Here is a 57,671-nt window from a genome sequence, read left to right on the forward strand (position 1 = left end):
CGTTCGAAATTATAATAATTCAAGGGCCAAATGTTCTTCAAATCATAATACGGTAGATCTCCATTAAGCCTTGCCATAATTTCAGGAATTATAAAGGCGAAAGCCGTCTGAAAGAACATCACGCTTACCGTTCTGATTATTTCGTAGTTGTTATGCCGATATTTCCAAATGAACTTGATGCCAAAGGCTAGTATGGCGATGGTGTATAGGGTGCCATAAACGAACCATTGACTGGCGGGATTGCCGCTGAGAAATTTACTCAAAGGGTCGAAAAGTGCTATAATACCTGTGTTCTCCCCTTCCTTGACGAGCCCGAGATATTCGGGATAAAAATAAAGCACGATATAAAAACCGGTCAGGACAATGCCGGCGACCCAGCCCCACAGTCCACGGCTGGATATCGATTTGAACCAGACCCCATCATTTTTTATTCCTTTGGAAGTATTTCCATATTGCGCAATAGTGAACCATACCACACCTGCGACGATGGCCAGTAGTGCCAGAGTGAGCCAAAAGGCCTTGTTCGGAAATTCAATATTAAAAAGGCTCAAAACCAATACACCCAAGCCAGACATGCCCAAAAGGGTGGCAAGCTTTTGAGGTGTATTTAGGGCCTTTGGCGGTTGGCCGGTAAGAGCCATACTTCGGGAAGCGTTTTTCATTTTAAATGGGTATTCGTTATGCCTATAGCGTATTTTCTGCGCACCGTAAAAAGAACGTAATTCTCTCTTTTAAGACCTCAATTGTAAAATTCGTTTCCAACTCTTTTTTTTCGGGCGTATGTCCGTCCCAAATTCCATATTGTATTTTTCGATAATATCCGATTCATAATGCCCGTAGAACTCTGGATCAAAATTGGCATCCTTTAAATGTGCTATGACGTAGTCGATTGTGCGATTTTCGGTCAGCCAAAGGTCAAATAGTTCATGTCGTAAACGAATTCCTAAGGAATTGATGCCCAAAAATTGACGGGTTTCTTTATCACAGGCAATCGTCATGCAAATTTTTTCATTGTTGTGACGCCAATGAAAATGTTGTTCCTCTTCATTTTTATGGCGTTCATTGAATACCCAACCATAGGTTTGGTATTCGATATCGAGAAACTTGGCCGAGTTGAACCAATGGCCTGGATTGTATTTCGTTTTATTTCCGCATATGGTCTGAGCCACGGTTTCGCCCATCATTCGGCCAGTATACCATACCGCTTCGACAGGCCTTCGGTGACCTATGGGCTTATGTTGTTCGGCACAGTCTCCAATGGCGTAAACGTTGGCAATATTGGTTTCGAGATAGCGATTCACTTTGACCCCCTTTCCCATGTCAATGCCAGAACCTTTTAAAAAATCGATATTTGGGGTTACGCCTGCTGTAAGTCCGACAAAGTTGCACGGTATTTCCTCTCCAGTTTCTTTGATGGTAACAGCTCTCACTTGGCCGTTTTTGTCTTCAAGTATCTCTCCAAGATTAACACCCAAACGCAAATCAATGTGATGCTCTTGTATATGCTCGTTGATCATTGCGGAATCTCCCGAAGGGAGCACTCCATTCCAGAAACTATCTTCCCTTACTAAAAAAGTTACAGGTATCTCACGGCTTCTTAGCATTTCACAGAGTTCGATACCAATGAGTCCTCCTCCTACAATTACTGCGCGTTTGCAAGTGTTGTTGTTCGGTGCATAAAGTTCTAGATTATCGAGATCTTGTTTTGAGACTAGGCCTTGAACGCCTTTAAGTTCTTGACCGGGCCAACCGAACATATTTGGCTTAGATCCGGTGGCTAATATTAGGGTATCGTAGTCAATATCATCACCTTTTTCTAAAAGTAACTTCTTTTTTTTGGGGTCTACCTTTGTTACATGGTCCTTTATGAGATTGATTTTGTTTTTTTCCCAGAAAGAATTTTCGTAGGGCTTCAGGTGATCAAATTTCATGTGCCCCAAGTAAACATACATCAAAGCGGTACGAGAGAAGAAATACTCGGTTTCAGATGAAACGATGGTGATTTTTTTGGCCTGGGCCTTTGCAAGCTTTCTAATATGTCTGGCCGCCGTTACACCCGCGATGCCATTTCCGATAATAACAATGCTTTCCATTCAGAGATTAATATACGATTAAGTCGTGAACTTTAAAAAGTCTTACTTTCGAAACGTCATTATTATTAAGAGCATAACAAAAGATTCAAGTTAATGACTTCAATCTGGACATTGAAAAAATGGGCCATACTTTAGCGAAGGTCGCTAAAGGCAGTGCATACGTTTACGTTTATCGTTTAATGGACTATCATGGCAGGCTATGCTATAGCACATTTTTGAAGGACGTCTATTTAAGGTCTCTGGAATTAGCTTATTTTAGAAGTCAAATACCATGTAAATGCTAAGGTGGGCGCTCTTTTTAATTATCTTTCTTCAATTTTCCTGTTCAGGGCAAAAACAGCCAAAAATAAACGGTGTGAGCTTGGTCGCTTCACGAGAAGAAATCGTACAGGAACATATCACCGAGGTGGCACAGATATTTGCCAATCATGCTGCGGTAATGCCATTCGGCTTTATTCGGGATACGCTCTCGCCTGAAATAATTTTTGATACGGACCGTCAATGGTATGGGGAAACCAAAAGAGGAGCGATGCAGTACATCGGACTCTTACATGACAATGGAATCGAGACCATGGTCAAGCCGCATATTTGGATCTGGAGGGGTGAATTTACGGGTCATTTGAAAATGGAAACTGAAAAGGAATGGCAAGTACTGGAGTCATCCTACGAACAATTTATTATCACCTATGCCAAAATGGCCCAAGAAACCGGGTCCGAATTATTTTGTATAGGCACTGAATTGGAACAATTTGTGAACCATCGACCCGAATATTGGAACAGATTGATCAAAAAGATACGAACGGTGTACAAAGGTAAATTAACTTATGCGGCCAACTGGGACGAGTTTACACGGGTGCCTTTTTGGAATCAATTGGATTATATAGGAATAGACGCCTACTTTCCATTGTCGGAGGCAAGAACCCCGACCATTGCCCAATTGCGTGCCGGTTGGCAAAAACATAAAAGCAAAATTCAAGAGCTTTCGGAATGGCACGGTAAACCCGTTTTGTTTACCGAATGGGGGTACCGAAGTACCGATCAGACCGCCTGGAAGCCCTGGTTGGTCGACCGTCATGAAAATGCGCCTAATATGAATGGACAGGTTAATGCTACACAGGCCATTTTTGATGAATTTTGGGATGAGCCGTGGTTCGCCGGTGGTTATGTCTGGAAATGGTTTGTTCAGCACGGGCAGGCAGGCGGAGCAGTTGATAATCGATTTACCCCCCAAAACAAACCTGCTCAGGAGGTAATCGCTCGAGTTTATAAAATGTACAAGTAGCATTTGCCTCGGGTAAAACAGTTGTGTAACTTTTATTTAGGTTTTATTATGAAATCTTTTGAAGAGATTGAAAAAATAGATGCACATGTGCATTTTAATACGGTTCGAGACCCTCTTTTTAAGTATGGGCAAGAAAATAATTTCCGTTTTCTTTCGATCAATACCGATATGCCCCTTTTTTCTTCCTTGGAAATGCAAAAAGCAACAAATTTGAGCTTGATAGAAAAACACCATAAACGACTTCATTTTGTAACTTCTTTTTCATGTGCCGAATGGCAATATGAAGGATGGCAAGAAAAGGTAATCCATAAAATCAAGAGTGATTTACAAGAGGGTGCGATAGGGGTCAAAGTCTGGAAAAATATCGGAATGGCTCTAAAAGATGGCGAGACCTATGTGTCGATAGACCATGAGCGCTTTGATCCTATTTTTAATTTTTTGGAAGAAAATGACATTGTACTATTGGGCCATATAGGCGAACCCAAGAATTGTTGGTTACCTCTTGACCAAATGACAGTTCGGTCTGATCGTGACTATTTTTCAAAGAATGAGGAGTATCATATGTATTTGCATCCCGAATGCTTGGGATACGATGAACATTTAAAGGCCCGGGACCGAATGCTTGAAAAGCACCCAAAGCTTCGGTATGTAGGCCTCCATTTGGCCAGTCAAGAATGGGATACCGATGAAGTGGCCGGTTTTTTGGATAAGTTTCCGACCGCCATGGTCGATTTGGCCGAAAGGATCTGTCATTTGCAGCACCAAGCCATTACCGATTGGAAGAAAGTACGTGCTTTTCTAATGGATTACCAAGATCGTATTATCTATGGCACTGACTGTGTGGATGAAAATACACTGACGGATAAGGAACTTGTCGAATTTATGGATGGTAGGTATCGTTCGCATTGGGAATTTTTTACAGGGCACCATACGATGACGGTTCCAAAGGTGACCGGCCAATTTAGGGCAATGAACCTGCCTCATGATGTAGTGGAAAAAATATATAGTAAGAATGCGATCAATACGTACGGTATTTGAATAGGATGTTGGTACTTAGATAGTCCAATACTTTTCAAATTCTTCTCTAAAGGCCAAGGTTTCCATCGACTCCATTCGATCGATAAACAGGATTCCGTTGAGATGATCCAATTCATGTTGCGCCACAATGGCTGAAAACCCGTCCAGTTCTATTTCAAAAGTAGTACCAGTTCTATCAAGGCCTTTCAAGGTAATGCTTCTGTGCCGTTCCAATCTGCCGCGAAGCCCCGGAATCGATAGGCAACCTTCCCAACTTTCTGTTTTTTCAGGAGATCTCTTTATGATTTCTGGATTAACAACAACATACAGAGGAAAGTTCGCTTTGTTGGGATATCTCGGATTTTCTTTCATTTCCATGGCGAAAACACGGTCTAGAATTGCTACTTGTGGGGCGGCAATACCGGCCCCCTCTTCATGTCTCATAGTGGCTATCAAGTCGTCTATAAAACATTGAAATTCTTTGGAGTGCAGCCGTTCCTTCGATACGGTGTCGGATTTATTGCGCAATAGGGGGTGCCCCAGTTTTATAACCTCAAGAACTGCCATTTTTCATCATGCTTTTTGGGTTTAAGGGCCTTAGTTTTCTAAGCTCACTATGTTTTCTGTCTCTATTCGAGATAACTCCTTGAGCTTTCCGTTTTCAAAAAGTTCGGATAGTTCATGTAAGGGGGTGCCTAAAGAAGCTTCGTAGTTGATATAATCCTGAAACCGAATACCGTCAATAGTTCTTGGTTTGTAGGCACTTCGAAAACGTACTCCTCCACCATTCGTTTCGTAACTGTAGGCCAAATAGTCCATTGTATGGGTTTCCGTATTGAACCAATAGAGAAACTCGTCATTATGGTCATTTCCACCACCGATTCGGTCAAAGTTTACGCCTACCATATCATAGTTTTCACCTTTTATCGATGTTTTTCCAATATAGGTTTTATTAACGGCCTTATCGTTTAATTTATAAGGTAAAAGTGCAAAATAAATGACTGAATTTAGTGCTTCGCTGTATTTAGTCACATCTTTTTTGGAGAGGGCTACTTCGGTATCGTTAACAAAGCGTTTGAAGGTGCCGCTATTTAGAATATCGGTAATTTGAGTTCCACGCTCTGAAGATGTGACCGTATATTTAAAATTACCATTGTTGTTGCGAAATGTATATTTTTTCTTTCGGAATTCAAACGAATAAAACGCATTATGATAACGTTCACCACCATGAGCCTCGATGGCCTCATTGACCACTGAATCAGCTTTTTTCATTTTGCTTGATTGGGTCGACTGCTCCGACTTCTCTTCCATATCGGTATTCGTCTTGGTTTTTTTACTCTCACTAAGGCATGAGGTTAGCAAGAACAATGTCATCAAGAATAAATAGTAGATGCTTTTTTTCATCTGCATAATTTTATCGTTTTGTAGTGAGCGCATGTATTTGGTTTCCAAAATCCTTTTAAGTCGATCTATTTTTAACCCCTCAATATATAAATTTAGATTTCGAAGATACCCCGAGGAGTTTTTAGAGTGGCCTTTAAACTTATTTCTTTTGATTTTATTAGCTGTAATTCCAATCCGAGCGCTTCAAAGAGTTCAACAAATTGGTCGGGGTTGGGATGCGTTCCATACAGTTCGATTAGTTCACAACCCATTTCTGGCATTACATCACAAGGATGTGTTGCAGAACTGCTCCAATCGATTGCGAAAGGAATCAATTCAACCTCAGGTACAGCAAGAGGTACCAATAATTGCCATGTGAGCTCCGAACCGTTCGCAGTGACCCGACTCCCTTCCGCTATCGTGCCCATATGCTCGTGATGCCGCAATATGATTTTACGATCTTCTTGCAACTTTTGGGAGCGTATAGCCCAACGTGTTATTTGATTTCTGGACAGAATGTCTACCCCCATCCACCTGGGCGGCAGAATATCTTGATTGTGATGGTCTGAAGCAAGTAATTCGAGATATGTTCGGTCATTTAGTTTGACCAATGCGTTTTTCGTACCTTGGGTTCGGTGATAACCACCAAAAATAGGGCAAACGCCAAATTTTTCTTGAAAATTTGAGACAGCCTTGTCCAAATGCTGCACCGCAAATACAATATGGTCTATTGGTCTCTTAATACCTATTAATTTACATCTCCGTTGACAAAGGTATTTGAATGTTTTATAGCATACAATTCATGCGTATATTTTGCACATAAACTGTTGACTAAATCGTTAACTAAATTTTCTGAGCCCTGGTATTATTCATTAGGTGTTTTTTATTTTTGTAACAATGATCTGCCGATTAGGCATTGTTTTTGATTTAAGGATTAGAGTTAGTTTATAGTTTTGTTTCACATGTTTTTACATCGGTTTCGCGTACTACTTCTGAGTGGATTCATTATGGGAATGGCATTTTCCTCATATGGTCAAGACTCTGTCCAAGTCGTGGTCGCCGAAAGGGGAGACGGTATTCTCTCATTATTGAGGAAGCAAGGCGTCAACCCGTATAAGCACTATGACGACTTTATTGCGATGAACATGGATAATCTTCGTGATAGTATTCATCTATATGAGGGTCGCAAGTATCGTATTCCGACCGCGCCTCTCGATACTGTCGATGTCGTTGATTCCCTTCATAAAAAATCGAAGGAAATCAAAACAGTGGAAGGAAAGCAATACGCTATTTTCGGTAAAGAACATGCCACGGTTATTCCTAAGAGTGAAAACCTTAAAGGAGCTGTGTACTATTTGGTTTCAGGCCATGGAGGACCAGACCCCGGGGCTATGGCAAATTACGCTGGAAAAATGATTACGGAAGATGAATATGCCTATGATATTACCTTACGTCTGGCCAAAGAACTTATAGCCCATGGGGCCTTGGTATATATAATTATTCGCGATGAGAATGATGGAATACGAGATGGTCGAATTTTAGAAATCGATCATGATGAGGTTGCCTATCCAAACGAGGTGATACCTTTAAATCAAGTGGCCCGTTTAAAACAGCGTGTCGATATCGTAAACGACTTATACCGAAAAAACAAGGGGCGCTATCAGCGGCTGATCGTTACCCATGTTGACAGTAGAAGCCAAGGTCAGAACATCGACGTGTTCTTTTATCACCATAAAAAGAGCAAAAATGGTAAAAAATTGGCCGAGAGCATTCATAGGACCTTTGAAAAAAACTATAAAAAGTATCAGCCCAATCGCAATTATTCGGGTACTTTCGAAGACCGTACTTCGTTGTACCTTGTAAAGAAGACCCACCCCGCCATGACCTTTATTGAGGTGGGTAACATTCGCAACAAGAAAGACCAACGCCGTATCTTGGATGCCGATAATCGTCAAGCATTGGCAAAATGGATTTCAGAGGGCATACTCCTTGATCACGAAAGTGGTGAAATAGGGCCGCTGCGTTAAGTGCTGATATTACGCTTGTAATAGTCGTATAACTGATCAGGGCCTTCACCCCTGAAGTTTTTTAGATGTATCATCCCGAAATGATATTGTAGTTTAACTATGCCCGTTTTCTTATATCTCCTTGCGGAAGTTCGAACGCGCCAGGGCAATACCTTGAAAGTAGTGATTTTATATAATCTTCCTATAAATTCTACATCTTCATAGATTGTATAGGCTTCGTTAAAGCCTTTGGCATCCCTGAAAATTCGGGTCGTGACGAATAGCGATTGATCCCCGCCGCGACAAAGAAGATAGTTCAGGCGCGTAAACCAAGCGAAGAATTTCAAGAACGGACTGGCACTTTCAAATTGCATTCGAAAACAACCAGCTTGTGTATTTGGCTTTATAGCTTCTACGATATGCGCCCCGAATTTCTTTGGCGGTAAGGTATCAGCATGTAAAAAATAAAGAATATCTCCCGAGGCATAACGCGCACCATAGTTCATTTGTCGGGCACGACCCTTATCGCTATGTAGCATGACTACATCGAATTCGCTCGCGATCTGGGGTGTGCGGTCATGGCTTCCCCCGTCGACCACAATAATTTCTTGAAGATTATCACGGTCTGCCTCCTGTTGCAAATAACGAAGTAACGATCCTAGTTTTTTCTCTTCGTTGAAGACCGGAATGATAACGCTTATTTTTAATGAAGATCGATTTGCCATATAAAACACTAACAGCAGCCTCCACCGTTATAGTGCCAAGTGCTTTCACTAATATGTATTTCAGGATTGGATTTTGCGAGTGCGGCCGCCGTTTTATCACAAACGGCCAAAGGTTGGTTTTGCATCAAAACGTGCCCTAGGCCATCGTCAAAATAGGGCTCGTCGCCGTAGTAAATCGCTGTTTTTCCAGTAAAAACACAGGGGCCATCACTAGGCATAGGGTCTTTTATGGCGGCAATTTCGATAGATTCAATAAAAATAAGCTTATCGGTCGGATAATGGTTCGGTGAGAGTACCCGATATGACTTTCGAGCCCTAATTTCTATCGTTCCGAAACCAGCATCGGTCAAAACCTTAATATAATCTTTTAGAGGTATGCTTCCGCTAAGGCATTGGGCCCTTAATCTATCATCGTTCCTTAGGGTATCGTTCATAGGTTGTTCACAAATGGGGTCGCTCATCACTAAACGTCCATGAGGTTTTAAAACACGGTACATTTCGCCGACCGCTTTTTTGAGATCGTCAATTTTGAAGATATTGAAGAGGCAGTTCTGGGCTGCAACATCGATACTTTCATCCTTTACTGGAAGGTGCAAAGCATCCCCTTTGACGAGGTCTACAAACTCACTATTGAACCAATCGTTTTCTTCTTCTGCAATACGGAAGTTTTTTCGTGAGGCTTCGAGCATCTCATCGACGACATCGATACCAATGACCCCATGCTTTTGCCTTGAAAAATACGCAAACTGCAAGAGTTCCATTCCCCCTCCGACCCCGACATACAAAACTTTCGGGTTGTTGACCAAATCTTGGGCAGACACTGTGCTGCCACAACCATAGTTCATTTCTTGCATTATTTTCGGAACGGAAAGGCCAGGAAATTGCCAAATGGGGTTGGTCGTACAGCATAACCCCACATCAGGGGTCAGGGCAGCTTCTTTATAAAGGTCGTTCGTGGCTTCTAAATAACTCATGGGTTTTTATATTTTTTTAATCAATTCTTTGAACAATTTCACCATTTTGGGTTCTGTCTTGGAGGCAATTTCTATTATTTCTTGAATATTTACCGGATCGAGGTGGTCGGGGTCACATTCATCCGTTAAAACGGATACGGCTACGATGGGTAGTCGTAAATGATTCGCAACAATTACTTCGGGTACCGTGCTCATTCCCACTGCATCGGCGCCAATAATTTTGAGCATTCGGTATTCGGCTTTGGTCTCAAGCTGCGGACCTACCACGGAAGCATAGACACCTCGATGCAGCTTGATATTTTCACTTTTGGCTATATCAATTAATTTTCCACGTAGGTTAGGGTCATAAGGTTCGGCCATATCGGTAAAACGGTCCCCGAATTTACCTACCCCCTTAAAGGCCAGAGGTGAGCCGCCCTGAAGGTTTATATGATCTTCGATCAACATCATGTCGCCCTTTTTAAAGCTGAGGTTTACGGCACCGGCAGCATTGGAAATAAATAGCTTTTGTATGCCCAATTGATGCATCACCCGAATGGGGTATGTGACATCGATAAAATCATAGCCCTCATAGAGGTGAAAGCGCCCTTGCATTACGACCACTTTTTTGTTTTCAAGCGTACCGTAGAGAAGTTTTCCAGAATGGAACTCAACGGTAGCCAATGGGAAAAATGGGATATGATTATAATGGGCTTCGATGGAATTTTCGATTTCATCGGCTAATTTGCCCAAACCGGTACCCAATACAATGCCGATTTCGGGTTTGTCGAACCCTTTGCTTTGTAGATATGCGGTAGACTCATCAAGTTGTTTCTGCGTCATTCTTGTTAGTATTTAAAAATGGTTTAAAAGCGTCATTATTTTTAATGTCTTCGAACCGGTCCACATCGTTTCGTAGTGCTAAAATAGCATGCTTTTCGTGCTGTAGGTCGCCAAGGGTGTCCTTAAGAACGGTAGGTGAGCCCCACGATTTGTGATGAAACAGGTCGGGTTTTAAAAACTTCATTCCTAAGAGGTAGTAGCCCCCGTCTTCGGCAGGTCCCACAACAAAATCATGGTCTTCTAGTCTTGCAAATGCTTCCTCGATATCGGCTTGACTCAAGTCGTAAAGGTCGCTTCCGATTACAATGATTTTATCGAATCCTGATGAAAAACCCTCTTCGAAGGCATGGGCCATTCGAAGGCCCAAATGAGCTCCGACCTGAAGTCTTTTATCATAAAATTGCGGGCTCCATATATCGTTTTCCCATATTTCCTCCGAATACCAGACTTGTTTAGCTACATTTAGATTTTTGGTGATGGAGACGGTATGTTCGAGAAGAAATTTGTAAATGTTCAAAGCCGTTTTATCACCAACTGTATTGGCTAACCGGGTTTTGCATTTGCCCAATTGTGGATTTCGGGTAAAGATGAGTAATAAGTTCTTTGAAACCAGGTTCATATAATTTACCGAAGCGGCTTCTTTATAGTTACTTTTGGAAAGAATAATGCTCAAGAAACAGGGGGTTAAAAGGTTATTTGAACGAATTTGCTATTAGTCAAAGGTTGGAGGGACAAAACCAATGAGGCATATGTGGTTCTTCTGTTTTTAGGATTGGTCGGTAATTTCTGACATATCATACACTTTGTTCCCTTTTTTCAGGAGTCTGCCCCAACGTTTGTTGTATGCATGTATATTTTCTGTTTCATTTCCTTCGGAATCATAGACAGGATATCCCCTATTTTTCCATTCAAAAATACCGCCATATAAATTCCTTACCTTGGTAAAACCCAATTTGATCAGTTTTTTCCCGATATTTTCAGAGCGTATGCCAATCGAACAATACACGACGATTTCCTTTGATTTATCCTTGATCTGTTCCGTTAAGGCCTCAGGATTGAAATCTTCGTAACCTACCCAAAGGGCGTGTTTAAGATGGCTTACCAGATACTCTTCCTTTTTACGCGTATCCAAGACCAGTAAATTTTTCCTTTTTTGCAGTTCTTCAACTTGTATGTAGGGTACATTTCCCCTATTAAGCCTATCTAGGGTACGATCGAGGTTGTTTTGCGCTTGGGTAACCGATAAAAAACCTACGATTAGTACCACGCTGAAAAAAAATTGCATGAGCTTGCTTATTATATGTGATAAAGATACTATTTTAAGGAATCATTGTCCGGTTTGATGAATCGACCATAAAATTTTTATGATGGATTTTAATAAAAACTATCACCTACTACTTTTGGTTTTTACGGTTCTTATATCCTGTAAAAATATTCAAGAAAAACAACTATCTGTGAAACAGGGAACAACTACTGCCGATTCTATGGAGAAGTATAGGCCCCAATACCATTTTTCGCCTAAAAAAATGTGGATGAACGACCCCAATGGTATGGTCTATCATGAAGGGGTGTACCATCTTTTCTATCAATACTATCCAGAAGACAACGTATGGGGTCCGATGCATTGGGGGCATGCCGTTAGCAAAGACTTATTACGTTGGGAGCCTAAGCCAATAGCCCTGTACCCTGACGGGCATGGCTATATCTTTTCGGGCAGTGCCGTGGTAGACAAAGACAACACCTCGGGTTTCGGCACTAGTGAAAACCCGCCATTGGTGGCCATTTTCACCTATCACAATGCGCAAGCCGAAAAAGAAGGAAGAAGCGATTACCAGACCCAAGGTATCGCCTATAGTACCGATAATGGGGAAACATGGACGAAATATGTAGCTAACCCTGTTATCCGGAATGCGGAAGAAAAAGATTTTAGGGATCCGAAAGTGATGTGGCATGAGGCCTCGGGAAAATGGATTTTGACATTGGTCGCCGGCGACCATGCCCAATTTTATGGTTCGGATAATCTGAAGGATTGGGAGTTGCTCGGCAAATTCGGTGAGAACCAAGGTGCCCATGGAGGCGTTTGGGAGTGCCCCGATCTATTTCAGTTGAACGTTCAAGGCACGGAAGAAAAGAAATGGGTTCTATTGATAAGCATCAATCCTGGAGCCCGAACGGAGGAAGCGGCACCCAATATTTCATCGGTGATTTTGATGGAAAAAAATTCAGTTCCGACCAAAAGGAAACCCGTTGGTTAGATTGGGGAACGGATAATTATGCCGGGGTTACATGGAACAACCATCCGAGCAAAGAAACTATTTTCATAGGGTGGATGAATAATTGGATGTACGCCAATCAAACACCGACATCCAACTGGTGCGGTGCAATGACCTTGCCTCGAAAATTGAGTCTGCGCAAAGCGAACGGTCGATACCAGTTGGTCAATTATCCTCTTGCTACGTTGGAGGACCTCACTGTATCTAAAATTAAATCTAATATTTCTCTTGAAGGGGGAGCCCTTGAAACAAGGGTAATCGACGGTTTGAACCAATCTGAAATTCGTTTCGAAACCTCTGCGAGGGCTTTTCGTTTGTCTTTGGGCAATAGCCAAAAAGAAGAGGTCATACTTACCATGTCTTTGGATGACGAATAGTTTTCCCTTGATCGTAGCCGTTCGGGGCAGGTCGATTTCCATACAGCTTTTGGCACTGTTCAAAAAATGGAAGTTTCTCATCTGCTTGGAGCTTATGAAGTTCGCATTTTGGTGGATAGCTCTTCCATAGAAATTTTCGTAAATAAGGGGGAATATGTAATGACGGCCCAACTTTTTCCAAATGCACCCTATACCGATTTGACGTTTGAAAACTTAGGCCGGGAAGCTATTCAGCTTAAGGATTTTGAAATAAGCGGAGTAGAAGGAATTTGGTAAGCTTTATTCTCGATTAAGTCCGATTCTCTGTGATAGCTTTATTCTTTATCCCATCAAGACAAAATCATCTTACGGGCTTTTTTCATGAGACGCTCCTTTTCTTTAAGGCTTCGCTCCAAAGGTAATTGTGCCAAACCGATCATACGCCGCATAATTTCGATTCCTGCTACCTGAGACATCAATTGCAGATCGGCCTTCCCTTGATATGCGGCGTAAATACGCCCTAAATGACCTTTTTTTCCAGTGGCCATGATGATATGTGCAGCCAAAACGCCAAGGTCGAATTCCGGAAAACCTAAAAAGGCAAATTCAGGATCGATAACATACAGGTTTTCGTTCTCGGTCATCCAACTTCCAGGGTAGTAATCACCTTGTATTAAAACATTACCCGGCGAAAGATATTTCTGGCCAACTTTTTCAACAATGCCTCTTATGGCCTTGTCGTTTACAAAATGGGTGGCAAGTTCTTGAAGCCCAGGTTGAATATCGTTTAACGAAAGATCATTTTCCCTTAAAAAAGGTTGTACGAAGATATGGTCATGGTTTAAAAGCCTCATTTCCATATTATCGGGAAAATCACCATGCGTTTTTCTTCGGTGTATGACGCCGAGAATGAATATCAACCGATCGAGATGTGGCGCCGTAATGTCCTTGTTTTTATAAATAAGGGTCATGTCATCGCAGTGACCCAGATCTTCGAGTAGCAATAGATATTCGTTGGCGTCGTACCCTAATATTTTTGGAATATGGGCGCTTACCGCATTATCTCGTACCGTTTGATAAAATTTTTTCTCTACGGCAATACGATCTAAAGGTGCTTTGATATGAGGGTATTTTCGAACGAAGGGGCGTGATTGTTTGAGTATAAAGGAACGTTCGTTGGTAACGATGCGCAATACCACATTCATATTACCTTCGCCGGCTTTTTCAACAGTGAGTACTTTTTCCAAGGGGTTAATCCATTCCCGACCCCGAAGATGATTTTGGATTTGTAGGGGAGTTGTCGTAGTATCGATTGCGGTCAAAACAACGTTTTTGCGCAATATAATTCACAAACAGTTAAAATTCCTTATGACATGATGATTTTTTCTGATCCTGTATGAGTACTATTACAGGGGTTGGGTATTTTACGGACTGTGGGTAAATAAACTGGGGTTCTCATATGACTTTTGTGAACTAAATTAGCTCGATGATGACACGGCGGTAATAGTGTTGGAGGAGAAGCCGTATGGTAGAGACAAAAAAACCCGCGAAAAGCGGGTTTTTTTGTGGTGCCTCCAGGAATCGAACCAGGGACACATGGATTTTCAGTCCATTGCTCTACCAACTGAGCTAAGGCACCATCCCTTTAAGGGGCTGCAAATATAATTTCAAATTTGCGATATCCAAACAAAACCTTGAAAAAAAGATGTTTGTTTTTTAGTATTTTTTAATCTTTGCTCTATGAATCTGATAATAGACGCGGGAAATACATTGGTCAAGCTGGCCGTGTTCGACAAGAATAAGCTTGTTTTTTTGCAACAGGCCAAAACGAAACATGTATCAAGGCAGGTGAAGGAAATATGTGACCATTATCCCGGAATTGGTCATAGTATCATTTCATCGGTCGGTAACCTTGATCGCAAGGTGCTGGCCGTACTTGCCATATTTTCGGAGGTTCACGAATTGACGCCCCATTCTTCGGTACCTTACAAAAATTCCTATGCCACTTCGAATACATTAGGTGTAGACCGAATGGCGTTGGCCACTTCGGCGTTTTACCATAATCCCAAAGGCAATACCCTAGTAATCGATGCGGGTACTTGTGTTACCTATGACATGGTCAATGATATTGGCGAGTATCTCGGAGGTGCTATTTCACCGGGTCTTAATATGCGCTACAGGGCGTTGCACGAACAAACGCAAAACCTGCCCCAGCTTACACCGGACTACCCCATCGATATGATCGGGAATACCACAGACCGTTGCATTCATAGTGGGGTGGTCAACGGTATTTGCTACGAAATTGATCGTACAATTGATCTCTACAATACGCGTTTCACAGATTTAACAGTTATTTTAACAGGGGGTGACGCCCAATTTTTGTCTAAACGGCTAAAAAATACCATATTTGCGGATTCCAAATTTCTCCTTGTAGGATTAAATTATCTGTTGGAATACAACAAGCACTAAATGATCAGAAAAATAGGTTTTGTAATAGCGTGTCTTACCACCTTTGGTTCGTACGCTCAAGACGGTACGATTTCTCCATATTCTTATTTTGGCTTAGGTGATATAAGGGCCTCTGGTACGGTCGAAAACCAGATGATGGGAGGTATAGGTATGTATGCCGACAGTATACATGTGAATCTGCAAAACCCGGCCGCCTATAGTCAATTGGGAGTGCAGTTCGGAGAGGATTTTGGAATTACTACCTATACGGCGGCAATCTCACACAAAGAATCTCGCCTAAAAAGCTATACCGAACAACAAAGCAGCGCTGTCACGAATTTGGAATATCTGGCCATTGGCTTTAGTCTAAAAAAAGGTTTGGGCCTTGGTTTTGGCATAGCACCCTATACTTCAGTAGGATATAATTTTGTAGATCAAACCTCCGACGGTCGCATCACTACATTGTACACGGGTGAAGGGGGACTCAATAAACTCTATCTTTCCTTAGGCTATGAATTCGCCAAAAATTTGAGTGTGGGTGTGACGGCCAATTATAACTTTGGTACTATTGAAAGTTTACGTATACAAAGTGTCGAGAATGTGCAGTTTGGGGCAAAGGATGAAAGGTCTTCGACAATTAATGGTATCGACCTTAATTATGCTTTGAGTTATTCGCCCGCCCTAAATAAAGATCATACGCTTTTTACTTCCCTGCGCATAAATACACAGGCCAACTTGTCCGCTAGAAATACCAAACGCATAGGTTCATATGATGTGAACACCGCTCAAGACATAGAGGTTATTGATGTAAATCTTGCTGCGGTGGGGCTCTACGAGACGGGGGTTAAGATTCCAACAACGACGACTTTAGGCGTCGGTTATGGCAAAAATATGAAATGGTTCTTAGGTGTTGAATATAGTTTTCAAAATCTTGGCGACTATACCAACGACTTTCTAAAGATTGAAGGCGTGCAATATCAAAACGCCAGTTCATATGCCTTAGGTGGTTTTTATACGCCTGATCGCAATTCATTCAGCAGCTATTTCAAAAAGATAACGTATCGAGCCGGTCTGCGCCTTCATCAGACGGGCATGGTCGTCAACGAGAAAGATATTAATGACTTTGGCATAACTTTTGGACTAGGCCTACCTCTAGGTAACGGACTTTCAAATCTCAACTTAGGTTTTGAGTTGGGGAAAAAGGGTACCACTGCCGCCGATTTGGTCGAAGAGAGTTACTTCAAAGTCAATGTAGGTCTGTCTTTGAACGACCAATGGTTCAGAAAGAGAAAAATTAATTAATAAAAATTTAGTACATTAACCGCTTTAAACCATAAAATGAAATGAAAACGAAAATTTACTTCACGGCGATGATGCTTTTAGGGTACATGGGAGTAAGTAATGCCCAGGCCCAAAACCCGGAATGTATGACCAATTTATCAATCTATGTCGAACATGCAAAGGTGAAAAATTACGAGGCCGCATATACCCCATGGAAAATGGTGTATGAGACTTGTCCTGAAATTAACCGTGCCAATATCATATATGGTGAACGAATTTTGGCCGATAAGATAGAAAAGTCTTCGGGGGCGGAAAAGGAGGCTCTGATAAAAGATATGCTGACACTATATGATAATAGTGCCAAATATTTCCCTAAAAAATACTCACCGGCTACAGTAGCTATCGACAAGGCCCTGTTTATGTATGAGAATAAAATGGGTTCCGATCAAGAGCTTTATGAAATGTTGGATAAGGCCTTTCAGGAAGATCCGGGCAATTTTAAAAATCCAAGAGCACTATATCTATATTTTTCAAGTTTGGTAGACCTTCATGGCGCAGGTAGCAAAGATTTGCAAGAAGTCTTCGATGTATACGATAATGTAACTGAAAAAATCGAGGAAGAGAACCAACAATTGACCGATATAATTACGCAATTGTTGCCAAAAGATTCAACGGGTACCATCACAGCAAAAGAAAAGAGAAAGTTGAAGGTAGCGACAACTAATTCAGAGTCTTATGGTAAAATTGCAGGAAGTGTCGATTCGAAATTAGGAGCCTTGGCCGATTGTGATAATCTTATCCCTTTGTATGAAAAAAGCTTTGAAGAGAAAAAAGGTGATATTACTTGGGTAAAGCGTGCGGTCGGTAGAATGTTCAACAAAGAGTGCACCGACGACCCTTTGTTCAGAAAGCTTTTTGAGGCCCAATTGGCTTTGGAGCCCTCAGCAAGTGCTTATCTCTACGGAGGCACATTGAAACAAAAATCGGGTGATAGTAAGGGTGCTATTGATGACTTTAACAAAGCCGTGGAATTGGAAACAGATCCTTATAAGAAGTCTGACATCCTATACAAAATCGCTACCATTGTCAGAAGAACCAGCAAGTCTCAAGCGAGAAGTTATGCCCAAAAGGCTATTAACGCCAACAAGGCGAATGGCAAAGCCTATCTTTTGATTGCCAACCTATATGGTAATAGTGCCAACGATTGTGGTAGTACGCCTTTTGAAAAGCGAGCTATTTATTGGAAAGCAGCTGACATGGCGCGTCAGGCGAGTCGAGTAGACCCGGCGCTTAGCGGGCGTGCCAATCAAGCGGCGCAAAGCTATGCCGAAAGAGCACCCTCGAAAACCGATATCTTTAACGCGGGTATGGCGGGTAAGAAGGTATCTTTCAGCTGTTGGGTTGGCGGTAGCGTAACGGTTCCTAACCTGTAGCATAACAATGCCTTACGGAAATCATTACAGGAGTATAGCCATGATGTTAGTCATGGCTATACTTTTTTTTTCTTGTACCGATACCTATAAAAGGTCTGGCCAAGAGAAGATTCCTTTGGTATTTCCTGGTGGCATTGCCGAAAACTTCACGTTGACCTTTACCAAGGCCAAAAAGAATGTCGAAACTCAGGATTCGGCCGCTACAAGGGTTGTCGCCGTACTCAAGAGTCCTTTACATCATATTTATGACAATTTAGAATTTCCGTATCGCACTTTTCCTGAAGGTTTGGTTGTTGACTATTTCAACGATAATGGTGAAAAAAGTATCATTAAGGCCGATTACGCAATACTGTATTCTGCTACAAATATTATCGACTTACAGGGCCACGTAGTTATTGAAGGTCATGACGGTAAAAAATTGGAAGCCCCTCAAATGTTCTGGGATCAAGAGGACGATTGGATTTTTACACAAGAAAAGTTTAAGTTTACCAATCCGGAAGACGGTACCATAATGGACGGGGAGGGCATGGACTTCAATAAAAACCTAAGTTTTTTTAATGCCCATAAGACGTATGGTTTAATGACAATAAGGGAAACGAACAATGATAAAGATTCTTAGATATACCGAATATCTCTATTTAGCCGTATTTTTTTTCTCGATGTATCGTGTATACACCGATTGGAACATCGACCGCCAAGGAACCTATCTTTTCATATTCTTTGCCCTGGTATCGATAGGAATGTTTTTTTTCCGTAGAAACTATCGCAAGAAGTTCGAGCAGCGAAGGCGCGAAGACGAAAAGTAATTAGTGTATTTTGGAAGCCTCGATAATCATTATTGTTCTGTCCCTATTGTTTTCCGCCTTTTTCTCGGGCATGGAAATTGCCTTTATTTCAGCCAACAAAATTCATATTGAAATCGAGAAAAAACAAGAGGGCTTTTTGGCGAAGGTATTGACACGGCTTACGAAAAGGCCTTCAAAGTTTATTGCCACCATGCTGATTGGCAATAATATTGCGCTTGTGATTTACGGGCTTTTTATGGGGGAGCTTCTTATGTATTGGTTTCAAGGAATGCTGCCTGTATCCAATGGGTTCCTACAGATCTTATTGACCGATTTTAGTCTACTCACACAAACCGTAATATCGACCTTGGTAATTTTACTCACTGCCGAATTTTTACCTAAAGTACTGTTTCAGATTTATTCCAATACCTTACTAAAAGTATTAGCCATACCGGCCTATTTTTTTTATCTCGTATTTTCCTTTATATCCGGTTTTGTGATATGGGTCTCAGATTTTATTTTACGTACCTTTTTTAAAACAAACGGGGATGAAGTGCAGCTTTCTTTTAGTAAAATAGAACTTGGCGATTATATTACCGAACAGATGGAAACCGTTGAAGAGGAAGATGAGGTGGACTCGGAAATTCAGATTTTTCAGAATGCACTTGAATTTGCAGCTGTGAAGGCTCGGGAAGTCATGGTGCCCCGAACAGAAATCGTGGCCGTTGAACTGCACGAAACACCCAAGAATCTTGCTAAACTGTTTACCGAAACAGGTCTTTCGAAGATTTTGATCTACAAAGATACCATTGACAACATTATAGGCTACGTGCACTCGTATGAGCTTTTTAAAAAGCCTAAAACGATTAAGAGCATTCTATTGCCCGTGGAGTTCGTACCGGAGACCATGCTTATACAGGAAATATTGAACGTGCTTACCAAAAAAAGAAAAAGTATCGCCGTAGTCCTTGACGAATATGGAGGTACATCGGGCCTGATGACCGTTGAAGATATTGTGGAAGAACTTTTTGGTGAAATAGAGGACGAACATGACACTACAGATTTAATCGAGGAACAGATCGATGAGACCACCTATAAGTTTTCGGCCCGACTTGAAGTCGACTACCTGAATGAAACCTACAAGCTAGAATTACCCGACAGTGAGGAATATGAAACACTTGGAGGGCTTATCGTTAATGAAATGGGGGAAATACCCGAACAAGATTCCGAAGTGCAGATTGAAAGCTTTCGATTTAAAATATTAGAGGTTTCCAACACTAAAATCGATTTGATACTTCTACAGCTACTTGAAAAGTATTAAATGAAGTCGATAGGTTTCGTTCTACGGTCAGCTGATTGTAGTTTGATTCTGAGCAAAAGAACCACTTACTTATAATTCACCTAGTACTTGTGTTTTACCCTTTGTTTTTCAAAAGAAAGTGGTAATTTTGCAAACTGATTTAAAAACCCGAACATGGCAATTTTAGAGAATATTAGAAAACGAACTACGGTACTTATACTCATTATAGGTTTGGCCCTCTTTGCATTCGTAATTTCAGGGGTGTTCACCAATGGTGGTCTTAGTGGCGGAAAGGTGGGTTCAAGTATCGCTGAAATCAATGGAGAAGAAATTCCAATCAACGATTTTAGACAGAAAGTGGATATAGCCACAAGAAGATCCGGTCCGACCAGCACAACGATGCAGACCGTGAACCAGGTGTACGAGCAAGAAGTTCGAAATGCCATTTTGGGCCAGCAGTTTGAAGATTTAGGGGTCGATATTGAGCAAGATCAAATACTGAACTATATCGGTTCTATCCCTGGGTATTCCCAGAGTCCCCAATTTTTAAATGAAAACGGTGTTTTCGATCAAAATAAATTCAGAAACTTTATTGCCGATTTGAAGGCCAATAATCCTGCGCAATATGATTTGTGGCTGCAAGATGAGCAGTCGATCATTCAGACGGCAAAACAACAAACTTATTTCAATTTGATTAAGGCCGGGGTAGGGGCGACCTTGAAAGAGGGGGAGTTTGACTACCGTTTGGCAAACGATAAAATGGATATCAAATACGTGAGGGTGCCCTATACTTCTATTCCCGATTCTACGATAACCGTATCGAAAAACGATATAGAGACCTATATCAAAAATCATAGGGAAGAGTTTAAACAAGATCCAGCCCGAGATATCCAATTCGTTTATTTTGAAGAAAAGCCCTCTGCCGGGGATGAGAAGGCCGTCGAAGATGAGCTGCTGAATCTATTGAACAATAATGTCGAGTATAATGCACAGACCGACAAAAACGATACCGTTTTAGGATTTAGGGAGACCAAAAACATGGAGGCTTTTCTAGACCGTAATTCCGATATTAAGTTTGATACGATCTACAAATCGAAGAGGGAACTTCCGGCCAAGTTCGCCGATACCCTAGCAACGTTGGAAGTAGGAGAGGTTTTTGGTCCTTACAGGGATGGTGATATGTTCAAGGTTTCCAAAATGATGGACAGAAAATCAAATGGTTCTGTGAAGGCCAGCCATATTCTCATCGGGTATGAAGGGGCCGAAAGACCAAACCCTAATGTAACCAGAACCAAAGAAGAGGCCGAGGCAGAGGCAAAGCGGTTATTGGCCGAAGCGCGTAAGGATGAGACAAAATTCGTGGAGTTGGCCAGGGACAACTCAGATGGTCCTTCAGCTCAGAACGGAGGAGATTTAGGTTATTTTCAAGAGGGTAGAATGGTTCCTGAATTTAACGATTTCGCTTTTCAGAATTCTGTCGGTACCATCGGTATGGTAGAGACCGATTTTGGTTTTCACATTGTTAAGATAGACGACAAGGAGGATGTTTTTCAAATCGCCACCTTGGCACGTGCCATTGAGCCGTCGGAAGAAACGATCAACACCTTGTTTACCGAGGCAACTAAATTTGAGATGGAATCTGTCTCTTCCGATAAGGCCTTTTCTGATTTGGCAAAGGAAAATGATTATGTGGCCCGTCCCGTGAATCAAATAAAGGCGACCGATGAAAACTTGCCTGGTCTAGGTCCACAACGCCCTATTGTGCAATGGGCGTTCAATGCCGATACCGAAATCGGGGATATTAGGCGTTTTGATTTAGTAGGCGGCTATGCGGTGGTACAACTGACCAAAAAATATGAAGCAGGGTTAATGTCGGTAGAAGATGCCTCTGCAACCGTGCTCCCCGAACTTAGAAAGGAGCATAAGGCAGAACAGATTATGGCATCCAACCAAGGAAAATCGCTTGATGAAATGGCAAAAGATAACAATGTTACCGTGTCCACGGCAACCGCTTTGACCGTTAAATCGCCGACCATACCGGGCTCTGGCCAAGAACCGGCGGTAGTGGGTACAGCCTACGCAATGAACGAAGGCGATACTTCTAGTTTGATAAAGGGTAATACGGGCGTTTTCAAGATAGAGCTCACGAAAAAGACAGAAGCTCCTAAATTGGATAACTATAGTACCTATGCCAGTTCCTTAAAGTCCACTAGAGAGGCGAAAGTGAATTCAGAGGTCTATAATGCGCTTAAAGATGCTTCGGAAATTGAAGATAAAAGAGCGACCTTTTACTAGAAAATGCATTGAAGATAGATTATTCCTCCCGACCGTAAGGCCGGGAGGTTTTTTTATAATACCATTTCATCAAATGGAACGATGGTGTGATATCCCTTGTTCTTAAAATAATCCCGGATAAACTCTCCATTTCCCGTAACCATAACAAAATCTCCTCCCCAGGCACCGAGACTCTTTACCAGGCCGTTATAATCTGGGAACAATGTTTCCCTTACTGTAGGAAGGTGTAATGTTTTCGATAGTATGTGCTCATGCTCCTCAAGCAATATTTCAAAATTGGAAAGCGTCGTACACTGTAGGATCTGCTTTGTTATTCGGGTAATTTCGGAAACCAATTTTCGAACGTCGAAATCCATATTTCGATAATGGGAGATACCTTCTCTACTATTTTGCTTCTTACCAAGATGGACGAAATAGACCTGTTTACTGAAAGGAGGGCGGAAATCTATTTCCTTGACCACAGGTCGGGGCTTTTTTAACTCGTAAAGAATGGGCTTTGTATGGCGGGCACAGGCGATATCGTAGCCGCTGCCTCCGAAAGAATTCCATAATAGCTTATAGGGGTCTACATCCGCCCATAGGGCAATATTATTAATGAGGGTCGATGAGGAACCAAGGCCCCAACTCGGTGGAAATTCCAACGTTGTTTCTACCGAATATCCACTTGTAGTAGCTAAAAACCTCGGGTTGTATTTTCTTGCATCCCGAAGTATTTTCAACAAGCTGTCTTCTACAGGATTCTTTCTTACAGGTTTTTTTCTTGACGACAATTCTTCAAAAGTGAGAATCGACTCGAACCAAAGATTTCCTTTTTCATCGTAGCTTTTCCATGTCAAGTGACCAGAATTGATTTTCGTTACCGATAGTGATTGGCCATAGGTCGTAGGAATCGCAAGGCTTAAGGCGCTATCGAGCACGGCATATTCACCGGTAATCAAAAGTTTTCCGTGACTGTAGAATCGTTGGGTCATTGGGAGTTTCTTAACGCCTCAAAAGCATCCACTACGGCATTGTGCGTTGCCGATTTTTTCTTGAAATGCTGAACGAGCACTTGCTTTTCAGCCTCGGTGGCCCCTAGTTGATTCAAAATATTCATTAGGTGCATTTTCATATGCCCTTCTTGAATGCCTGTAGTTATCAAAGAGCTAAGAGCGGCAAAGTTTTGGGCTAGCCCCGCAACCGCGACAATTTTCATTAGGTCCTTGGCAGAAGGGTTATCTAATATTTCGAGCGCAAGTTTGACCAATGGGTGTAAGCTTGTCAGTCCGCCTACAGTTCCAAGAGCGAGCGGAATTTCAATCCAAAAATGAAATTGATCGCCCTTTACCTCCGCATGGGTAAGGCTTGTATAGCGACCATCTTTTGAGGCATAGGCATGTACGCCGGCTTCGACTGCCCTAAAATCGTTTCCTGTGGCAATAACAACGGCATCGACACCATTCATAATGCCCTTATTGTGGGTTACTGCCCTATGAGGTTCGACCCTTGCAATCTCAACAGCTTGAACCATTTTTTGAACACATAGGTTTGCCGGCATAGAATCATTAAGATTGAAATCTTCTACCGGGCAACAGACTTCAGCGCGTACCAGACAATCGGGGACATAATTCGAAAGTATACTCATGATAATTTCGATGTGTCGTTCATTTTGCGCTAAAAGGGTCGACGTTTCTGCCTTTGATTTAAGGGTTTTGGCAAATTGTTCTAGGCACGAGTTGATGAAATTCGCACCCATGGCGTCCAGTGTCTCGAAAGTACAATGAAGTTGATAGTAGCCTTCGAGAAGATCGGTTTTATCCTTTAAGATAATATCGGTAATGCCGCCCCCTCTTTTTGACATATTCTTTGTAATGGAAGCCGCACTTTGTATTAAGTTAGGTTTGATTTCATCAAAAAACAATTGTAGCTTTTTGGGAGTACCCTTATAAATTAAGTGAACCTGACCAATTTTAACGGTTCCCAGTACGGTGGCGCTGAACCCTCCTCGCTTCAACCAAAACTTGGCGGCTTTACTGGCCGCTGCCACTACTGAACTCTCTTCTATTGCCATTGGAATGGCGTATAATTTGTCGTTTATGAGAAAGTTTGGAGCAATGCCCAGCGGTACATAATAATTGGTAACCGTATTTTCTATGAATTCATCATGAAGCCGCTGTACATCACTATCAGTGTTCCAGTAACTTTTTAATAATTTTTGGGTGGTCTCTGGCGTACGGGTGTAGTTGACTGAAAGCCAATCTATCTTTTCTTCTTTGCTAAGTTTCGAGAAACCCTCAACAGGTTTTGTCATAAAGTTCGGTTTCGATGGGTAAAGATAACGATAAACCCAAAAAAACGTGACGTTTGGTTTGAAGCCCAAAAGGGTCGCCCTTTTTACTGGTAAAGTTTATTTATTCGTAAAATAATCACTAAACTTGAATGATTTAAACCATTTATAACATCGTATGCGAAAATATTTGACGCTAGCTATTCTATATTTAGGAGTAGTTCCGATCATATTTGCACAAAAAAAGCCAATAACAGTAGAAGAGGTATATGCCGAAACCTTTGAGCCAGAAGGTCTCGATGAATTGAATTCAATGAACAATGGCCGGCAATATACTATTCTGAACACGAACAAACGAGATAGCGCCACGACGATAGATAAGTATGACTACGCCACCTTAGAGAAGGTCGAAACCATTGTAGATTCCAAAAATTTACCTCAAATAAAACGATTTTCTTCCTATGAATTTAGTGATGACGAATCAAAATTACTATTGGCTACTGAAGTAGAGCCTCTTTTTAGGCGTTCCACTTTGGGCATATATTATGTATATGATTTGAAAAGTAAAAAATTGACCAAGGTATCGGAGTCGAAGATTCAGGAGCCGGCTTTATCTCCGAACGGTGGGCAAGTAGCTTACGTGAAAGGGAATAATCTTTATCTTCTTGACATGGCATCGAACAGTACCCATCAAATTACCACTGATGGCGAAAAGAATAAGATTATAAATGGAGTGACCGATTGGGTGTACGAAGAGGAATTTGCCTTTGTACGCGCCTTTGCATGGAATACCGACGGTACCAAAATAGCTTTTTTACGTTTCGATGAAACAGAAGTTCCTTCATTTTCAATGGATATCTACGGCAAGACGCTGTATCCCAATCAAGATACGTTCAAGTATCCGAAAGCTGGTCAAAACAATTCGGTCGTTACCCTTCATTTGTTCGATATGGAATCGGGCAATATTTCAAAAGTCAATCTAAGGGATGCCTACTACATTCCTCGGATCAAATGGATGAACAACCCGAACCGGTTAAGTGTCATAACCCTTAATCGCCATCAGAACGATTTGAAGTTATGGTCAGTGAACGTGACAGATAGCTCGGTTTCGCTTCTATTGGAAGAAAAAGACGATGCTTATGTCGATATTACCGATGATCTTACATTTTTGGCAGATGATAGTTTTATTTGGACTAGTGAGAAGGACGGCTACAACCACCTATACCTGTATGGTCAAGACGGAAATTTGATGAACCAAATTACACAGGGTCCATGGGAAGTCACCAAATATTATGGATATGACCAAAATGAAGATAAGATTTATTACCAATCTACTGAAAATGGATCGATCAATCGGGGGGTCTACAGCGTGGAGAGTAACGGGAAAAATAAAAAGGCATTGGCCGATAGGGAAGGCACAAACAGCGCCGATTTCAGCGCCGATTTCACTTATTTTATTTGTACCTATTCAAGTGCGGTGTCACCTCCCGAATATTCATTATATAAAGCGTTGACCGGAAAAAAAATTAAGGAAATTAAGAATAATGCGGACTTGATCGAAAAACTGAAAACCTATGAATTAAGTCCAAAGGAGTTTTCCACCATCGCTATAAACGGTAATGAACTCAATATGTACATGGTCAAACCGACAGATTTTGACCCCTCCAAGAAATATCCATTGCTCATGTACCAATACAGTGGGCCCGGATCTCAGCAAGTATCCAACAGTTGGTTGAACGAACGGGATTACTGGCATCAGCAACTCGCTGCACAAGGTTATGTGATTGCCTGCGTCGATGGAAGGGGGACCGGCTTTAAGGGGCGCGACTTTAAGAAATCGACTTATTTAAATTTGATAAAATATGAGACCGAAGATCAGATAAGTGCTGCGAAAAAGTTAAGCGCTTTACCATATATCGATGAAGATAAAACTGGAATCTGGGGCTGGAGCTTCGGGGGGCATATGGCCACCAATAGTCTTCTAAAGGGAAACGATGTTTTTGAAATGGCCATCGCCGTGGCCCCCGTAACTTCATGGCGTTTTTACGATACGATTTATACCGAACGCTTTTTGCGTACCCCAGAAGAGAACCCTGAGGGCTATGACGAGAATTCACCGCTCAATTATCCCGAGTTATTGGAAGGAGACTTTTTGTTGATACATGGCTCAGGTGACGATAACGTACATGTTCAGCATTCGATGCGAATGGTCGAAGCATTGGTACAGGCCAACAAGCAATTCGACTGGGGTATATATACTGACAAGGCACACAGCATCAAAGGAGGCAATGTCAGGGTGCACCTTTTTAATAAGATGACCAATTTTGTAAACGAAAATTTGAGGGATAGGAAAGAGAGTAAAGAATTGGGAAAAAAGGAGCAAGATAGTATCTATACATCTAAAATAAAGGGTTAAGAAGTAAAACGAAAGATAACTCACTTAGGTGTGAAAAATATGAATAATAGTTTTTAAAAGACCAAACCCTAAAATTTATGGCAACCAAAAACGAGTTCATGGAGCAGCAGCAAATGTTCGGACACCCAAAGGGTCTTTTCTATCTGTTCTTTGCCGAATTATGGGAACGTTTCAGCTTCTATGGCATGCGGGCATTGCTAACTCTCTACATGGTAGAAGTGATTTTTGAGGCTTTGACAGAGCGTGATTTTGCCACTGCAGCTGTTTATGCCTCTTATGGTTCGTTGGTATATGCTTCCACTGTAATCGGGGGACGAATTTCCGATCAGATTTTGGGAATGCGCAATTCTATTTTTCTAGGAGGCATCCTTATGGCCATAGGGCATTTCGTTTTGGCCATTGAAAATAATACCGCCTTTTTTTTGGCTCTGTCTTTGATAATCGTTGGCAACGGATTTTTTAAGCCTAACATCTCGACTTTCGTTGGCACATTATATCCTGATGGTGACCCGAAAAAAGATTCTGGTTTTACCATCTTTTATATGGGCATTAATATAGGAGGATGGATTGCCCCTTTGCTGTGCGGTTGGTTGGCCTATGAATATGGATGGCATTATGGTTTTGGCCTCGCTGGTGTAGGCATGTTGACTGGACTTCTTTTTTTTTGGAGCGGTATCCGTAAGAACGTGTTTGGAAATAGAGGCTTACCCCCGAATGAACACGTTATGGCTAAAAAGGTTTTCGGTGTCAAACAAGGAGTTCTTGTTCCAATAATGGCCTTTCTCTCCGCACCTTTAATTGCTTACTTGTTATCGGCCTATAAATCTCTAGGAGCAGAGGGTACTTTTTTAGGCGACCAAAATATCGTGAATATAATTTTTAAACTCATAGGGGTTTCAATTTTGGTCTATCTAGCCTATATCATGTTCAAAGCTACCTTAGAAGAGCGGAAAAAATTGTTTGTTGCGGTTTTGATAACCTTTTTTATGACTATTTTTTGGGGTTTTCATGAACTTTCAGGAAGCGTAATTACCCTTTTTGCTGCCAGAAATGTTGATTTGACTATCATGTCTGCGGCACAGACAAATTCTTTGAACTCTATGTTCATCATTATTTTAGCCATTCCTGTTTCTTTAATGTGGACCTTTCTCAGCAAAAAAAACTCAAACCCAAGAACACCCTATAAATTTGGTCTGGGCCTAGTTTTTGCGGGTATAAGCTTTTATGTGCTGGCATTAAGTGGAAATAGTGCCAATGAAGACGGCCTAGTACCCTTTACATATCTTTTACTCATGTATTTTCTGATTTCTATCGGTGAATTGTTCATGTCTCCAGTGGGGCTCTCGAAAATTACGGATTTGTCTCCCAAGCGTATTGTTGCCTTTATGATGGGCGTCTGGTTTCTTTCTTCCGCATTTGCGTTTCAGGTGGTAGGCTTCATCGGAAAGCAATTGGCCATTGAAAGTACCGATAAAAATGTGGGCGGTTTCGAGACTTTGGCAGTCTATACCAATGGATTTGAATTGATTGCAAAGTATGCACTGGGAGCAGGTATTATTGTGCTCTTGGCATCGCCACTTATTAAAAGGTTAATGGGCAAGGTACATTGATTACTCGCTAAGAAATAAATAGCTTCCCTTTTTTCCTGTGAAGTGAAACGGAATTTGTCTTTTTGAACAGGTTTCTTGCCATCTGTTGACATAGGTTCTAAAATTACTTCCATCGGCAAGAATAATCTTGGGGTTTAATATATCTATTACGCGTTCCAGATTGACTTTGGGCGATTGGGTGAGGACCAAATAATCAATTCTTTTTTCTACCGGAGCCACTATCCCGGGACTATCTAGAATCAAAATTTGCCTGTCTTTCCATTGATAGCTATTTTCAAGAGGGCTATAGTTGGTAGTCGAGATACCTTCGGCAATACTGTAATCGGTGATAATGCGCTTGCTTTTTATCTTGTTTTCGACCTTGGCGTCAAGGCTGCTACCGTTTTGATACACCAAAATGGAGTTGTTAACTTGATGCGCTAAAAAGAGAACCTTTTTTTGATGTATCTGATATTGAATGAAGAGACCCCAAGACTGAAATAGTACAATGAAAGATAAGGTCGCTAAAAATTTCCGATAGTTCGGTTGAAACAGAAAATTGACGAGACAAACTAGTATACCATAAAGCAGTACCAGTTCAACGATATCAAAGGAAATGTTATTGAAAATGAATGTCTCTTGGTTGGCAATCCATCGAACAACGGTGTTCATCCATCGGATAAAGGTATCATACATCGTTACGAAGGAGGTAGGCAATACATTTGTCAGGGCAAGTACGATTATCAAAATTCCGAAGCCCAAAAGTATCCCTAAAAATGGGACAACGATTAAATTGGAAATAAAGAATAGCCCCGGAAATTGGTGAAAGTAAAAAAGACTAATCGGTAATACGCCCAATTGAGCGGCAACACTGACGCAAAGCAATCGCCATGGGTAACGAAGCAATCTATATTTAGGAGTCCAATATCTCTGCAGAAGAGGATAGACCCAGACAATAGCAAAAACGGCCGCATAGCTCATCTGAAAACCGACTTGGAATAACAATTGGGGATCTATGACAAGTAAAATAAAAAGTATGGATAGGGCTAAAATATTAAAGGTATTGTTCGGTCGATTGAGGTAGAGGGAATAGGCCACAAAGGAAAACATGCTGACCGCACGAACAATAGAAGCCGAAAATCCTGCAATTAGGGCAAAACACCAAAGGAGCACAACAATTATACAAAGTTTTATGATATTGCCTTTAGGCAAGCGTTCCAGTGGCTTGAGCAGGTATTGAAGCAGTAATAGAAGAATTCCAATGTGCAGGCCTGAAACGGCTAAAATATGAACTGCGCCGGCATCTTTATAGGCATTGAAGGTGTCCGGAGAAATGTCGTTGCGTTGACCTAACAATAAAGCCTGTATGATGGCCAATTCTTCATTTCCAAAGTCTGCTTCTTTCAACTTCGATATTATTTTGTACCGAATGTTTGCGGCCAATCCCAATAGGGTAATATCCTTATTTTGAAGCGCTGAATAATTGGTCTTTTGTAAGCGGAATTGATGGTGTATTCCCAATCCATTCAAATACTTTTTGTAATCGAATTGATGTGGATTCAATGGCTCTTGTATCTTTACTAATTGGCCGTAGACAACCAGTTCATCGTCTACCCCGAACTTGTTGGAAGAGGAATCGGCCGTATAGGTAACCAAAATTTTCCCGGTAACATTTTTCTTCCCTACTTGTAGCACAGTGGCCGTATATCTATCAGAAAAAGATGTAGGTTTTAAGACTTCCCTGATTTTCAAATGCCAAATACGGTTTCCTTCAAATTCACTATTGGAGTAATGTGATGAACTATTTGTAGGATCGGCCATAGATATGCTCAAAACACCAATAGTGATGGTAACGAGCATTACTATGGTTCCGAATACGATGGAATCGGAAATTTTACGTGCGGCTTGGGACTGTTGTCTAAAGAAAATATATGCGAGTAAGGCGAAAAAAACGAGGGTAAAAACCCATACGATTATAGGATCGGGTTCGAGATATTTACCTAAAACAATACCCGAAATTAGTGCCAAGGTAAGTTTAATCGGAATGAAGCGCAGTAACCTCATGTTGATTGCTTTAGCGTAGGAATTGGGGCTACGCGTACTATGTCTTCTATAAAAGCACTCTGGTCGCCCTAACAAAAGCACGGCTCCAATATCCTTCTCGCAAAGAGGATACAATTACTCCTCTAGAAGTCGACGCGTGTATGAATTTAATTTCATCATCGTCTACATCTACCACCATACCCACATGATTGATGCGTTTACTCCCCTTACGTGTCCTGAAAAAGAGCAGATCTCCTTTCACCACCTCGTTGATACGCACTCTTTTTCCTTCTTCGGCCATGTGGTATGATGTCCGAGGTAATTGAATGTCATTTTCGCCGAAAGCTACATAAAGCAGGCCCGAACAATCCATACCTTTTTTGGTGGTTCCGCCATATCGGTAGCGAACCCCTGAGAATTTCAATGCTGTATTGATAACATGGTCCGCTTTTGAATGTTTGGTAGCGGGTGAATCTTCGTAGGAGGCTCGCTTTTTTGTTTCGGTAGGCGGGCGAGTGGCCGCAACCGATACTTTTCGTGTCCTATCTTGGGATGCTTTTTTTTTGGAAACGCCGCAACCTACAAGAGACAACAGCCATATGACAATAAAGGTTTTACGCATGTGCCAAGCAATTTTCACTTCACTTGGATATCAAAATTAAAGAATTTATTTGATACATAGGGTTCTGCCTTCATCGTGCGTAAGGAATTGCTGGCGACTATCGGATATTTTGAAAAATGAAATAGGCCTGTAAAATTTAGGCGAGTGCATCGACTATAAGGGTGGCGGTCGTTGAACTGGCTCCTTTTCCTCCAAGTTTTTTTTCGAGTTCGAAGTAGGCCTCAAATTGTGCTTTTCGCCCTGGGCCCTGAAGTATTTTAGAAAGTTCCGATATAAGGTTTTTAGACGTAAGCTCATTTTGAATAAGCTCCTTAACTACCTCTTTACCCATGATGAGGTTGACCAAGGAAATATAGTCGAGCGTAACGATTCGTTTTGCAATTTGATACGATAGCCAATTGGCCTTATAACAGACGACCTGAGGCACCTTAAAGATGGCCGTTTCTAAAGTCGCCGTTCCGCTAGTGACCAAGGCGGCGTAGGAGATGCTTAGAAGATCGTAGGTTTTATTGGAAACGAATCCGACATTCGGATTTTTTAAGTAAGGTTCATAAAAACTATCCTCTAAGCTCGGTGCTCCTGCAATTACAAACTCATATTCGGGAAATTTTTTTATGGTAGAGAGCATTACGGCCAACATCTTTTGTACCTCTTGCTTGCGGCTGCCCGGTAACAGGGCTATAATTGGTTTTTTGGGCTTAAGATGGTTTTCTTTCCGAAACTTTTCAGGTGCAATGGGTCTTCTATTGCCGACGGCATCAAGTAATGGATGCCCCACAAAATGGACAGGGAAATTGTGTTTTTTCTCATAAAACTCCTTTTCGAAAGGAAGAATAACGTACATGGCATCGATATCGCGTTTGATATCCTTAATTCTCCCTTCTCGCGATGCCCATATTTGTGGCGAGATATAGTAATTTGTTCTAAAGCCTTCTCTTTTGGCCCATCGGGCAATGCGCAGATTAAACCCTGAAAAGTCGATAAAGACGAGTACGTCAGGGCTGAACTTTTTGATGTCCTTTTTACAGAAAGCGATGTTGTTAGAAATGGTTCGTAAGTTTATTAGCACTTCCCAAAAACCCATAAAGGCCATTTCCTTATAGTGCTTTGCCAAAGTACCCCCAGCCTGCTTCATGAGGTTGCCTCCCCAGCATCTGATTTCGCATTGGGGGTCTTGGATCTTTAGGGCCTTTATTAAATTTGAACCGTGAAGATCACCAGATGCCTCGCCTGCAATGATATAGTACTTCATGCCTAGAATCCCGAATTAGGATATTTTGTAATACAAGATAATCAATGCCGTTAAAAGGGTGGCTATCAGAACACCTTTTGCCCTTTGGTCTCGTCGAATCCTTAAAAAAAGAAAGAAGGCCAAAAGGTTAAGTAGAGCGCCCAGAGCCAACAGGCTTCCCAGGTAGCCCTGATCAGCGGCAACTTGAAAAGTCTCCACAATACCGTATTCAGAGAAGAGTAGAATATACAAAAGAGTGCCCAAGACGTTGGCGATAACACCGACTATGAATCCGATAAGAAGTTCTTTTTTATTGTTCATGCGCCGTGATTTCTGGTACAAGTTCGTTTTTTAAAAGCAAAATATTCAAAGCCAAAGAAACTTTAAAGCCCCCAGCCGTTCAATTGTTGTATGGTATGATGTGCCGTAAGGTCAAATTGTGTAGGCACCACTGATACGTAACCATTCGCTAGGGCCCATTCATCTGTATCCTCGCCACTATCGAGAAGCTCGAATTCTCCGGTGAGCCAATAATAGTCTTTCCCGGCCGGGCTCGTTCGTTTGTCGAATTTTTCCTTCCAATTGGCACGGGCTTGACGGCATACTTTAATACCTTTGATTTTCTTCCCCTCGACCTTGGGAATGTTCACATTGAGAACAACACCCTTCGGAATGCCTTGGTCCAGAGATTTTCTAACAATCTTTTTTATAATTTCTTCGGAAGGTTTAAAATCGGCTTCCCAAGCATAGTCACATAATGAAAAACCAATGGCAGGGATACCCTCGATACCCGCTTCAATGGCAGCGCTCATCGTACCTGAATAAATAACGTTGATCGAAGAATTCGATCCGTGGTTTATACCACTGACACAAATATCGGGTTTACGATTCAAAAGCTCTTGCAGGGCTAACTTGACACAATCGGCAGGTGTACCGCTACAGCTATATTCTTCACTGGCCCCATGCTCTTTATCCACAGTAATATTGGCCGAAAACAAGGTGTTGTCGATGGTTATGGCATGGCCTTTTCCTGATTGGGGGCTATCAGGCGCCACTACAACTACCTTCCCGATTTCCTTCATGTAACGAATTAGGGCACGAAGCCCAGGTGCAGTTATGCCATCATCGTTCGTAACTAAAATCAAAGGTTTCTTCATTGCGGATACTTTATGCCGTAAAAATACGTTTTACAAAGCATATTGGCCCCTTGTTCGTTTAACAAAAAATTAATGGGTTGGCTCAAGACTGGCACGGTTTTTTCAGTATCTTAGGGAATTCATTATCTTAAAAATGGAAACGTCGATAGGGCTAAATCGACACTTAAAACTTCAAATATATATGAAACGGAATTTCGCCTACGTACTTTTGGTCATGCTTATCTCCGTGGCTTCATGCGGCTTTACAAATAAGTCTTTTGAGAACGACGACAAAGACAAATTACTATTGGATTTGATTACTTATGTCCTTGAAAAGGGACATTATGAGCCAAAAAATATCGATGATGATTTTTCGGTAAGTGTTTTTGAAGATTTCATTGACGTACTAGATCCTACTAAGCGTTATTTCTTACAGGAAGATATTGCTGAATTTGAACAGTACAAGTTTCAATTGGATGATCAAATAAAAAGTACGGACATTTCATTTTTTAACTTGGTTTACGAACGGTTGATGAAGCGAATGTTGGAGGCTAAAGTTATTTATCGGGATGTTCTCGAACAACCATTTGACTATTCTAAAAAGGAGAACATAAATATTGACTACGAAGAGGAACCCTTTGTTGGTTCGCCAAAAGAACTCAAAGAACGTTGGAGAAAGCAATTGAAATACGCCACTTTGAGTACCTATGATTCAAAAATGAGAAGGGTAAAGAAAGACCCGAATGTTGAAAAAGAACTAAAAAGAGGTGATTTTGAGGTTTCCAACGATGATGTTTCTGAGACTCCGTTGACACCTGAAGAAGCGGAAAAATCTGCAAGGGCTGCCACCAGAAAGACGTTGGATGAGTTTTTTGATTTTGTCGATGACCTTGAACGTAAAGATTGGTTCGTACAATATATCAATACCATCGTCGATGAATTCGACCCACACACTTTCTATTTTGCTCCAGACGATAAGGAGAAGTTCGATATGAGTATGTCGGGTAAATTCGAGGGTATCGGTGCTAGGCTTCAGAAAAAGCCCGAGGGAGCAAAGATTGTCGAGATTATTTCCGGTGGTCCGGTGTGGAGAGACGCACGATTAGAGGTCGGAGACCAGATCTTAAAAGTCGGGCAAGAGGGAGAAGAGCCTATTAACATTGTAGGTATGCGTTTAGATGATGCCATAAAACTCATTAAAGGTCCTAAAGGAACCGTGGTAGAACTAACAGTTCGTAAAATTGACGGATCGCTAGAAATTGTTTCCTTGACCCGTGATGTGGTAGAGCTGGAAGAATCTTTTGCAAAGTCTGCCAATATCATAAAGGACAACCAAAAGTTCGGAATTATAGATTTGCCTAAGTTCTATGTAGACTTTGACGACTATACGGAACGAAATGCGGCTACCGATGTTGCCAAAGAGATAGAACGTCTAAAGCAGGAAGGGGCCGAAGGCCTTATTCTTGATTTGAGGGATAATGGCGGTGGATCTTTGAAAACGGTGGTTGAGATGGCCGGATTATTTATTAAGGAGGGCCCCATTGTTCAGGTGCGTTCTTCTGGAAAAGGCAAAGACGTGTACGACGATAAAGATGAACGCATCCAATGGGATAAGCCTTTAGTAATTTTGGTTAACGAACTTTCGGCCTCGGCCTCTGAGATTTTAGCGGCGGCGATGCAGGATTATAAACGGGCGGTAGTGATCGGTAGCAAGCAGACTTTTGGAAAAGGTACCGTACAGAATGTAATTCCTTTAGACAATATTGTGCGAAGTAATGATTATGGTGATCTAGGGGCTATAAAATTGACCACACAAAAGTTTTACCGGATAAACGGAGGTTCGACACAACTTGAAGGGGTGAAGAGTGATGTTGTCGTACCGGATAGGTATAGTTATGTGGATTTAGGCGAAAGGGATCAATCCAACCCGCTGGGATGGGATAAAATTTCCCCGGCGGATTATAAACCGTGGGAGGGTTATATCGACTACAAACAAACCATCGCTAATAGTACACGTCGAATGTCGAACAATCCACAGATAAAATTGATCGAAGACAATGCTAAATGGCTAAAAGCCCAGCAAGATAAGACCACGATTTCCCTCAATTATAACGATTATAAAAAGGAGGAAGAAAAAGATCGTAAGGAATCAGAATATTTCAAGGCCATTTCCGATTACGATTCAAAATTATCTTTTGAATCCCTGAAATATGAAGAGGAGCTCTTTACCAAAGATTCGGTGCTCAGGGAGAAGCGTGATAGATGGCATAAGAATTTGGCCAAAGATGTGTATGTCGAAGAGGCGGTCAATGTACTGCAAGACTTGAAGATGAATAATATTAAAAACGGAAAGTTGGCGGTCAAAGGTTGAAACAATACATACTTTTGAGAAACCCTGATGAATAATCGGGGTTTTTTTATTCCTCATTTTCAATGTTCGATTATTTTTAAAGCATGGTAAGGGCCAAAACAACATCGAGAAATCGAAGAATTTATCTGGTTCTTATGGGTATCTGTATCATAGGATTTTGGTTGTTCGATAATTTTTATACTCCGGATACCTACTCGGATTCTGGGAGTGAGGAGATGCACATACATATTCCTTTGAATTTTTATCCGAACTCAACCACTGGTGTTATAGTCGAGCACAGTTATTTTGTCTTGTCGTATAATGACCCTTACGAACAGGCCGAATGGGTTGCCTATACCTTGAACAAAAAGCATATAACGAACGATCAGCGAAACCGTCCCTATTTTATTGAAGACCCTAAAGTTCCCAGTAAATCGGCAGATTGGAGAAATTATAGGAGTTCTGGCTATGATCGGGGGCATCTTTGTCCTGCTGGGGACCGCAGATTCTCCGAGCAGGCGTATAATGAGACCTTTTATACGAGTAATATCAGTCCACAAAAAGGTGATTTCAATGCCGGCGTCTGGAACCGGTTGGAAATGAAGATTCGGCAATGGGCGAAGCGATATAATGAGGTTTTTATCGTGACGGGAGGGGTTCTTGAAGAAGGATTGGAAGAAATTGGAGACGAAGATGTCGACGTGCCTCGTTATTTCTACAAAATAATAGCCAGAGGAACCCCAGAAAACCCCAAGATTATGGCATTTCTTTTCAAGGCGGAAGAAAGTACCCGACCCTTAACTGATTTTGTGGTTTCGGTCGATGAGGTAGAAGCACTAACCGGTATTGATTTTTTTGAGAACCTTCCTGATGCCTCAGAGGCCATACTGGAAAATGAGATAAATCTTCAAGAATGGAAGTTTTGATGAGGTTTAGCACCATACTTGGCCTTTATTATACTAATAAAGAGGCATTCACCTTTAAAAACTAATACTGCTGTTTAGTTTTTTCCTTAATCAGCGTCAGCGTAGGGTATCTAGTTTGGTTTTTAAATATATGGTTTACGGTGCTATCCCGAATCGAAAAGGTATAATAATGTGTCATTTCATCCGTTATACCTTATATTTAGTCAATTCTTTTTATTCCCCTATTTAAAACAGATGATAAAGCGCTTTCTTCTTTTTTTAGCTGTCTTGGCTTTTGGTTTCCAATCCTATGCCCAAGAGGGGATTCCCGTTTATTTTGATTATTTATCGGACAATTATTATTTGGTCTACCCATCAATGGCGGGAATTGGAGAAGGCGGAAAGATTAGGGCTACGGCCAGAATGCAGTGGTTCAGCGTTGAGGACGCCCCTAATTTGCAGACCTTGAACGCCCATTTTAGATTGGGAGAAAGCAATAGTGGTGTAGGGGTTATCTTTTTCAACGATGCGAACGGATATCACGCACAGACAGGTATAAAATTAACTTATGCCCATCACTTGAAATTAGGAGGTGACCCCAGATATCTCAATCAACTTTCGTTCGGATTGAGTCCAACCTATTTGCAAAGTAGTCTTGACGAGTCTGATTTTCAATCAGTTGTGCCGGATGATGCCATAGCCGGAATCAAGTTGAGTGAAAGCTATTTCAATGTAGACCTGGGAGTCTCTTATAACCTCATGGAGTTTTATGCCCATTTTGCAATCAATAACTTACTGGGTAGTGAAAGAAATCTATATAGGTACGGTAAAGCAAATGATAATATCCCTGTAATCGATAACCTTCGGCGATATCTTATTTCGGCAGGTTATGTCTTTGGAAGACAGGAGTGGCAGTTTGAACCTTCCGTTTTATTTCAAATGACCGACTTTACCAAGGAAAAGACCATAGATTTGAACGCAAAGGTCTATAAAGATGTAGATTTCGGACGCATATGGGGAGGTCTTTCCTATCGAAGAAGCTTTGACAGTGCCGCTTTTACCAATGGTGCCGACTTTGGCCAACAGAAATTGCAACTCTTTACACCGATTGTAGGGGCTAACATCAAAAACTTTATGGTGTCTTATAACTACTCTTATCAGACCGGTGACATTCGTTTTGATAGCGGAGGATTTCACCAGATTACCTTGGGCTACGATTTTGGGCAATCGGAGCGAAGATACGATTGTTATTGCCCAGCCGCCCAATAGTGTACACGGCTTATTCCCATTGATAGTTCTTGTCGGCAGCTTGTTTTTTTATCGCCTGCAGCATGGCATTTTCGAGTTGACCCTCGTCCGATTCTTTCTGGTGCTCTGCCAAATAATTTTCCCGCTTGATATTGAGTTCTTGGATTTCCTTTTGAATGTACCGACGTTCCGATTTTTTCTCTTCAATATAGGATGCGATTTCTGAAGCGTTTTTTTCTTTTAATTCCTCGGGTAAGCTAGCGGCATCCAATTGGTTAATATCAAAATCGTCTTGTGCGGAAGCATCGACCAAATCCCATTGCTCATTTTTGTAGAGTCTTGAACTCTTGCTTACCGCTCGCTTAACGGCCACATCCGCCTCCATTTCATAGGCATTCGCATCCTGTACATACTGCTTCTTCATCTTCGCTTTGCCCAAGCTACCATAAGAGATATAGGTTTGGTTCAATTTCGAGTTCAATTCGATGATTATTTCATCGTATGGGGTATCGATATGCACCGTATGCCGATTATGGTCTATGGACATATATTCCCCTCCTGCCCAGAGTGCACCATTTTTCCAATGGGAGGCAATACCTTGCTCATAATCGCCACAGAATATGGTATTGACGATAACCCCTTTTTCTTTGGCATTTGTTATGGCGTCTTGATAATTTAGTTTTCCCTGGTTAAAAGGCTCGTTACCGGCTATAAAAATCATTTTGAGGTTATCTGGATTTTCATCCCATTCGAGTTGCCTTAATGAAGTTTGAATCACTTGTCCACAAAATTCTTCCCCTCCATTGGTGGTCAAAGAGAATAATTTCTCTGAAATTTCGTCCAAGTCATTGCTAAAATCAAGTATTTGTTGAATATAGCCTTCACGAGCGGATAGGCCATCGTTGCCGTATTGATAAATGGCAATTTGAAGTTCGGGCCGCATTGAATTACCACATTTGGCCCTTGTAAATTCGTTAACAATATCCCATAACTGTGCTTTTGCCTGATTAATCAGCCCATCCATACTATTGCTGGTGTCTAGCAGCAGGGCGATTTTTACCATATTGTTTTTAGGATAGTCACTTTTAGTAATCGCTTGGGCTTGTGCAATTAATGGTTTTGAAATATCCTTTCGATTAGTAACGTCGCAGCCATAGGTCAAACTTATTGACATTAGGCCTATTCCGAGAATTTGTATTACGTGTCGCATGCTTATTTTATTTTTAGAAGGAAGGCAATATCGCCATATAGAAAATCTTAGGTTTTAGTGCTTTTTTTGCTAAAATTAGAGGTCATTCGGTATTTCAAAAAAGGGCAATGAGGGAAACGGCCTTTTGATTACGTGACGTATTGCCTTTAATTCGTAAAGCATGTAAAAAGCCCTCTTCCAGTACTGTTTTCGGGTTGGTAAGGTTTTTTTCTGCCATATAAATCAGCTAAGTTTACAAGGTGTAATCATCGATATGTATCACCCTCGCAACATTGTATTCATCATACTACTTACCTGTGCCTCGCTATCGGGCCAAGTAGATAATGGCCCAAGTCAAGTACTGATAAGGGGCTCGGTCAAAGAAAAAGCGACCTATGCACCCATATCGGGTGTGGTCGTATCTACCGATAGAGGTGCGTACACCCAGACGAATGGTCTGGGGGAATATACCATTAAGGCATTCATAGGTGATGAATTGACATTCAGAAGCTCTGAATTTCTGACCAAACGCCATATTATTCGAAGTGAGGAGGATGTCGATGTGGTGGTGGAGGAAAATGGAGCGGGCGGTCAAAGTTTACGTGAGGCCCGAGCAGATGATAGCTCGATGCACCGAACCTATCTCGATTCGGCCAACTTCTATAAGAAAACCGATATCGAAAAAAGCATTGGTTTTATTGCCCAGTCCCTAGCCGTGTTGGGTACCCGTAGCGATCAAAGGAAGCGGGCCGAATCTTTGGTGGCATTGGGCGATGCATACCGCTACTATAATCAATACGACTTGGCTATTGAGAATTATAGAAATGCTCTCGATACGAACAAATCTTCACGAACTACCCTCCTTTTGGCCGAGACTTATATCCAGAATAACCAATTTAGGGAAGCGGAGACTATTCTGAATCCGCTTTTAAAAATTAAAACACTTATACCTTATCAGCGTGTCTGGTTATATGAAAATTTGGGCGATGCCTACAAGGGACTTCATGAAATCGATAAGGCTGTGGCCTTTTATGACCAAGGCTTAAAAATTGCTAAAAAAAATCAAATTTCGCCCAAGTTGGCCGACTTAAATTCAAAAATTGCCGATGCCTATGCGGAAGATGACCGCTTGCAAGAGGCCGATGCCTATTACAACAGTTCCCTTGAAATATCGAAAACCTTGGCCCCGCAGCGGTCGGTACAGGAAAAAGAGAAAGTAGCCGATTTCTACAATCAGAAAAATGAATACAACGACGAAATTGCGCTGAGAAAGAAAAGTTTGAATGAACTTAAAACAATTCCAAAGGTCAATGCAGCCCAAGCCCCTGCATCCGTACAGCCCGATTCCATAACGGCACAGCGCATCAATTTTAAAATTGCAAAGGCCTATATCGCCCAAGATAAATATGATGAGGCGATTCCGTATTTGAAGGAAAGTATCGAAGAGGCAAATACCGAGAACGATCTTGTAGTTCAGAAAGATGCGACACGAAAACTTTCTGAGATCTTCGAAAGAAAAGGGGATTATACGAAGGCATTTGAAACCTACAGAGATTATGTTGCTCTGGTCGATACGCTCTACGTACGTAAAGAGCAGGAAATTTCTAGGGCGGCAAGGCTAAATCGAGAAATCTCGGTAAAGCAGAACCGTATTTCAGGTCTTGAACAAGAGCGACAGCTCTCACAAAGCAGATACGATTTGGCATTGACCGAACAACAATTGGTACAAGAGACAAATAGGCGTCAAAAATGGGTGATCTATTCTTTGGTTCTCGGGCTCATTTTGCTAGGGGTTGCTACTTTCTTTTTCTACCGAAGCAACAAGCAACAAAAGTTGGCCAACAACTTACTGGCTCTTAAATCACTGCGGTCGCAGATGAATCCCCATTTTATTTTCAATGCCCTGAATTCGGTTAACAATTATATTTCAAAGAGTGATGAACGTAGTGCAAACCGATTTCTAAGTGAATTTTCCGTTCTCATGCGATCCGTTCTTGAAAACTCCGAAGAAGATTTTATACCTCTCTCCAAAGAACTTGAATTACTAGAGCTTTATGTAAAATTGGAGCATTCCCGATTTCCCGAAAAATTCGACTATAAGTTAAATATTGCCGATGATGTGGCAATAGAATCCTTTCAAATACCCCCAATGCTGTTACAACCCTATATTGAAAACGCTATATGGCATGGCCTGAGATATAAAAAGGGAAAAGGGTTTTTGGGTATTCAAATCAGACAAAGCGATAGTTCCACCATGGAAATTACAATTGAAGATAACGGTATAGGCAGAAAACAATCGACAACCTTAAAAACAAAAAACCAAAAGAAACAAAAATCGAAGGGAATGTATAATATCAAGAAACGTATTGCCATTTTAAACGATATGTACAAAGACAAGATTGATGTTTCTATCTCAGATTTGAATACCGATGGCACGGGAACAAAGGTTATTTTTACCCTTAGGAAAGATTAGATGAAATAAAAGAGTACCGTTTCTATCATATGTCACTACCCATCTTTTGGGCCAAAAAAACAATATATTATGAAATTGGATGCTATTTTAATTGAAGATGAGGCCAATAGTAGAGAGATTCTACGAAACTATATTGCCAAATATTGTCCAGATGTCAGATTGCTTGGTGAAGCCTCCTCTATTAAAGAAGGCCTTTTTCTTATTGAAAAGAATAATCTCGATCTGGTTTTTTTAGATGTTGAAATGCCTTTTGGAAATGCATTTGATTTCTTAGACCAAGTGCCCTCGCGCTCTTTTGAAACGGTTTTCGTAACGGCATACAATCAATACGCTATGGAGGCCCTGAATAATCATGCCGCTTATTATTTGATGAAACCTGTTAACATCGATGAACTTATTAAAGCGGTAACCTATGTTAGAGAAATTAAACACAAAGAGAGCATACTCGAAAACAAGGTATTGAAGCCGAAGTTGAAATCCCTTGAAGGAAAGATTACCTTGCCCCAGCAAGATGGATTTCAAGTGCTTGATATTGCTGATATTCTTTATTGTAAGGCCGATGACAATTACACGGAGATTTATTTGGATAACAAAAGATTAGTGGTTAGCAAAACCCTTAAATATTTTGAGGAAGCCTTGGCTGATTTCTCTTTTGCCCGCATTCATAAATCGTACTTGGTCAATGTGAACGAGGTGGTCAAGTACCGAAAGGGCAAAGGGGGTAGTGTTTTGATATCAAATGGAAAAGAACTGCTGGTCTCTGCATCACGAAAGAAAGATTTTTTGGCATTTTTCTAGTAGCATTTCAGAAGGTTGAAACTTATTTTTGATTTACCTTGGTGAGCAGCTACCCAATTTCAAACACTGAATATGATAATCAAGACGATTAATGGTAAGACCCCCGAATTCGGTAAAAATTGCTTTATTGCCGAAAACGCTACTATTGTGGGTGAAGTGAGCATGGGCAATCAATGTAGTATATGGTTCAATGTGGTTGTGCGCGGCGATGTACACTATATAAAACTTGGTGACAAGGTTAACGTGCAAGACGGTGCGATAGTGCATTGCACTTATCAAAAGTCACCTACGATCATTGGCAATAATGTGTCGATAGGACATAATGCGATAGTCCACGGATGCACCGTGCACGACAATGTGCTCATTGGAATGGGCAGTATTGTTATGGACGATTGTATCATTGAGAGCAATAGCATTATAGCCGCAGGTGCCGTAGTCACCAAGGGTACACGAGTGCCTTCGGGGAGTGTCTTTGCCGGTATTCCTGCCAAGAAGATTAGTGACATTAGTAAGGAATTGAGTTCTGGTGAAATCGACCGTATCGCTAATAACTATGTGACCTATTCTAGTTGGTTCAAGTAGGGTTCTTGTATTTTAAGTTGTTACTTCAGTGTATTTTTGGTTTATCGGAAGATAAGGTTGTAATAAAAAAAGATCCGTTTTTTTGATGACACTTGATTTCGTCTCGATGTGTCAAAATATCCGTAGATTTGCAGGCCTTTAAAAAAGATTCAACATGAACGCATATGTATTTCCAGGTCAAGGGGCCCAGTACGTGGGAATGGGTCTTGACCTTTATGAAACATATCCTTTGGCGCAAGAGCTTTTCGAGAATGCCAATGAGATATTAGGTTTTGCTATAACGGACATAATGTTCGAAGGAACTGCCGAAGATTTAAAACAAACCAAGGTAACCCAACCGGCCATTTTTTTACATTCTGTAATCATGAGCAAGGTGTTGGGCGATAGATTCAAGCCAAATATGGTGGCGGGCCACTCATTAGGTGAGTTTTCTGCATTGGTGGCCAACGAAACTTTAAATTTTGAAGATGGTCTTAAGTTGGTTTCCCAAAGGGCCTTGGCGATGCAGAAAGCCTGTGAGCTAAAACCAAGCACGATGGCAGCCGTTTTGGGATTGGAAGATTCAACGGTAGAAAAAGTCTGTGAAGAGACGCCAGGGATAGTGGTTGCGGCCAATTATAATTGTCCCGGGCAATTGGTTATTTCAGGAGAGGTGGAAGCCATTGAAAAAGCTTGTGAAAAAATGAAGGAGGCAGGTGCGAGAAGGGCTTTGGTACTTCCTGTAGGAGGGGCGTTTCATTCCCCATTAATGGAACCTGCAAGGGAAGAACTGGCTGCGGCTATTGAAAATACAACGTTCAATGTTCCAAAATGCGCGGTGTATCAGAATGTAGGCACCGTAGCGGTTAGCGATTCGGAGAAAATTAAGAAAAATCTGATATTACAGCTTACTGCTCCTGTAAAATGGACACAAAGCGTTGAAAACATGGTTAAAGATGGTGCTACCTTATTCATTGAGGTCGGACCAGGAAAGGTCTTACAGGGACTGGTAAGAAAGATAGCCCCAGGCGTAGAAAGTAGGTCGGCCGATATCCCCAAATGATGTTTTATTCGTATATGTGGTAGTTTATCTTTAAAAGTCTATACTTAGGCCTAATTTTAGTGCTGAGGGTAATTTTTTTAGTAATATTGATACCCATTTCATCATTTATCCTACTTAATACGCTGTGAATTGAATTCGTAGAGATTCAACGTACAGTTATGAAATTGAAAAGAAAAAATTGTCTGCCCTTTTTGTGTTCCGATGCAACTTTAAGGGGTATTTGTTTTTTTATACTAATGCTCGTTGGTGGTCTGGCCAATGCGCAGACCATATCCGTTTCTTCGGTAGATTCAGAGGCTGCGGAAGTGACCTCGCCTGGCACACTTAATCCAGGTGTTTTTAGAATATCGCGAGAAGGAGGTTTTGTAATTTTAGGAACTACTATTAGCTACACTATAACGGGAACAGCTTCGTCCGGCAGTGATTTTGAAGGTTTATCTGGTTTAGCATTTATCCCTGGAGGTGGTAATGCCTCTGTAGACATTAATATTAATGTAACAGATGATGATATTGTAGAATTGGGAGAGACTGTTATTTTGACCTTGACCGGTACTACGCAGGGGTCGATTGGTTCTCCAAGTTCTGCTACCGTAACCATCGCAGACAACGACATCGGTAACGTAAGTATTTCGGCCACCGATGATATGGCTTCTGAGCAGGGTCCTGACAACGGACAGTATACTATAGATTTGGGAGGTGTCAATGGTACGGGCGGAACGGTCGATCTCGCCATTGGGGCCGGAACGTTCAGTACGGCAACCGAGGGTGTTGATTATTTGACCTTTCCGACAACGATTAGTATCCAGAATGGTCAGAGAACAGCGACCGTTGACTTGGTTCCTATTGACGATGGTGATTTTGAGAATACCGAAGTAGTGCGTTTACGTATATTTGGTACCAGTGATGCGACACTTTTTCCTATAGCGGCAAACCCTGATGACCGCGCCGATATCACGATCACCGATAACGATTGTAATGCCGGTACAACCGCACCCATATTGAATAATGATGCAACAGCCTTTTGTAGTCCTTTTACAAAGTCGTTAGATGATTATGTAACTAGTGCCACGCCAGGTAATGTTGATCTGGTATGGAGTACGAATGCCGATCCTTCGGTACTGGGTGAATGGATTGCCGATGGAGGTGTAGTAACGCTCGCCGATACCTATTATGGTTTTTATGCCGATACTGACAACGGTTGTTATAGTCCGACGGTTGAACTCGTTTTGACCGCGAACCAACAACCTACCACGGGTACGGTGACCAGTACCCCGATACCGGCATGCAACAACGATACGAATGAATTCGGTCCTACCCGAATAGGGCTAGTCGATCATATATCAGGGGAAGATAGTGGAAATTGGTCTTTTACCTCTGGGCCGGCGACTATCAATCCTACTGGTACTGACAGTTGGATGGATTTTGCGGGTCAGCCGGCCGGTACTTACGTCTATACATATACAACGGACAATGCAATAGCTCCTTGTACCAATCAGTCAGCATCCGTAACTATAGAGGTAACGAATTGTGACCCTTGCGAGGCCGGAAATGTAGCGCCCGTGCTAGATACCAACGTTCCCAGAACGTTTTGTGATGAAATCACTACCACCCTAAACGATTATGCTCCGAATACCGGACCCAATGGTACAGTGTTGCGTTGGGCTACCGACGATGAGGATCCAACAGGAAGTTTTGTGAGCAATAACCGGGTTAATAACCCCTTGGCCGGTACGTACTACGGCTTTTATTATGACGCTACCAACGACTGTGCAAGTCCGTTGCTCACCCTTTCTTTAGGTTTGAATGAAACCCCTGAAATTACAGGTACAACGACGAATGAGCGTTGTGGGCCAGGAAATATGGTTTTGGGTGCCACTGCGACTGCTGACGCCACGATTCGTTGGTATATAGTAGCAACCGGAGGATCACCAGTGGCGAACGGGGCCAATTTTACTACTCCGAATATCTCACAAACAACTTCATATTACGTGGAGGCCACCTCGAATGCATGTACCTCTTCCCCTAGAATAGAAGTGGTCGCCACAGTGCGGCCCCAGCCTTCGGCAGGAGCCCCGATCAATACATCTTCGTGTAATGATTCGAGGTTTGGAACGACCGTATTGGATTTGGATAGCAGGTTTTCATCATCTGCAAGTGAAGGCAATTGGACTTGGAAATCAGGTCCGGTGACGATAACTCCCAATAACGACAATGTAGTCGATTTTCAAGGTAGCCCAAATGGATCCTATGTATTTACTTTTACGACGACTGGGGCCGAGGCACCTTGTACGAACGTTTCGGCAGATATAACCATATCCGTCAGTAGTTGTGATACGGATGATGACGGAGACGGTCTTTTAGGCGGGGCGGAGGCCTTGCTGAATACCGATCCGAATGACCCCGATACAGATGGCGATGGTATCAATGATGGGATCGAGGTAGGCGATGACCTACAAAACCCCTTAGATGGTGACAATGACGGTATCATAGATGCCCTTGATTCCAATATTTTGGATACCGATCAAGACGGCGTGGTCGATCAATTAGACCCTGCAAATGACAACCCCTGTGTGCCCGATAATAGCAATGGCCTCTGTGATACCGATGAAGACGGTATTTCCGATGGCCAGGAAGAGGCAGATGGTACTAACCCACTTGATGCTTGTGATCCCGATATCAACAACCCGAATTGCGATCCTACCCCTATTGATCTGCAGATAGAAAAGGTGGTCGACAAAGAACAGGCCATAGCCGGTGATGAAGTCATCTTTACCGTCACGGTGACCAACACCACCGATAGAAGAGCTAGAAATGTGACCGTAGGCGATATGTTGGAGACGGGTTTTGCGTATAAGGCCCATGACTCTTCCAATGGAAACTATGACCCTGAAACGGGCATGTGGGCCATTTTTGAAATACCGGCAGCAGGATCGGTGACCTTAACGGTTACAGCCGATGTGTTGGAAGGCGGTCCGTATAACAACGTAGCTGAAATTCTTGAATCTTTCCCTGTGGATGATAACCCTGCCAACGATAGGGCAGAGGTTATTTTAAATATTGATTTGCCCGAAGGCATTGATTTGGTCTTGGAAAAGTTTGCGCGAATAGTCAAAGAGGATGCTATCCTAGGTTCAAGTCCGAATAACGATCTTAAAGATATTCGTCCCTTGCTGGGCCAAGAAGTCATTTTTACAATTAAGGTCACCAATGAATCTAATGAAGATGCCGTATCTAATATTCGAGTGCTGGATAACTTGGCCGATGCCAATGGAGGCTTCTTTTATGTGAATGATGAAGCGGACAAAGGTTCCTACGATCCGCAAAGTGGTATATGGACGATTCCCGAGTTATTGCGAAATGAAGTGGCCATTTTAGAGATTCGGATTTTAGTGCCTCAAGTGGGAAGTTTTACCAATTCGGCCGAAATTCTAAGTTCTTCGCCTGTCGATAGTGAAGGAAAATACAATAATAATACAGATATGGTCAGTGTCAATGTATCTGAGAGAACCCAAGCCGAAATCGGAATTATTTTCAATCAATTTTCACCCAACAACGACGGCACAAATGACGAACTGAAAATTAATAGGGTGCATACGAACGATAACGGCACTCGAGAAACGATAGATTTAATATACGACATCAAGATATTTAATAGACTCGGAAGCTTGGTGTTTGAAGGGAACCAGCTTCAAGATGAAGTTATTTGGAACGGTACTTGGAAGGGTAAACAGGTTCCTGACGGCACTTATTTTTATGTGCTGAATGTAACCCTTCAAGAAGAGGTCGAAGGTGTCGACACCTCTATGACCAAGAAAGGCTGGATACAGCTTATACGTTAGACAACATACACAATGGGCGATAGAGCATTGAAAACCTTTTATAGGCATATATTTTTCTTTCTGGGCTTGGTGCTGATAACTATTTCGGCACATGCACAAAAAGAACCACAGTATACCCAATACATGTACAATATTGGCAGTTTCAATCCTGGGTATGTCGGGAGCGTAGAAACCCCACAAATAGCTGGGCTTTACCGCGCTCAATGGCTTGATATTCCCGGCTCGCCACGTACGATTCGATTAGGGACGAACGTTCCCTTGAAGAACGAAAAAATGGGTATTGGCTTCAATATTATAAGTGATCAATTAGGTCCCTCCACACAAACCTATGTAAAGGCAGCATACTCTTATCAGATCGACGTTAGTGAAAAAGCCAAACTTTCCTTTGGTATGGATCTCGGTGGGTCTTTTTTAAACATAGACTTTTCGAAAGGTACTTTTGAAAACCCTGGAGAACCAATCTTAGATCGACAGATAATAGAGCGATTTTATCCGACTGTTGGTGCTGGTCTCTTTTTGTATCAAGAAGATATCTGGTATTTCGGTGTCTCGACCCCTAACTTTTTGACCGATGGTATTTACAATGATGATGTCGCTACAGTGATCGAAGATAGAATGCAGTTCAATTTAATCGGGGGTTATGTATTTGATCTGACGGAAACCCTAAAGTTCAAGCCTGCCTTTCTAATCAACTATATTGGTGGTGCACCTTTAAACACGAATATTTCGACCAATTTTCTTTTTAACGAAAGGTTTACGCTCGGTGCCTCGTATCGGTTGAGTAGTTCAGTCAGCGGGTTGGCGGGCTTTCAAGTGACGAGTGGTACTTTTATAGGGTACTCCTATGACTATAGTACGCCACCCTTAGGAGAATTCAGTAGCGGTTCTCATGAGGTTATTTTAAAGTTCTATTTAGGAAAAGGGGATGGAACAACGTCGGACAACAAATCATTGAAAGGGAAACCCAAACAAATCGATACGCCTAGATTTTTCTAAGTATTTTTCAAACATGAAATCAAAGTTCTTCTTATTTCTTATTGTGTTGGTAGCGAATTCCGTATTGGGCCAAGAAATGACATCGAAGGCCGATAAGTATTTCTACAGCTATGCCTATGAAGATGCTATAAGGGAATATCAAAAGCAGATGCAAGAGGGTAAGCTGATCACCAATTATCAACTCTTGAATTTGGCCGATTCCTATTTCAAAACCGGTGATTACGTCAAGGCCTCTAAAATATATCTCGATATCAATAAGAACGATACCATAATGTCGAGCAACCGCTTTAACCAGATGTTGCAAAGCTTGTCGAGAACTTCGGATACGGAACGTGTGAAAGCTTTGTTTGAATCGAAAAGCAATGTTTTGGCGAGCGAACTCATTGAAAATGTAGAATTCAACTATCGATTATTGGAAGAAGACACCGATCTGTCTTCTGGTTTTTTCGTTTTTTCGGTAAATGGAAATTCTGAATATGCAGATTTCTCACCGAGTTTTTATAACGATAAGCTTCTTTTTAGTAGTGCCCGTAAGAGCAAGTCGAAAAAAACCTATGGTTCTTCAGGGGAGTCGTATTTAGATATTTATGTCGCCGATCGAAAGAATAGTGGAGCTATTGCAAATGCCCGTTCCTTTGAAGGGATACCCGATTCCCCATACCATAAATCAACACCCTTCTACTTGGCAAGTTCCGGTGCGATATATTATATTTTGTCAAATACCGAAGGTAAAAACTTGGCCTTCGATGAGAAGGGTAAGAATGCCCTGGCAATAGGAATGGCCTACGACAATGGGTTTTTTAGGTTTATACTTAAAGATTTGAGCACCTCTTTCTATTATCCCTATTTCGATGAAAAAACGGAAAGACTCTACTTCTCGGCCAACTTCGAAGATAGTTATGGGGGCACTGACCTTTATTATGTACTTACCAATAATGGGCAGGTGATGTCGGAACCGATAAATTTGGGCCCTCGTATCAATACTTCTGGAAATGAGATTGCACCCTATCTTTTTGACAATACCCTTTATTTTTCTTCGGATGTATTTTATGGCTTGGGTGGAATGGATATCTATAGAAGCAAAGTTCAACGGAACGGAAGTTTTAGTATTCCTGTCAATCTAGGAAAAGGCATCAATACAAAATACGACGAGTTCGGGTTTATTATTTCGCAAGAAGAAGACGGTTTCCTAGGCTATTTTTCTTCCAATAGACCTGGCGGACGGGGTCATGATGACATCTACGGATTTAAGGTCGATGAAAAACCAGGCTTAAGAACCCTCATATTTGCTGGAGAAGTCACGGCATCGAGATATGATACCCCCACCAAAGATGTTCGTATTGAACTGACTGATGTCAATGGAGAATTACTCAAGGAGACTTATACCAATGAAGATGGGTTTTATCAAATGGAGATACCCTATACCGATATCGTAACGCTTTCGGTTACTAAAAATGGATATTCCACGTTTACCGAGACCTATAATCCAAAAGGACTTTCCGAATTGCAGAAGGCCCCGTTGAATGTCAATTTGGTGGCCATTGAGGATATGGTACGTAAGAAAGAGGGTAAAACAGTATTAGAACTAAATAATTTTTTCTTTGCTACAGGAAAAACGAATGTTACGCCTGACATTGCAGCTGAACTTGATAAGGTAGTGGATGCGGTGAATAAATTTCCTAAAATACGTCTTGGTATAGAAACCTACACCGACAGCCGTGGCGCAAGCAGTTCGAATAAAAGGCTATCTCAAAAAAGGGCGGAGGCCATAAAAATGTACCTTGTTCAAAATGGAGTTCCCGAGAAGAATATCTCTTACACCGAAGGTTTCGGTGAAGAAAAGATAATCAATAACTGCACCGATGGGGTTTACTGTCTTGATTTTTTGCACAAACAAAACCTAAGAACACTCTTCGTGGTTGAGAATTATGAAAATATGGCGCAAGGAGCGAATTAATGGAAAAAAACAGTTCTTCTTTTACCCCTTATAGTCTGTTGTATTTAAAAAACAACAATCCAGAAATAGTATATTGAAAAGAAGGACAGAAATAATATTCCCAAGTAGGTAAGCCATTGCAATGCTTTCTTCGGACGTTGTGCTGGGGGCACATCATTGCTCATTACATTTTTTAGGTTCATATAACCAATAATCGGGGCTACCACGAACGAAACAAAGGTGGCCAAAGCAACTAGTTGACCCATATTGGCACCGAATAAAGCGATGACAATAAAGTTGACAATCGCTAAAATAATAATAGCTAGTGCAAAAATACTTTTCTTCCCACTAACCTGTATTTTTGGTAGCAGAAGGTCAATAATATCGAGGCTAACCCTGGCCACCGCATCGTGTGCCGTCATACAGGTGCTGAACATGGTGGCAAAGGCGGAGATAGCTATGAAGATATAGGCCCAAGGGCCGATATGGGTGGTAAATAGTTGAACGACCTGATCTGCAAAGGTCACAGCGTTTCCACTCAACTGGGTGTTAGTGCCATACAGGGTCATCGAACCAATTATAAGAAAGAAAAGCGCCAAAACACTGGTCATCAAGTAGCCCGTATTAAATTCTTGCAACGATTCTTTTAATGATGGTTTTTGTTTTTCACTCTTCCATTTTTCGATACTCCAAAGACTGATCCAACTTGAGGCTTCGACGGTCGTCGGCATCCAACCCATGAGGCTTATAAGGAACAAAATTCCCATATCATTAAAAATTGGCGGCGCTTTGAAATCTTGAATATGCGCTACTTGTCCTTTGACTAAAACCATAGCTGTGGTAACGATTAGGGCAAAGAACAAGATTGTAACCACGAACTTTAAGGAAACCTCCATGAATTTATATCGGCCAATGATGAGTACTAGGCTAATAAAAATAAAGAGGCCCAAGGCTACAGTTGAAATTGAAATTCCGGAAATCTTAAAGAGATTGATAAAAAGTCCGGCGGTTACCGTATATAGGGCCGCTAAAATGGTAAAGGTCGTTATTAGAGTGATAAAGGCATAGAACCACAAATAACCTTTTCCACGATTTAAATATCCCTCGATTAGGGTCTTGTCGGTGGTGTTTGTATATCGCACACCGAATTCGAAAAAAGGATACTTAAAGACGTTGGCCAAAATAATCGGTATGATCATTATCCATCCGTATTGGGCCCCGGCCTTTGTAGAGAGTACGAGATGGGAAGTTCCAATAGCCATACTCGCAAAGAGTAGACCTGGACCAAGATTCTTGATAAGTGTCTTGAGTTGCGTCATGACCGATAGTTTGAATGGCTATAAAAATAGGTCATTTTGGTCTTCGGCTGCCTAAATTATTTGATTTCGATATGTTCTCCGTAAAACTTTGGTTCCGTGTTAATAGCCAAATCTATGAATACTTTGACCCTGGCCAATAGTTCGCGCAACTGTACTTTTAAACCTTGTTGGCCCGAAAGATCCCGGGCGTTGTATCCTATTGCATGAAGCCCTTTTTTTTCCGCAAGATAGATAGCTCTCTGATTGTGGAACTTTTGTGAGATTATCGTAACACTATCCAAGCCAAATACTTCTTTCGCTCTAACTACCGAGTCTAAGGTTCTAAAACCAGCAAAATCCAAGAATATTTTCTCTGCTGGAATACCTCCGAGCATTAAATCTTTTTTAATGGTATTGGGTTCATTATAATAGCGCGTGCCGTTGTCACCACTTACGAGTACAAAATCAATTTTTTTGGCATTATAGAGTTCGACAGTAGCCTCGATTCTATATTCGTAATAGGGGTTAGGGAGTCCTCCAACCAATTTTTTCGAGGTTCCCAATACCAGTCCGACCCGGTTTTGCGAGACCATACCTAAGTCATTGAAAGTGTGACCTTCTGTAGAAAAATTAATGGTATAGTTACATACGAGTATTATAAGCAAAAGGAGACCTATAAGCAATCCAGCTGCTTTGTAATACTTTTTTTTCATTCAGTTCGGATGGGAAAAGTAGGTATAAAGATAGGCAAAAGAATACCCAATCATGTGTCTTTACTGTATCAGTTCGATGAGTTCCTTGCCCAAAGAATCTAACTCTTTTTCAAGTTCGCTGTAATTCGTACCTGAATTTTGATTAAACTTTTGAAAGTACATCGTAACTTTTTGCTCCTTAGGTTGAGTAAAATTATGCTCAAATAAGTCAACCTTTCGCTTCATCTGGTGCGCATGGTATAAGGCTATGTTGATTCTAATAGTAAACGATCTGGCCCTGTCATATTTTTTCGAAATTTGGCTCCCGTAATAATTGGATTCAAAGCGGTTTTTCATTGAATAAAGTCGAACCACAATATTTTCGAGATTGTTCGATTCTTGTTTTAAGGCGCTTATGGTCGTGTTATTGGTCAAAGTTGCAGCCATGATTATAAGTTTTTAGTCAAGAATAGAGTAAATTGAAGTTAGGCCATATGGTATTTGAGATGTAACTAAGTACTATAATTATTTCTGTATCGGAGTATTTATTCGATGAAAAGTATAAACCATTTGACCATATGTTTACCTATTATCTTTTTTGAGAGTGATTCGGTTACTAAAAATATTAAAAGCTTAGCTTCAATGGGTTACACCATTGTGGGAATCAGTCCATTTAAAATAAATCACGATATTTACACAACAGCAGGTTTACTATATTCACGTTGCTTCAACTTATTTTGTTTTAAAGATGAAAACATCGCTATTACTAATGATTTTGGCTTTGACCATTAATGGATGTAAAGAAAATACCAACTCAAAGCAGAAACTGGCTGAAAAAGGGGAATCCTCGAGGAAGTGGTGGAAAGAAGCAATCATCTATCAAATTTATCCTCGAAGCTTTAAAGATACCAATGGGGACGGTGTAGGTGATCTCAAAGGAATAACTCAAAAATTAGATTATATCGAGAGTCTTGGTGTAACCGCTGTGTGGTTAAACCCCATATATAGTTCGCCAAACGATGATAATGGGTATGACGTGAGTAACTATCGCGATATCATGAGTGATTTTGGTACAATGGAAGATTTTGATCATATGCTTTCGGAAATGCATGAACGAAACATCAAATTGGTGATGGATGTTGTAGTCAATCATAGCAGTGACGAGCATTATTGGTTCCAGCAATCTCGGAGTTCAAGAGATAATCCATATCGTGATTATTACCATTGGTGGCCTGCAGAAAAGGGAGAGCCGAATTACCGGTACAGCCTTTTCGATGAAAAGGGAGATGCTTGGAAATATGATTCGCTCACCGATGCGTATTATTTACATTATTTCTCACAAAAGCAACCCGATTTGAACTGGGAAAATCCTAAGGTTCGAAAAGAAGTATATGATATTATGCACTTTTGGGCGGAAAAAGGGGTTGACGGCTTTCGGTTAGATGCCTTTCAGTTCGTTGCTAAGGACACCACATTTCCAGCTATTGACGATGATCTTGAGAAAAATTTTATTGAGCACTATGCCGTGCAAGACGGTCTACACGATTATCTCAAGGAAATGTATGAGGAAGTCTTTAGTAAATATGACGTGATGAGCGTAGCCGAGGGCGCGGGAAGAAATTTTGAGGATGCCCATAATTTGGTAGATGCCGACCGAAAAGAGCTCAATATGGCATATGCCTTTGAAGGTGTAGATATTGCAAAACCTGAGGGGTATTCGCTAAAACATTTCAAAGAGGTCTTTACAAAATGGGAACGAGAGTTTTCTGAAAAAGGGTGGCTTTCCATCTTTTTGGCAAATCACGATCAGGCCCGTTTGGTTAGTAGGTTTGGTAATGATAGCCCCAAATATCGGGCACCTTCGGCCAAAATGTTAAATACCTTTATACTGAGTATGCGTGGTACTCCCTATTGCTACTATGGGGATGAGCTCGGTATGACCAATGGTAATTTTGAAACTATTGAAGATTTCAAGGATATAGCGGCCATCAATGGGTACAAAAAAGTGATCAATGAGAACGGCGATGTAGACCAATATTTGAAAAACTTAAGATTCAGTTCTAGGGACAATGGTAGAACCCCTATGCAGTGGAGCGCTTCGGAGCATGCTGGTTTCTCTACTGGTGAACCATGGCTGCCCGTCACTGACAATTACAAAACGATCAATGTGGTCACTGAAGAAACGGATTCCTCTTCGGTGCTGAACCATTTTAAGAAAATGGTGCAACTAAGAAAGAGCCATGACGTTTTGGTGTACGGAGAGTATAGGTTGTTAGCCGCTTCACATCCAGAGGTGTACGCCTTCAGCAGAGAGCTAGATGAAAAAAAGGTGCTCGTGCTTCTGAATTTTTCAGCGGACGATGCTCATGTTGAATTGGAAGAGTTGAGCGCTATTTCCGATACTTTGATCAATAATCTGGATATAGTGGATATCGTCGAAAATAGAATCTCATTACAACCCTATCAAGCTATTATTTTTTCTTTGAACTAACTGCAGTGCCAAAGTACGCTTATGGCTAAACTCTTGGCCAATTCCTCATTATATTCTTGTTTCCATTGGCTGCTGAATTCAATCTCCAGAAATGGGTGGCTTTTTCGTTTGCATGACTGGATTCCTTCGAGCGGACAATACGACAAATGGGATAAAGAAAACCTAGGTTTAAATGATAAATATTAATGTCTCACTTTGTTACAATAATGTTTTGTTTTCTTGGTTTATTGTCATTTATTTGAGAGAAAATAGGAGACCTTGAAAGGTAAAGGCAAGATGATAGAACTTAAGCGAGAGGATTATATCCCGAATATTTCCTATGATTCGGTCATCTTCGGCTTTAACGGAACGCAACTAAAAATATTGATTCTAGAATATCACAATACCAATCTTTTCGCTTTGCCTGGAGGCTTTGTCAAATACAACGAAAACCTTATTGACGCTGTAAAAAGAGGGGTGAAGGAACGTACGGGTCTTGATAATATCTATTTTGAACAGTTTCATGCGTTCGGAAGTCTTTCAAGGTCCGAACCTCAGACCATGAAGCGCATACTGGAAGAGGCGAACATTGATAAAGCGAGCTATGATTGGATGCTCAACCGATTTATCTCCGTTGCTTATTATGCGCTTATCAACTATGACGACGTGAACCTTGAACCTGATGCACTATCCGATAGTATCAATTGGTATGCCCTAGATGAATTGCCCTCTTTGATGATGGATCATCGTGAAATCGTGGAGCGGGCATTACAGACTTTGAGAGACAATCTTGAAAAAAAATTGGTAGGCATGAACTTGTTACCCGAAAAGTTCACAATGAAACAACTGCAAAAAGTTTATGAGGCGGTTCTGGGCGAAAATATCCGTCGGACTACCTTTCAAAGACGTCTTTTGGCCATGAATGTATTAGAGCGCCATGAGAAACTTTTTCAAGGAAAGGCGCACAAGGCACCCTACCTTTACAGTTTTAAAACCAGAAAATCTATAAAACCTAATATATAATATCAATTTCAAATAAGATAAATGTCTATGACTATCAATAAATTAATCCTACTAAATTTTTTTAAAGGGGCTGCCCTATGCCTCTTTGTAGCTGCGACCTTCTCCTGTACTTCCCAAAAAAGGGTGGGCGGGCTTGCCCTTTATACGGTTCGTGATGATATGGGCGATGACGCAATGGCAACCCTTAAAGCTGTGGCCGATGCAGGTTATAAGAACATAGAAGCCGCCGGCTATGCAGAGGGTAAATTTTATAATATGTCTCCCGAGAAATTTAAATCGGTGCTTGACGATTTAGGTCTTGATCCTATCAGTACTCATCAGGGGAGTGTTACCCTTGACAATGCAGATGCCATGATGGCCGATGTAAAAGCGGCCGGTTTTAAATATTTTGTCATCCCGGTACCTCCGATGGGACTCTTTACCTCTGATTCCGAGAACATGACCATGGGCATGAAAGGAGGGGCCAAGAATTTAGCCGATATCTTGACCGTATTGGGTAAAAAGGCGAATGCTGCAGGGCTACAACTTTTATATCACAACCACGATTTCGAGTTTAAAGAAGACAAAGACGGTGTGGTGACAATAGATTATCTTTTGGAAAATACCGACCCGGATTTGGTTAATTTTCAAATGGATCTTTATTGGGTAACCAGAGCTGGGGCCGATCCTATAGCTTATTTCGAAAGGTACCCTGGACGGTTCAAAATTTGGCATGTCAAGGATATGGACGATCAAGGAAGATTTGCCCCAGTCGGTAAAGGAACAATAGATTTCAGAAGAATACTTGATAAAAAAGAGCTTTCAGGAATGGAATATTACATGGTCGAACAGGATAAAACATTTACTATGAAGCCTTTGGAGGCAATTAAGGTGAGCCATGAAGGTATTATGGAAATTGGGTTCGATTAAAGGTGTGCTCCCATTTGACCTCTTTTGAATCTTTCGGTTCTAAAGAATTTCAAAACTGTTGTCTTTTGACTTTTGCGGGTTGAATGGAGAAACCTTACTTTTAATCCGAACATTTCAAAGAGGGCAACTTGCCTTAGAAAAATCT

48 protein-coding genes, 1 tRNA gene and 2 pseudogenes (1 of these 51 cut by a window edge) are annotated in these 57,671 nt (G+C 41.4%); 27 read left to right on the forward strand and 24 right to left on the reverse strand.

Going from position 1 to position 57,671, the window contains the following annotated elements; all coding sequences use genetic code 11:
* Positions 1-662: the 5' portion of a 4Fe-4S binding protein gene (locus F2B13_RS08590; protein WP_232622921.1), read on the reverse strand. 931 nt of this gene lie to the left of the window's left edge; only the first 662 of its 1,593 coding nucleotides appear in the window; it begins with the start codon at positions 660-662; its stop codon lies beyond the left edge, outside the window.
* Between the two features lie 69 nt (positions 663-731).
* On the reverse strand, positions 732-2,093 hold the full coding sequence (locus F2B13_RS08595) for an NAD(P)/FAD-dependent oxidoreductase (RefSeq protein ID WP_149303998.1): 1,362 nt from the start codon (positions 2,091-2,093) through the stop codon (positions 732-734).
* A gap of 277 nt (positions 2,094-2,370) precedes the next feature.
* On the opposite strand from F2B13_RS08595, the gene F2B13_RS08600 reads away from it, so the two are divergent.
* Positions 2,371-3,375, forward strand: coding sequence for a glycoside hydrolase family 113 (locus F2B13_RS08600; protein WP_149303999.1), 1,005 nt, complete (start codon positions 2,371-2,373; stop codon positions 3,373-3,375).
* A gap of 48 nt (positions 3,376-3,423) precedes the next feature.
* A complete protein-coding gene (locus tag F2B13_RS08605; protein WP_149274667.1) occupies positions 3,424-4,413 on the forward strand; it encodes an amidohydrolase family protein in 990 nt (329 codons plus the stop codon).
* Between the two features lie 15 nt (positions 4,414-4,428).
* On the opposite strand, the gene def is transcribed toward F2B13_RS08605, so the two are convergent.
* The 3 genes from def to F2B13_RS08620 form a co-directional block, all read right to left on the reverse strand.
* Complete coding sequence (def, locus tag F2B13_RS08610) at positions 4,429-4,959, reverse strand: peptide deformylase (RefSeq protein ID WP_149274668.1); 531 nt, start codon at positions 4,957-4,959, stop codon at positions 4,429-4,431.
* A gap of 30 nt (positions 4,960-4,989) precedes the next feature.
* Complete coding sequence (locus tag F2B13_RS08615; RefSeq protein ID WP_149274669.1) at positions 4,990-5,796, reverse strand: DUF6503 family protein; 807 nt, start codon at positions 5,794-5,796, stop codon at positions 4,990-4,992.
* A 92-nt stretch (positions 5,797-5,888) separates the two neighbouring features.
* Positions 5,889-6,575, reverse strand: a complete 687-nt coding sequence (locus F2B13_RS08620; protein ID WP_317131626.1) for a VOC family protein — start codon at positions 6,573-6,575, stop codon at positions 5,889-5,891.
* 213 nt (positions 6,576-6,788) lie between these two features.
* Here F2B13_RS08620 and F2B13_RS08625 point away from each other — a divergent pair, with 213 nt between their 5' ends.
* Positions 6,789-7,802, forward strand: coding sequence for an N-acetylmuramoyl-L-alanine amidase family protein (locus F2B13_RS08625; protein WP_232622923.1), 1,014 nt, complete (start codon positions 6,789-6,791; stop codon positions 7,800-7,802).
* On the opposite strand, the gene F2B13_RS08630 is transcribed toward F2B13_RS08625, so the two are convergent.
* From F2B13_RS08630 to F2B13_RS08650, 5 genes are all read right to left on the reverse strand, one after another.
* The gene (locus F2B13_RS08630) at positions 7,799-8,506 is read right to left on the reverse strand and encodes a TIGR04283 family arsenosugar biosynthesis glycosyltransferase (protein WP_149274672.1); all 708 of its coding nucleotides are present in this window, start codon (positions 8,504-8,506) and stop codon (positions 7,799-7,801) included. The genes F2B13_RS08625 and F2B13_RS08630 overlap by 4 nt on opposite strands.
* Positions 8,507-8,514: 8 nt before the next feature.
* Positions 8,515-9,480, reverse strand: a complete 966-nt coding sequence (gene arsM / locus F2B13_RS08635) for an arsenosugar biosynthesis arsenite methyltransferase ArsM (protein ID WP_149274673.1) — start codon at positions 9,478-9,480, stop codon at positions 8,515-8,517.
* Between the two features lie 6 nt (positions 9,481-9,486).
* On the reverse strand, positions 9,487-10,302 hold the full coding sequence (locus tag F2B13_RS08640) for a purine-nucleoside phosphorylase (RefSeq protein WP_149274674.1): 816 nt from the start codon (positions 10,300-10,302) through the stop codon (positions 9,487-9,489).
* Positions 10,283-10,921: a TIGR04282 family arsenosugar biosynthesis glycosyltransferase gene (locus F2B13_RS08645; RefSeq protein WP_149275435.1), complete on the reverse strand. Its 639-nt coding sequence runs from the start codon at positions 10,919-10,921 to the stop codon at positions 10,283-10,285. The genes F2B13_RS08640 and F2B13_RS08645 overlap by 20 nt, the downstream gene beginning before the upstream one ends.
* A gap of 147 nt (positions 10,922-11,068) precedes the next feature.
* Entirely contained in the window at positions 11,069-11,587 is a 519-nt protein-coding gene (locus F2B13_RS08650; RefSeq protein ID WP_149274675.1) for a rhodanese-like domain-containing protein, read from the reverse strand.
* 265 nt (positions 11,588-11,852) lie between these two features.
* Here F2B13_RS08650 and F2B13_RS08655 point away from each other — a divergent pair.
* A pseudogene (locus F2B13_RS08655) lies at positions 11,853-12,952 on the forward strand (glycoside hydrolase family 32 protein).
* 60 nt (positions 12,953-13,012) lie between these two features.
* Positions 13,013-13,228: pseudogene (locus tag F2B13_RS20610) on the forward strand (GH32 C-terminal domain-containing protein); the annotation flags it as partial.
* Positions 13,229-13,281: 53 nt separating this feature from the next.
* Here the strand turns inward: F2B13_RS20610 and F2B13_RS08660 are convergent.
* Together F2B13_RS08660 and F2B13_RS08665 are read right to left on the reverse strand one after the other, a co-directional pair.
* On the reverse strand, positions 13,282-14,253 hold the full coding sequence (locus F2B13_RS08660) for a phosphotransferase (protein WP_149304000.1): 972 nt from the start codon (positions 14,251-14,253) through the stop codon (positions 13,282-13,284).
* Positions 14,254-14,497: 244 nt separating this feature from the next.
* Positions 14,498-14,570, reverse strand: a tRNA-Phe gene (locus F2B13_RS08665).
* Between the two features lie 101 nt (positions 14,571-14,671).
* On the opposite strand from F2B13_RS08665, the gene F2B13_RS08670 reads away from it, so the two are divergent.
* The 7 genes from F2B13_RS08670 (at position 14,672) to F2B13_RS08700 (ending at position 22,473) form a co-directional block, all read left to right on the forward strand.
* Complete coding sequence (locus F2B13_RS08670) at positions 14,672-15,400, forward strand: type III pantothenate kinase (RefSeq protein WP_149274695.1); 729 nt, start codon at positions 14,672-14,674, stop codon at positions 15,398-15,400.
* Positions 15,401-16,681: a hypothetical protein gene (locus F2B13_RS08675; RefSeq protein WP_149274696.1), complete on the forward strand. Its 1,281-nt coding sequence runs from the start codon at positions 15,401-15,403 to the stop codon at positions 16,679-16,681.
* A 41-nt stretch (positions 16,682-16,722) separates the two neighbouring features.
* A complete protein-coding gene (locus F2B13_RS08680) occupies positions 16,723-18,093 on the forward strand; it encodes a hypothetical protein (protein ID WP_232622926.1) in 1,371 nt (456 codons plus the stop codon).
* Between the two features lie 52 nt (positions 18,094-18,145).
* Positions 18,146-18,712, forward strand: a complete 567-nt coding sequence (gene lptC, locus F2B13_RS08685) for an LPS export ABC transporter periplasmic protein LptC (protein ID WP_149304001.1) — start codon at positions 18,146-18,148, stop codon at positions 18,710-18,712.
* On the forward strand, positions 18,696-18,899 hold the full coding sequence (locus F2B13_RS08690) for a hypothetical protein (protein WP_149274698.1): 204 nt from the start codon (positions 18,696-18,698) through the stop codon (positions 18,897-18,899). Before lptC ends, F2B13_RS08690 begins: the two co-directional genes overlap by 17 nt.
* Before the next feature lie 10 nt (positions 18,900-18,909).
* Positions 18,910-20,199, forward strand: coding sequence for a hemolysin family protein (locus tag F2B13_RS08695; protein WP_149274699.1), 1,290 nt, complete (start codon positions 18,910-18,912; stop codon positions 20,197-20,199).
* Between the two features lie 153 nt (positions 20,200-20,352).
* Positions 20,353-22,473, forward strand: coding sequence for a peptidylprolyl isomerase (locus F2B13_RS08700; RefSeq protein ID WP_149274700.1), 2,121 nt, complete (start codon positions 20,353-20,355; stop codon positions 22,471-22,473).
* Positions 22,474-22,526: 53 nt separating this feature from the next.
* On the opposite strand, the gene F2B13_RS08705 is transcribed toward F2B13_RS08700, so the two are convergent.
* Positions 22,527-23,444 (reverse strand): GYDIA family GHMP kinase, encoded by a 918-nt coding sequence (locus F2B13_RS08705; protein ID WP_149274701.1) that lies wholly within the window; start codon positions 23,442-23,444, stop codon positions 22,527-22,529.
* A complete protein-coding gene (locus F2B13_RS08710; RefSeq protein WP_149274702.1) occupies positions 23,441-24,763 on the reverse strand; it encodes a hydroxymethylglutaryl-CoA reductase, degradative in 1,323 nt (440 codons plus the stop codon). Before F2B13_RS08710 ends, F2B13_RS08705 begins: the two co-directional genes overlap by 4 nt.
* A 154-nt stretch (positions 24,764-24,917) precedes the next feature.
* Here F2B13_RS08710 and F2B13_RS08715 point away from each other — a divergent pair, with 154 nt between their 5' ends.
* Both F2B13_RS08715 and F2B13_RS08720 read left to right on the forward strand, forming a co-directional pair.
* Positions 24,918-27,155 carry a S9 family peptidase gene (locus F2B13_RS08715; protein ID WP_149274703.1) on the forward strand — a complete coding sequence of 746 codons (2,238 nt, stop codon included), beginning with the start codon at positions 24,918-24,920 and terminating at the stop codon, positions 27,153-27,155.
* A 77-nt stretch (positions 27,156-27,232) separates the two neighbouring features.
* The gene (locus F2B13_RS08720; RefSeq protein ID WP_149274704.1) at positions 27,233-28,765 is read left to right on the forward strand and encodes a peptide MFS transporter; all 1,533 of its coding nucleotides are present in this window, start codon (positions 27,233-27,235) and stop codon (positions 28,763-28,765) included.
* On the opposite strand, the gene F2B13_RS08725 is transcribed toward F2B13_RS08720, so the two are convergent.
* From F2B13_RS08725 to surE, 5 genes are all read right to left on the reverse strand, one after another.
* On the reverse strand, positions 28,766-30,808 hold the full coding sequence (locus tag F2B13_RS08725; RefSeq protein WP_149274705.1) for a ComEC/Rec2 family competence protein: 2,043 nt from the start codon (positions 30,806-30,808) through the stop codon (positions 28,766-28,768).
* 46 nt (positions 30,809-30,854) lie between these two features.
* A complete protein-coding gene (locus tag F2B13_RS08730) occupies positions 30,855-31,409 on the reverse strand; it encodes a C40 family peptidase (protein ID WP_149274706.1) in 555 nt (184 codons plus the stop codon).
* 136 nt (positions 31,410-31,545) lie between these two features.
* Positions 31,546-32,661 carry a lipid-A-disaccharide synthase gene (gene lpxB / locus F2B13_RS08735; protein ID WP_149274707.1) on the reverse strand — a complete coding sequence of 372 codons (1,116 nt, stop codon included), beginning with the start codon at positions 32,659-32,661 and terminating at the stop codon, positions 31,546-31,548.
* Positions 32,662-32,676: 15 nt separating this feature from the next.
* Positions 32,677-32,961: a hypothetical protein gene (locus tag F2B13_RS08740; protein ID WP_149274708.1), complete on the reverse strand. Its 285-nt coding sequence runs from the start codon at positions 32,959-32,961 to the stop codon at positions 32,677-32,679.
* Between the two features lie 62 nt (positions 32,962-33,023).
* Positions 33,024-33,797, reverse strand: coding sequence for a 5'/3'-nucleotidase SurE (gene surE / locus F2B13_RS08745; RefSeq protein WP_149274709.1), 774 nt, complete (start codon positions 33,795-33,797; stop codon positions 33,024-33,026).
* A 181-nt stretch (positions 33,798-33,978) separates the two neighbouring features.
* On the opposite strand from surE, the gene F2B13_RS08750 reads away from it, so the two are divergent.
* The 3 genes from F2B13_RS08750 (at position 33,979) to F2B13_RS08760 (ending at position 38,300) form a co-directional block, all read left to right on the forward strand.
* Positions 33,979-36,147, forward strand: a complete 2,169-nt coding sequence (locus F2B13_RS08750) for a carboxy terminal-processing peptidase (RefSeq protein ID WP_149274710.1) — start codon at positions 33,979-33,981, stop codon at positions 36,145-36,147.
* Between the two features lie 83 nt (positions 36,148-36,230).
* Complete coding sequence (locus tag F2B13_RS08755) at positions 36,231-37,052, forward strand: DNA/RNA non-specific endonuclease (RefSeq protein ID WP_232625209.1); 822 nt, start codon at positions 36,231-36,233, stop codon at positions 37,050-37,052.
* A 234-nt stretch (positions 37,053-37,286) separates the two neighbouring features.
* On the forward strand, positions 37,287-38,300 hold the full coding sequence (locus F2B13_RS08760; protein WP_149304002.1) for a PorP/SprF family type IX secretion system membrane protein: 1,014 nt from the start codon (positions 37,287-37,289) through the stop codon (positions 38,298-38,300).
* A gap of 10 nt (positions 38,301-38,310) precedes the next feature.
* Here F2B13_RS08760 and F2B13_RS08765 read toward each other — a convergent pair whose 3' ends face one another.
* Both F2B13_RS08765 and F2B13_RS20720 read right to left on the reverse strand, forming a co-directional pair.
* Entirely contained in the window at positions 38,311-39,489 is a 1,179-nt protein-coding gene (locus F2B13_RS08765; protein ID WP_149304003.1) for a vWA domain-containing protein, read from the reverse strand.
* A 94-nt stretch (positions 39,490-39,583) separates the two neighbouring features.
* A complete protein-coding gene (locus F2B13_RS20720) occupies positions 39,584-39,706 on the reverse strand; it encodes a hypothetical protein (protein WP_262713819.1) in 123 nt (40 codons plus the stop codon).
* Between the two features lie 36 nt (positions 39,707-39,742).
* Here F2B13_RS20720 and F2B13_RS08770 point away from each other — a divergent pair, with 36 nt between their 5' ends.
* From F2B13_RS08770 to F2B13_RS08800, 7 genes are all read left to right on the forward strand, one after another.
* The gene (locus F2B13_RS08770; protein ID WP_149304004.1) at positions 39,743-41,941 is read left to right on the forward strand and encodes a histidine kinase; all 2,199 of its coding nucleotides are present in this window, start codon (positions 39,743-39,745) and stop codon (positions 41,939-41,941) included.
* A 69-nt stretch (positions 41,942-42,010) separates the two neighbouring features.
* Positions 42,011-42,739 (forward strand): LytR/AlgR family response regulator transcription factor, encoded by a 729-nt coding sequence (locus tag F2B13_RS08775; protein ID WP_149304005.1) that lies wholly within the window; start codon positions 42,011-42,013, stop codon positions 42,737-42,739.
* 72 nt (positions 42,740-42,811) lie between these two features.
* Positions 42,812-43,321: a gamma carbonic anhydrase family protein gene (locus F2B13_RS08780; RefSeq protein WP_149274716.1), complete on the forward strand. Its 510-nt coding sequence runs from the start codon at positions 42,812-42,814 to the stop codon at positions 43,319-43,321.
* A gap of 154 nt (positions 43,322-43,475) precedes the next feature.
* Complete coding sequence (gene fabD / locus F2B13_RS08785; RefSeq protein ID WP_149274717.1) at positions 43,476-44,363, forward strand: ACP S-malonyltransferase; 888 nt, start codon at positions 43,476-43,478, stop codon at positions 44,361-44,363.
* Positions 44,364-44,521: 158 nt separating this feature from the next.
* Positions 44,522-48,202, forward strand: a complete 3,681-nt coding sequence (locus tag F2B13_RS08790) for an Ig-like domain-containing protein (protein WP_149304006.1) — start codon at positions 44,522-44,524, stop codon at positions 48,200-48,202.
* A gap of 12 nt (positions 48,203-48,214) precedes the next feature.
* Entirely contained in the window at positions 48,215-49,198 is a 984-nt protein-coding gene (locus tag F2B13_RS08795) for a PorP/SprF family type IX secretion system membrane protein (protein ID WP_149274719.1), read from the forward strand.
* A gap of 13 nt (positions 49,199-49,211) precedes the next feature.
* Positions 49,212-51,155 (forward strand): OmpA family protein, encoded by a 1,944-nt coding sequence (locus tag F2B13_RS08800; RefSeq protein ID WP_149304007.1) that lies wholly within the window; start codon positions 49,212-49,214, stop codon positions 51,153-51,155.
* Between the two features lie 44 nt (positions 51,156-51,199).
* Here the strand turns inward: F2B13_RS08800 and F2B13_RS08805 are convergent, their stop codons facing one another.
* From F2B13_RS08805 to F2B13_RS08815, 3 genes are read right to left on the reverse strand one after another with little or no spacing between them, the layout of a single operon-like run.
* A complete protein-coding gene (locus F2B13_RS08805) occupies positions 51,200-52,453 on the reverse strand; it encodes an NRAMP family divalent metal transporter (RefSeq protein ID WP_149304008.1) in 1,254 nt (417 codons plus the stop codon).
* A 56-nt stretch (positions 52,454-52,509) separates the two neighbouring features.
* On the reverse strand, positions 52,510-53,145 hold the full coding sequence (locus tag F2B13_RS08810) for a SanA/YdcF family protein (RefSeq protein WP_149274722.1): 636 nt from the start codon (positions 53,143-53,145) through the stop codon (positions 52,510-52,512).
* A gap of 60 nt (positions 53,146-53,205) precedes the next feature.
* Entirely contained in the window at positions 53,206-53,571 is a 366-nt protein-coding gene (locus tag F2B13_RS08815) for a hypothetical protein (protein ID WP_149304009.1), read from the reverse strand.
* Positions 53,572-53,872: 301 nt separating this feature from the next.
* Between F2B13_RS08815 and F2B13_RS08820 the strand changes: the two genes are divergently transcribed.
* The 3 genes from F2B13_RS08820 to F2B13_RS08830 all read left to right on the forward strand — a co-directional run bounded on the left by F2B13_RS08820 (position 53,873) and on the right by F2B13_RS08830 (position 57,526).
* Complete coding sequence (locus F2B13_RS08820) at positions 53,873-55,615, forward strand: glycoside hydrolase family 13 protein (protein ID WP_149304010.1); 1,743 nt, start codon at positions 53,873-53,875, stop codon at positions 55,613-55,615.
* Positions 55,616-55,891: 276 nt separating this feature from the next.
* Positions 55,892-56,617 (forward strand): NUDIX hydrolase, encoded by a 726-nt coding sequence (locus F2B13_RS08825; RefSeq protein WP_149304011.1) that lies wholly within the window; start codon positions 55,892-55,894, stop codon positions 56,615-56,617.
* A 21-nt stretch (positions 56,618-56,638) separates the two neighbouring features.
* A complete protein-coding gene (locus tag F2B13_RS08830; protein ID WP_149304012.1) occupies positions 56,639-57,526 on the forward strand; it encodes a sugar phosphate isomerase/epimerase family protein in 888 nt (295 codons plus the stop codon).
* Positions 57,527-57,671: the final 145 nt, after the last annotated feature.

Source organism: Pareuzebyella sediminis (genome assembly GCF_008367235.1).
Lineage (GTDB): Bacteria > Bacteroidota > Bacteroidia > Flavobacteriales > Flavobacteriaceae > Pareuzebyella > Pareuzebyella sediminis.

Excerpts from the sequence above, each read along its gene's own strand:
- F2B13_RS08675 (WP_149274696.1), top strand. The coding sequence starts at position 15,401 with ATGATCAGAAAAATAGGTTTTGTAATAGCGTGTCTTACCACCTTTGGT.
- F2B13_RS08775 (WP_149304005.1), top strand. The coding sequence starts at position 42,011 with ATGAAATTGGATGCTATTTTAATTGAAGATGAGGCCAATAGTAGAGAG.
- F2B13_RS08755 (WP_232625209.1), top strand. The coding sequence starts at position 36,231 with ATGGTAAGGGCCAAAACAACATCGAGAAATCGAAGAATTTATCTGGTT.
- F2B13_RS08770 (WP_149304004.1), top strand. The coding sequence starts at position 39,743 with ATGTATCACCCTCGCAACATTGTATTCATCATACTACTTACCTGTGCC.
- def (WP_149274668.1), bottom strand. The coding sequence starts at position 4,959 with ATGGCAGTTCTTGAGGTTATAAAACTGGGGCACCCCCTATTGCGCAAT.
- F2B13_RS08795 (WP_149274719.1), top strand. The coding sequence starts at position 48,215 with ATGGGCGATAGAGCATTGAAAACCTTTTATAGGCATATATTTTTCTTT.
- F2B13_RS08605 (WP_149274667.1), top strand. The coding sequence starts at position 3,424 with ATGAAATCTTTTGAAGAGATTGAAAAAATAGATGCACATGTGCATTTT.
- lptC (WP_149304001.1), top strand. The coding sequence starts at position 18,146 with ATGGCTATACTTTTTTTTTCTTGTACCGATACCTATAAAAGGTCTGGC.
- F2B13_RS08740 (WP_149274708.1), bottom strand. The coding sequence starts at position 32,961 with ATGAACAATAAAAAAGAACTTCTTATCGGATTCATAGTCGGTGTTATC.
- F2B13_RS08640 (WP_149274674.1), bottom strand. The coding sequence starts at position 10,302 with ATGACGCAGAAACAACTTGATGAGTCTACCGCATATCTACAAAGCAAA.
- F2B13_RS08825 (WP_149304011.1), top strand. The coding sequence starts at position 55,892 with ATGATAGAACTTAAGCGAGAGGATTATATCCCGAATATTTCCTATGAT.
- F2B13_RS08600 (WP_149303999.1), top strand. The coding sequence starts at position 2,371 with ATGCTAAGGTGGGCGCTCTTTTTAATTATCTTTCTTCAATTTTCCTGT.
- F2B13_RS08645 (WP_149275435.1), bottom strand. The coding sequence starts at position 10,921 with ATGAACCTGGTTTCAAAGAACTTATTACTCATCTTTACCCGAAATCCA.
- F2B13_RS08630 (WP_149274672.1), bottom strand. The coding sequence starts at position 8,506 with ATGGCAAATCGATCTTCATTAAAAATAAGCGTTATCATTCCGGTCTTC.
- F2B13_RS08815 (WP_149304009.1), bottom strand. The coding sequence starts at position 53,571 with ATGGCTGCAACTTTGACCAATAACACGACCATAAGCGCCTTAAAACAA.
- F2B13_RS08700 (WP_149274700.1), top strand. The coding sequence starts at position 20,353 with ATGGCAATTTTAGAGAATATTAGAAAACGAACTACGGTACTTATACTC.
- fabD (WP_149274717.1), top strand. The coding sequence starts at position 43,476 with ATGAACGCATATGTATTTCCAGGTCAAGGGGCCCAGTACGTGGGAATG.
- F2B13_RS08650 (WP_149274675.1), bottom strand. The coding sequence starts at position 11,587 with ATGCAATTTTTTTTCAGCGTGGTACTAATCGTAGGTTTTTTATCGGTT.
- F2B13_RS08750 (WP_149274710.1), top strand. The coding sequence starts at position 33,979 with ATGAAACGGAATTTCGCCTACGTACTTTTGGTCATGCTTATCTCCGTG.
- F2B13_RS08715 (WP_149274703.1), top strand. The coding sequence starts at position 24,918 with ATGCGAAAATATTTGACGCTAGCTATTCTATATTTAGGAGTAGTTCCG.
- F2B13_RS08705 (WP_149274701.1), bottom strand. The coding sequence starts at position 23,444 with ATGACCCAACGATTCTACAGTCACGGAAAACTTTTGATTACCGGTGAA.
- F2B13_RS08820 (WP_149304010.1), top strand. The coding sequence starts at position 53,873 with ATGAAAACATCGCTATTACTAATGATTTTGGCTTTGACCATTAATGGA.
- surE (WP_149274709.1), bottom strand. The coding sequence starts at position 33,797 with ATGAAGAAACCTTTGATTTTAGTTACGAACGATGATGGCATAACTGCA.
- F2B13_RS08730 (WP_149274706.1), bottom strand. The coding sequence starts at position 31,409 with ATGCGTAAAACCTTTATTGTCATATGGCTGTTGTCTCTTGTAGGTTGC.
- F2B13_RS08720 (WP_149274704.1), top strand. The coding sequence starts at position 27,233 with ATGGCAACCAAAAACGAGTTCATGGAGCAGCAGCAAATGTTCGGACAC.
- lpxB (WP_149274707.1), bottom strand. The coding sequence starts at position 32,661 with ATGAAGTACTATATCATTGCAGGCGAGGCATCTGGTGATCTTCACGGT.
- F2B13_RS08670 (WP_149274695.1), top strand. The coding sequence starts at position 14,672 with ATGAATCTGATAATAGACGCGGGAAATACATTGGTCAAGCTGGCCGTG.
- F2B13_RS08710 (WP_149274702.1), bottom strand. The coding sequence starts at position 24,763 with ATGACAAAACCTGTTGAGGGTTTCTCGAAACTTAGCAAAGAAGAAAAG.
- F2B13_RS08790 (WP_149304006.1), top strand. The coding sequence starts at position 44,522 with ATGAAATTGAAAAGAAAAAATTGTCTGCCCTTTTTGTGTTCCGATGCA.
- F2B13_RS08625 (WP_232622923.1), top strand. The coding sequence starts at position 6,789 with ATGGCATTTTCCTCATATGGTCAAGACTCTGTCCAAGTCGTGGTCGCC.
- F2B13_RS08760 (WP_149304002.1), top strand. The coding sequence starts at position 37,287 with ATGATAAAGCGCTTTCTTCTTTTTTTAGCTGTCTTGGCTTTTGGTTTC.
- F2B13_RS08690 (WP_149274698.1), top strand. The coding sequence starts at position 18,696 with ATGATAAAGATTCTTAGATATACCGAATATCTCTATTTAGCCGTATTT.
- F2B13_RS08810 (WP_149274722.1), bottom strand. The coding sequence starts at position 53,145 with ATGAAAAAAAAGTATTACAAAGCAGCTGGATTGCTTATAGGTCTCCTT.
- F2B13_RS20720 (WP_262713819.1), bottom strand. The coding sequence starts at position 39,706 with ATGGCAGAAAAAAACCTTACCAACCCGAAAACAGTACTGGAAGAGGGC.
- F2B13_RS08800 (WP_149304007.1), top strand. The coding sequence starts at position 49,212 with ATGAAATCAAAGTTCTTCTTATTTCTTATTGTGTTGGTAGCGAATTCC.
- F2B13_RS08680 (WP_232622926.1), top strand. The coding sequence starts at position 16,723 with ATGAAAACGAAAATTTACTTCACGGCGATGATGCTTTTAGGGTACATG.
- F2B13_RS08725 (WP_149274705.1), bottom strand. The coding sequence starts at position 30,808 with ATGAGGTTACTGCGCTTCATTCCGATTAAACTTACCTTGGCACTAATT.
- F2B13_RS08805 (WP_149304008.1), bottom strand. The coding sequence starts at position 52,453 with ATGACGCAACTCAAGACACTTATCAAGAATCTTGGTCCAGGTCTACTC.
- arsM (WP_149274673.1), bottom strand. The coding sequence starts at position 9,480 with ATGAGTTATTTAGAAGCCACGAACGACCTTTATAAAGAAGCTGCCCTG.
- F2B13_RS08595 (WP_149303998.1), bottom strand. The coding sequence starts at position 2,093 with ATGGAAAGCATTGTTATTATCGGAAATGGCATCGCGGGTGTAACGGCG.
- F2B13_RS08830 (WP_149304012.1), top strand. The coding sequence starts at position 56,639 with ATGTCTATGACTATCAATAAATTAATCCTACTAAATTTTTTTAAAGGG.
- F2B13_RS08615 (WP_149274669.1), bottom strand. The coding sequence starts at position 5,796 with ATGAAAAAAAGCATCTACTATTTATTCTTGATGACATTGTTCTTGCTA.
- F2B13_RS08765 (WP_149304003.1), bottom strand. The coding sequence starts at position 39,489 with ATGCGACACGTAATACAAATTCTCGGAATAGGCCTAATGTCAATAAGT.
- F2B13_RS08780 (WP_149274716.1), top strand. The coding sequence starts at position 42,812 with ATGATAATCAAGACGATTAATGGTAAGACCCCCGAATTCGGTAAAAAT.